The organism is Bacillus sp. AFS041924 (assembly GCF_002577195.1).
In the GTDB taxonomy this organism is placed as follows: domain Bacteria; phylum Bacillota; class Bacilli; order Bacillales; family Bacillaceae_G; genus Gottfriedia.
Genome location: NZ_NULG01000005.1, coordinates 1 through 46,949, shown reverse-complemented (window position 1 = coordinate 46,949; position 46,949 = coordinate 1). Strand labels below are relative to the sequence as shown.

At 33.5% G+C, this 46,949-nt stretch carries 49 protein-coding genes; 4 read left to right on the top strand and 45 right to left on the bottom strand.

Annotated features, from left to right (window positions below; genetic code table 11):
• Positions 1–177 precede the first annotated feature (177 nt).
• From COC46_RS01790 to COC46_RS01760, 7 genes are all read right to left on the bottom strand, one after another.
• Positions 178–1,728, bottom strand: a complete 1,551-nt coding sequence (locus tag COC46_RS01790) for a solute symporter family protein (protein ID WP_098808063.1) — start codon at positions 1,726–1,728, stop codon at positions 178–180.
• Positions 1,725–2,057, bottom strand: a complete 333-nt coding sequence (locus tag COC46_RS01785; protein WP_098808062.1) for a DUF485 domain-containing protein — start codon at positions 2,055–2,057, stop codon at positions 1,725–1,727. Before COC46_RS01785 ends, COC46_RS01790 begins: the two co-directional genes overlap by 4 nt.
• A 348-nt stretch (positions 2,058–2,405) precedes the next feature.
• Positions 2,406–3,128 carry an amino acid ABC transporter ATP-binding protein gene (locus tag COC46_RS01780; protein WP_098808061.1) on the bottom strand — a complete coding sequence of 241 codons (723 nt, stop codon included), beginning with the start codon at positions 3,126–3,128 and terminating at the stop codon, positions 2,406–2,408.
• Positions 3,121–3,780 carry an amino acid ABC transporter permease gene (locus COC46_RS01775; protein WP_098808060.1) on the bottom strand — a complete coding sequence of 220 codons (660 nt, stop codon included), beginning with the start codon at positions 3,778–3,780 and terminating at the stop codon, positions 3,121–3,123. Before COC46_RS01775 ends, COC46_RS01780 begins: the two co-directional genes overlap by 8 nt.
• A gap of 70 nt (positions 3,781–3,850) precedes the next feature.
• Positions 3,851–5,191: an aspartate aminotransferase family protein gene (locus COC46_RS01770; RefSeq protein WP_098808059.1), complete on the bottom strand. Its 1,341-nt coding sequence runs from the start codon at positions 5,189–5,191 to the stop codon at positions 3,851–3,853.
• A gap of 57 nt (positions 5,192–5,248) precedes the next feature.
• The gene (locus COC46_RS01765) at positions 5,249–6,004 is read right to left on the bottom strand and encodes a transporter substrate-binding domain-containing protein (protein ID WP_098808058.1); all 756 of its coding nucleotides are present in this window, start codon (positions 6,002–6,004) and stop codon (positions 5,249–5,251) included.
• A gap of 453 nt (positions 6,005–6,457) precedes the next feature.
• Entirely contained in the window at positions 6,458–6,940 is a 483-nt protein-coding gene (locus COC46_RS01760) for an NUDIX hydrolase (RefSeq protein ID WP_255294785.1), read from the bottom strand.
• Positions 6,941–7,094: 154 nt separating this feature from the next.
• On the opposite strand from COC46_RS01760, the gene COC46_RS01755 reads away from it, so the two are divergent.
• On the top strand, positions 7,095–7,289 hold the full coding sequence (locus tag COC46_RS01755; RefSeq protein ID WP_098808057.1) for a hypothetical protein: 195 nt from the start codon (positions 7,095–7,097) through the stop codon (positions 7,287–7,289).
• An 88-nt stretch (positions 7,290–7,377) separates the two neighbouring features.
• On the opposite strand, the gene COC46_RS01750 is transcribed toward COC46_RS01755, so the two are convergent.
• From COC46_RS01750 to COC46_RS01690, 12 genes are all read right to left on the bottom strand, one after another.
• Positions 7,378–7,815, bottom strand: coding sequence for a BrxA/BrxB family bacilliredoxin (locus COC46_RS01750; protein WP_098808056.1), 438 nt, complete (start codon positions 7,813–7,815; stop codon positions 7,378–7,380).
• Positions 7,816–7,910: 95 nt separating this feature from the next.
• On the bottom strand, positions 7,911–8,222 hold the full coding sequence (locus tag COC46_RS01745) for a hypothetical protein (protein WP_098808055.1): 312 nt from the start codon (positions 8,220–8,222) through the stop codon (positions 7,911–7,913).
• A 489-nt stretch (positions 8,223–8,711) separates the two neighbouring features.
• Positions 8,712–9,959 (bottom strand): MDR family MFS transporter, encoded by a 1,248-nt coding sequence (locus COC46_RS01735; RefSeq protein ID WP_098808053.1) that lies wholly within the window; start codon positions 9,957–9,959, stop codon positions 8,712–8,714.
• A gap of 238 nt (positions 9,960–10,197) precedes the next feature.
• On the bottom strand, positions 10,198–10,668 hold the full coding sequence (locus tag COC46_RS01730) for a GNAT family N-acetyltransferase (RefSeq protein ID WP_098808052.1): 471 nt from the start codon (positions 10,666–10,668) through the stop codon (positions 10,198–10,200).
• 410 nt (positions 10,669–11,078) lie between these two features.
• Complete coding sequence (locus COC46_RS01725; protein ID WP_098808051.1) at positions 11,079–12,413, bottom strand: dihydrolipoamide acetyltransferase family protein; 1,335 nt, start codon at positions 12,411–12,413, stop codon at positions 11,079–11,081.
• A gap of 27 nt (positions 12,414–12,440) precedes the next feature.
• On the bottom strand, positions 12,441–13,424 hold the full coding sequence (locus COC46_RS01720; protein WP_098808050.1) for an alpha-ketoacid dehydrogenase subunit beta: 984 nt from the start codon (positions 13,422–13,424) through the stop codon (positions 12,441–12,443).
• Positions 13,425–13,440: 16 nt separating this feature from the next.
• The gene (locus COC46_RS01715; protein ID WP_098808049.1) at positions 13,441–14,448 is read right to left on the bottom strand and encodes a thiamine pyrophosphate-dependent dehydrogenase E1 component subunit alpha; all 1,008 of its coding nucleotides are present in this window, start codon (positions 14,446–14,448) and stop codon (positions 13,441–13,443) included.
• 205 nt (positions 14,449–14,653) lie between these two features.
• Positions 14,654–16,075: a dihydrolipoyl dehydrogenase gene (lpdA, locus tag COC46_RS01710; RefSeq protein ID WP_098808048.1), complete on the bottom strand. Its 1,422-nt coding sequence runs from the start codon at positions 16,073–16,075 to the stop codon at positions 14,654–14,656.
• Positions 16,076–16,094: 19 nt separating this feature from the next.
• A complete protein-coding gene (gene buk, locus COC46_RS01705) occupies positions 16,095–17,189 on the bottom strand; it encodes a butyrate kinase (RefSeq protein ID WP_098808047.1) in 1,095 nt (364 codons plus the stop codon).
• A gap of 117 nt (positions 17,190–17,306) precedes the next feature.
• The gene (bcd, locus tag COC46_RS01700; RefSeq protein ID WP_098808046.1) at positions 17,307–18,401 is read right to left on the bottom strand and encodes a branched-chain amino acid dehydrogenase; all 1,095 of its coding nucleotides are present in this window, start codon (positions 18,399–18,401) and stop codon (positions 17,307–17,309) included.
• A gap of 30 nt (positions 18,402–18,431) precedes the next feature.
• Positions 18,432–19,337: a phosphate butyryltransferase gene (yqiS, locus tag COC46_RS01695; protein ID WP_098808045.1), complete on the bottom strand. Its 906-nt coding sequence runs from the start codon at positions 19,335–19,337 to the stop codon at positions 18,432–18,434.
• A gap of 209 nt (positions 19,338–19,546) precedes the next feature.
• A complete protein-coding gene (locus COC46_RS01690) occupies positions 19,547–21,619 on the bottom strand; it encodes a sigma-54 interaction domain-containing protein (RefSeq protein ID WP_098808044.1) in 2,073 nt (690 codons plus the stop codon).
• Between the two features lie 188 nt (positions 21,620–21,807).
• On the opposite strand from COC46_RS01690, the gene COC46_RS01685 reads away from it, so the two are divergent.
• Entirely contained in the window at positions 21,808–22,056 is a 249-nt protein-coding gene (locus COC46_RS01685; protein ID WP_098808043.1) for a DUF2627 domain-containing protein, read from the top strand.
• Between the two features lie 85 nt (positions 22,057–22,141).
• On the opposite strand, the gene COC46_RS01680 is transcribed toward COC46_RS01685, so the two are convergent.
• Positions 22,142–22,876 carry a glycerophosphodiester phosphodiesterase gene (locus tag COC46_RS01680; RefSeq protein WP_255294784.1) on the bottom strand — a complete coding sequence of 245 codons (735 nt, stop codon included), beginning with the start codon at positions 22,874–22,876 and terminating at the stop codon, positions 22,142–22,144.
• Between the two features lie 82 nt (positions 22,877–22,958).
• Here COC46_RS01680 and COC46_RS01675 point away from each other — a divergent pair, with 82 nt between their 5' ends.
• Positions 22,959–23,126 (top strand): YycC family protein, encoded by a 168-nt coding sequence (locus COC46_RS01675; protein WP_098808042.1) that lies wholly within the window; start codon positions 22,959–22,961, stop codon positions 23,124–23,126.
• A 234-nt stretch (positions 23,127–23,360) separates the two neighbouring features.
• Complete coding sequence (bacA, locus tag COC46_RS01670) at positions 23,361–24,161, top strand: undecaprenyl-diphosphate phosphatase (RefSeq protein ID WP_098808041.1); 801 nt, start codon at positions 23,361–23,363, stop codon at positions 24,159–24,161.
• 912 nt (positions 24,162–25,073) lie between these two features.
• Here bacA and spo0A read toward each other — a convergent pair.
• The 25 genes from spo0A to COC46_RS01550 form a co-directional block, all read right to left on the bottom strand.
• Positions 25,074–25,862 (bottom strand): sporulation transcription factor Spo0A, encoded by a 789-nt coding sequence (spo0A, locus tag COC46_RS01665; protein ID WP_098808040.1) that lies wholly within the window; start codon positions 25,860–25,862, stop codon positions 25,074–25,076.
• A 410-nt stretch (positions 25,863–26,272) separates the two neighbouring features.
• A complete protein-coding gene (gene spoIVB / locus COC46_RS01660; protein ID WP_098808039.1) occupies positions 26,273–27,451 on the bottom strand; it encodes a SpoIVB peptidase in 1,179 nt (392 codons plus the stop codon).
• A gap of 235 nt (positions 27,452–27,686) precedes the next feature.
• On the bottom strand, positions 27,687–29,417 hold the full coding sequence (gene recN / locus COC46_RS01655) for a DNA repair protein RecN (protein WP_098808038.1): 1,731 nt from the start codon (positions 29,415–29,417) through the stop codon (positions 27,687–27,689).
• 32 nt (positions 29,418–29,449) lie between these two features.
• Positions 29,450–29,902, bottom strand: coding sequence for a transcriptional regulator AhrC/ArgR (gene ahrC, locus COC46_RS01650; RefSeq protein WP_098808037.1), 453 nt, complete (start codon positions 29,900–29,902; stop codon positions 29,450–29,452).
• 306 nt (positions 29,903–30,208) lie between these two features.
• Positions 30,209–31,036 (bottom strand): TlyA family RNA methyltransferase, encoded by an 828-nt coding sequence (locus tag COC46_RS01645; protein WP_098808036.1) that lies wholly within the window; start codon positions 31,034–31,036, stop codon positions 30,209–30,211.
• A 15-nt stretch (positions 31,037–31,051) separates the two neighbouring features.
• Complete coding sequence (gene dxs / locus COC46_RS01640; RefSeq protein WP_098808035.1) at positions 31,052–32,932, bottom strand: 1-deoxy-D-xylulose-5-phosphate synthase; 1,881 nt, start codon at positions 32,930–32,932, stop codon at positions 31,052–31,054.
• Positions 32,933–33,294: 362 nt separating this feature from the next.
• Positions 33,295–34,182 (bottom strand): polyprenyl synthetase family protein, encoded by an 888-nt coding sequence (locus tag COC46_RS01635; RefSeq protein WP_098808034.1) that lies wholly within the window; start codon positions 34,180–34,182, stop codon positions 33,295–33,297.
• A gap of 1 nt (position 34,183) precedes the next feature.
• Positions 34,184–34,411 (bottom strand): exodeoxyribonuclease VII small subunit, encoded by a 228-nt coding sequence (locus tag COC46_RS01630; RefSeq protein ID WP_098808033.1) that lies wholly within the window; start codon positions 34,409–34,411, stop codon positions 34,184–34,186.
• A gap of 5 nt (positions 34,412–34,416) precedes the next feature.
• Positions 34,417–35,763, bottom strand: coding sequence for an exodeoxyribonuclease VII large subunit (xseA, locus tag COC46_RS01625; RefSeq protein WP_098808032.1), 1,347 nt, complete (start codon positions 35,761–35,763; stop codon positions 34,417–34,419).
• 36 nt (positions 35,764–35,799) lie between these two features.
• On the bottom strand, positions 35,800–36,675 hold the full coding sequence (folD, locus tag COC46_RS01620; protein WP_098808031.1) for a bifunctional methylenetetrahydrofolate dehydrogenase/methenyltetrahydrofolate cyclohydrolase FolD: 876 nt from the start codon (positions 36,673–36,675) through the stop codon (positions 35,800–35,802).
• Between the two features lie 37 nt (positions 36,676–36,712).
• On the bottom strand, positions 36,713–37,093 hold the full coding sequence (nusB, locus tag COC46_RS01615; protein ID WP_098808065.1) for a transcription antitermination factor NusB: 381 nt from the start codon (positions 37,091–37,093) through the stop codon (positions 36,713–36,715).
• A gap of 391 nt (positions 37,094–37,484) precedes the next feature.
• The gene (locus COC46_RS01610; RefSeq protein ID WP_098808030.1) at positions 37,485–38,033 is read right to left on the bottom strand and encodes a GNAT family N-acetyltransferase; all 549 of its coding nucleotides are present in this window, start codon (positions 38,031–38,033) and stop codon (positions 37,485–37,487) included.
• A gap of 129 nt (positions 38,034–38,162) precedes the next feature.
• The gene (locus tag COC46_RS01605) at positions 38,163–38,561 is read right to left on the bottom strand and encodes an Asp23/Gls24 family envelope stress response protein (RefSeq protein WP_098808029.1); all 399 of its coding nucleotides are present in this window, start codon (positions 38,559–38,561) and stop codon (positions 38,163–38,165) included.
• A 15-nt stretch (positions 38,562–38,576) separates the two neighbouring features.
• A complete protein-coding gene (gene accC / locus COC46_RS01600) occupies positions 38,577–39,926 on the bottom strand; it encodes an acetyl-CoA carboxylase biotin carboxylase subunit (RefSeq protein ID WP_098808028.1) in 1,350 nt (449 codons plus the stop codon).
• Positions 39,927–39,969: 43 nt separating this feature from the next.
• Positions 39,970–40,455 (bottom strand): acetyl-CoA carboxylase biotin carboxyl carrier protein, encoded by a 486-nt coding sequence (gene accB / locus COC46_RS01595; RefSeq protein ID WP_098808027.1) that lies wholly within the window; start codon positions 40,453–40,455, stop codon positions 39,970–39,972.
• Between the two features lie 547 nt (positions 40,456–41,002).
• Positions 41,003–41,146 (bottom strand): hypothetical protein, encoded by a 144-nt coding sequence (locus COC46_RS22050; protein ID WP_176545024.1) that lies wholly within the window; start codon positions 41,144–41,146, stop codon positions 41,003–41,005.
• Between the two features lie 198 nt (positions 41,147–41,344).
• Positions 41,345–41,908 carry a SpoIIIAH-like family protein gene (locus COC46_RS01590; RefSeq protein WP_098808026.1) on the bottom strand — a complete coding sequence of 188 codons (564 nt, stop codon included), beginning with the start codon at positions 41,906–41,908 and terminating at the stop codon, positions 41,345–41,347.
• A 21-nt stretch (positions 41,909–41,929) separates the two neighbouring features.
• On the bottom strand, positions 41,930–42,622 hold the full coding sequence (gene spoIIIAG, locus COC46_RS01585) for a stage III sporulation protein AG (protein ID WP_098808025.1): 693 nt from the start codon (positions 42,620–42,622) through the stop codon (positions 41,930–41,932).
• A 6-nt stretch (positions 42,623–42,628) separates the two neighbouring features.
• A complete protein-coding gene (spoIIIAF, locus tag COC46_RS01580; protein WP_098808024.1) occupies positions 42,629–43,246 on the bottom strand; it encodes a stage III sporulation protein AF in 618 nt (205 codons plus the stop codon).
• An 8-nt stretch (positions 43,247–43,254) separates the two neighbouring features.
• A complete protein-coding gene (gene spoIIIAE, locus COC46_RS01575) occupies positions 43,255–44,424 on the bottom strand; it encodes a stage III sporulation protein AE (protein WP_098808023.1) in 1,170 nt (389 codons plus the stop codon).
• A 21-nt stretch (positions 44,425–44,445) separates the two neighbouring features.
• Positions 44,446–44,844, bottom strand: a complete 399-nt coding sequence (spoIIIAD, locus tag COC46_RS01570) for a stage III sporulation protein AD (RefSeq protein WP_176545023.1) — start codon at positions 44,842–44,844, stop codon at positions 44,446–44,448.
• Between the two features lie 18 nt (positions 44,845–44,862).
• Entirely contained in the window at positions 44,863–45,066 is a 204-nt protein-coding gene (spoIIIAC, locus tag COC46_RS01565; protein ID WP_088072847.1) for a stage III sporulation protein AC, read from the bottom strand.
• Between the two features lie 11 nt (positions 45,067–45,077).
• Positions 45,078–45,590 carry a stage III sporulation protein SpoIIIAB gene (gene spoIIIAB / locus COC46_RS01560; RefSeq protein ID WP_098808022.1) on the bottom strand — a complete coding sequence of 171 codons (513 nt, stop codon included), beginning with the start codon at positions 45,588–45,590 and terminating at the stop codon, positions 45,078–45,080.
• Positions 45,591–46,511, bottom strand: coding sequence for a stage III sporulation protein AA (gene spoIIIAA / locus COC46_RS01555; RefSeq protein WP_098808021.1), 921 nt, complete (start codon positions 46,509–46,511; stop codon positions 45,591–45,593).
• A gap of 16 nt (positions 46,512–46,527) precedes the next feature.
• Complete coding sequence (locus COC46_RS01550) at positions 46,528–46,809, bottom strand: YqhV family protein (protein WP_098808020.1); 282 nt, start codon at positions 46,807–46,809, stop codon at positions 46,528–46,530.
• Between the last annotated feature and the right edge of the window lie 140 nt (positions 46,810–46,949).

The window sequence follows — 46,949 nt, the reverse complement described above, 5'->3', positions numbered from 1 at the left end:
AAGAAAACTCGCCGATTGGCGAGCTGTAAGGCGAAGACAGAGGCATAGTTGCACTTATACTTAATTCCTAAAATTTGCAACTACGTCGAGCCCCTTCGTCGCTGCAAATTTATACTTTCTTAATGTGTAAAAAAGAAACTGAGAAATATTCTTCAGTTTCTTTTTTGTTGCTTATTTTTAATGCGAAGAAATACCAGACAAACCATGGCCAGTATTAGATTTCACAAGAATTTCATCAAATTTAGCTTCATTTTCTTTTTTACTTGAAAGTATAGTTCCTAAATACGCTGCAATAAATCCTAGAGGAATTGATATAATGCCCGGATTCGTTAAATTAATTAATGGATCACCAACAAAAATGGCTTTTCCCTCAATTGGGCTCCAAATATTTGGGCTAATCGTTACTAGAATGATTGCAGAAATTAATCCAGTTAACATACCTGCTATTGCTCCAGTTGTATTAAAACGCTTCCAATAAATTGTAAAAAGTATGACAGGCAAGTTCGCACTCGCAGCTACAGCAAATGCTAATGATACTAAAAAGGCTACATTTAATGTTTGTGCAAAGATTGCTAGTAAGATCGATATTAAAGCAACTCCAATAGAGGCATATCTTGCCATTGAAACTTGTTCTTTCTCAGTAGCTTTTCCTTGTTTTAAAATTTCATTGTAAAAATCATGTGCAAAAGCAGATGCAGCAGTTAATACTAATCCTGCTACTACTGCAAGTATAGTTGCAAATGCTACTGCTGAAACAAATGCAAATAAAAAATTACCTCCTAATACTTCAGCTAATAATGGTGCTGCCATATTACCTGCTGCATTTGCCTTTATGATTTCAGAATTCCCCACAAATGCAGCTGCCCCAAATCCAAGGAAAATTGTCATGATATAAAATGCCCCGATTAACCAAGTTGCATAAACGACTGATTTTCGGGCCGTTTTCGCATCACGAACTGTAAAGAAACGAACTAGTATATGCGGTAATCCAGCTGTTCCAAGAACAAGTGCTAAATTAAGTGAAATTGTATCTAAACCATTTGTATATTTTACACCTGGATTTAAAAAAGAGTCCTTTAAAGGAGTTGCCGTTCTCATTTGGCTGAACATTTCATTAATGTTGAAATTAAACTTTGCAAAGACAATAATTGATATAACTAAAGTTCCAAGCATCAGAAGTATCGCCTTTACGATTTGAACCCAACTAGTAGCCCTCATCCCACCAAATATTACATAAACAGTCATTAATACACCTACTATTAAAACAGCAGTAGTATACTCAATACCAAGTAATAATTTAATAAGTGCACCAGCTCCAACTAGTTGCGCAATCATATAAAAGACCGAAATCGTCATTGTGTTTAAAGCGGCTACCCCTCTTACTTTCTTTTGGTCAAATCGCGCTGCAATCATATCAGCTAACGTGTATTTTCCAAGATTTCGTAAAGGTTCTGCAACTAAATATAAAACTACTAAATAAGCAACTAAAAATCCGATACTATAAAAAAATCCATCGAATCCAGTAAGAGCGATGGCACCCGCAATTCCTAAAAAGGATGCTGCTGACATGTAGTCACCTGCAATTGCAAACCCATTTTGCCATCCAGTCAATCCCCCACCCGCAGTGTAAAAATCTTTCGCATCCTTTGTTTTTTTTGAAGCGTAATATGTAATAACTAGAGTTCCAAGTACGATTAATAAAAATAATGTAAATGCTGTCGTATTCAATTTTCCTCCCCTCCCTTATTTAGCTTCTCTAAAACTCCATCTGCCATTTTGTCAAAGGATTCTGCTTTTTTACTGTATATCATACATAAAACCCATGTCATAACAAATTGTGCAAATGCAAACAACCAAGCCCAAGTAAGCTCTCCTATTGCTTTTTTATTAAGTGCATTAGAATATGAAGTCATCAAAGGTAATGCAATGTAAAAACAAAAAAAGAATAAAGACATCGGTAAAATAAACTTTCTTTTTGCCTTCAGTAACTGCTTAAACTCTGGTGATTTTGCAACTTCCGAGTATGCGTACTGACTTAAATTAGAATCTCGATTCATCTTAATCTTCTCCTTTCAAGTTTTAGTTTTTTGAAGAATTTGATAAGAACAGTGCAAATCTTACCGAATGAATATTCAGAAACTAAGATAATTGTATTTCATTTGAATACACTTTAATAAACGTTTTCGATAGACAAGAATAAACATGTTCTTTTATTTTTTAATTTTTTTGTTGAACTTCATTTCGTGACAATATTGAAATACAAAAAGCATCCGATGACTTACAATCCTAAAACATACTTAGACAAAATAAATCTAACCGTACGAAATTTTTGTCCATAAAAAAATCCCTACTTTTGCATTGAAAAGTAAGGATTTTTAAACTATTTCACATTAAAAGTGAATGAATTATAAAACTTTCTCAAGAAATAACTTTGCACGAACAGTTTTTGGTTTTGAGAATAATTCAATTGGAGTTGCATCCTCCACTAAATTCCCTTCGTCTAAGAATAAAATTCGATCTGCAACTTCCTTTGCAAAACCCATCTCATGTGTAACGATGACCATTGTCATACCTGTATGAGCCAATGATTTCATTACTTCAAGAACTTCTTTTACCATCTCTGGATCTAATGCTGATGTTGGCTCATCAAATAGCATTACTTTTGGTTCCATTGCAAGTGCTCTTGCAATAGCCACACGTTGTTTTTGACCACCAGATAGCTTAGGAGGGTATACGTTTGCTTTTTCTAAAAGTCCAACTTTTTCAAGAAGTGCTTTTGCTTTTTCTTCAGCTTGCGTTTTACTTAAGCCTTTTACATTAATCGGAGCATACGTAATATTTTCTAGAACTGTCATATGTGGGAATAAATGAAAATGCTGGAATACCATCCCTACATCTTCACGTATTTTCATAATATTACTTTTAGGGTTTGTAATTTCAATATCTTCCATCCAAATTTTACCTGAAGATGGCGTTTCTAATAAATTCATACAACGTAAAAACGTTGATTTACCAGAACCAGATGGGCCAATCACTGCAACTACAGACCCTTGTTGAATGGTAGTTGAAATCCCTTTTAATACATGAACGTTTCCGAAGCTTTTATTTAAATCAGTAATTTTAATCATTTGTACGCATTCTCCTTTCAATAGATTTACCGAGTAGTGATAGTAACATAATGATAATATAATAAACCGCACCTACGAAAAGAAGTGGTTCCATAAATGAGTAAGTTTCTCCACCTACTAAAAATGCTCTACGCATTAAATCAGATGCACCAATTACTGTTACTATTGCAGATTCCTTCGTTAATGTAATAAATTCGTTCATTAATGCTGGTAAAATATTTTTAAATGCTTGTGGTAAAATGATTTTTGCCATCATTTTACGATAAGGAATCCCTAGTGCAGAAGCAGCTTCTTGTTGCCCTTTATCAACTGCTAGTATACCTGCACGTATAATTTCTGATACATAAGCTCCTGAATTTAAACCAAAAGCTAAAACCGCTGCTGGAAACTTTTCAATATCAACACCTATTAATTGTGGTAGACCAAAATAAATAATCATTAATTGCAAAACCATCGGTGTTCCACGAAAAATTGATGTATAAAAATCAGCGATTACAACTAGCCATTTTGCACGACTAATTTTCATTAACGCAAGTAGTATTGCTAAAACTAGACCTAATATAATTGAACATAAAACAACAAGTAATGTTAATTTTAATCCGGACAATATATATGGTATTGAAGGGACAATTTGAGAAAAATCTAAATCCATATTGTAGTACTCCTTTGCTATTGTCATTTAATTTTATTCGACAAATCCTATTTAGTTAAAGAGCACTGGTTTAGAAACCAATGCCCTTTGTTTCAACTAATTCATATCCAATGGATTGTTCGTATTCAGTTAATGCTTCGTCTAGAATAGCTAACCCATCAGCGATTTGCTCTTTCGTTACTGTTAACGGAGGAATCATTCGAATGACTTCACTGTTGTTACCACAGAAATAGAATAATACTCCTTTTTCTAGTGCGATATCAAGAATTTTAAATAATCCATCACCATCCGGTGCTTTCGTTGCTGGATTAATAATTTCAATACCGATCATTAAACCGATTGAACGAATGCTTCCAATTACTGGATGTTTTTCTTTTAATTCATTCAGTTTTTCAACAGCGTATGCTCCAACTTCTTTTGTATTTTCTAAAAGCTTTTCTTCTTTTATAATTTCTAATACTGCTAATGCAGCTGTACAAGCAATTGGGTTTCCTCCAAAAGTTGTCCCGTGGCTACCAAGTGGCCACTTCTTCATTAACTCATTTGATGCTACGGTCGCACTTAATGGAATACCGTTAGCAATTCCTTTTGCGATAGCCATAATATCTGGAGTTACATCAAAAGCATGCGCGGCAAACCATTCTCCTGTACGGCCAAATCCTGTTTGAACTTCATCAAATATTAGTAAAATATTATTTTTATCACAGATTTCTCGTATTTTCTTTAACCAAGCTTTAGGCGGTACAATATATCCACCTTCGCCTAGAACAGGCTCTACAATGACTGCAGCTACTTCTTCTGGTGTTACTTGATGATTAAATAAACGTTTAAAATCTTTTTCTAATTGTTCTACTACATATTGTTCCTCGTCATAACCATCTGGGCATTCTGAAACATTCGCATAAGGTATTTGATAAGAGCCAGTTGGTTGTAAGAATTTTCGATACTTACTTTTTGATGTCGTTACACTTAATGCCCCCATAGAACGGCCATGGAAACAACCAATAAATGAAACGATATAAGGACGTTTAGTTGCATGTTTTGCTAGTTTAAGAGCACCTTCAATCGCTTCAGTTCCACTATTACCAAAAAAGAAAGTATCTAAATTACCAGGGAGAATTTCAGCCAACTCATCTGCCAACTTTAAAATCGATTCGTAAATAATAACCCCTGAAGGACCATGAGCTAAAGAATCAGCACCATCTTTAATTGCCTGTACTACTTTCGGGTGACGATGTCCAACATTTGTAGTAGCAATTCCAGATGTAAAATCTAAATACTCTTTACCATCTACTCCGTAGTAGTAACAGCCTTCTTCTTTTACTACCGGTAAGTTAGGATGATCCTTAGCCATGCTTGGTGCAAGTCGTAAAGGCATTTTTTCTAATAAGTGACTCCAATCCTTCTCCATCAATAATTCCTCCCCTTATTACAACAAAAAGTTCTCAATTCCGATCTCATTTTGCTCTTATTTCAATTCTCCAAACCATTTTTTAACTAATTTATCAACCGTTCCATCTTCTTTTAATTCAGCAAGTGCTTTATCAAACTTAGGTGTTAATTTACTTCCCTTTGGAAGAGCTACAGCTGAACCAGATTGCTCAAAGAAATCTTCTATTAATAAACCTTGCATTTTAGGTAATTTATTCAAATAACCACTTGCAACAGATTGTTCAATAATAACTGCATCAAATCTTCCAGCTTTTAATTCTTCTACTAGCTCAGGGATACGATTACGATTTTCAACTTTAAATCCAACCTTTTTAGAAACTTCAATTGCTTTAGTTTCCTGAATTGAACCAGCTTGTACACCAATTGTTTTACCTTTTAAATCTGCAGCACTCTTAATATTTGAATCTTTATTTACGACTACCTCATTTTGATCAGTAAAGTATGATTCAGTGAAATCTGCATTTTTTGCACGAGCAGGAGTTTCTTTCATCCCAGCCATAATAAAATCAACTTTATCTGCATTCATTGCTGTAATTAAAGAGTTAAAATCGATGTCCTTCACTTCAATTTTGTAACCAGTTTTCTTACCTAACTCTTTTGCTAAATCAACATCAAAACCGACTATTTTATCATTTTTTGTGTCTATAAATTCATAAGGCTTATAATCCGCACTTGTTCCTAAGATTAAGGTTTTATCATCTGACTTGTTACAAGCAGATAACATTCCAATTGATAATGCTGATGCAGCTAAAACTCCGATTATTTTTTTCATGATGTTTTCCCCCTAATTTTTGAAAAATTCAAATATCTTATTACTATTATCTTTTTTAGAATTCTATTAAACAACTATTTTTTTCGAATGAATAATTATTTTATAAAATGAATTTTAACACATACTAATAAATATGCAACTATATTTTTCGGTATTTCGACAAAAAAATTCTATAAACCTTAATTTTACAAGGATACTATATAAAAATATTTTTTATTAAAATTCATTATAATTATATATTTATTCAACCGATTGAATAATACGATTACTCATACACTTTTTTGACTTTTCGAAAAGTTTTCGACAAATCTCGCAAATCTCTATATTTTTTACTACAAAATGTTTAAATTCCCCCAAATTTAAGCGTTTTCACACTTATTCATAAAAAAAATACCATATTTTGAATGGTATTTTCGCATAAATGATTACATTATTCATTTATAAATTATTTTATTATATTAAAACTTCTTCCTCGATTACTACATTAACAACCGTTTTCTCCTTATAATAAAAGGAATAGTGATGGATTCGTTCGTCACCCAATAGTATAGGAAGAAAATAAGGGATACACTCTCCAACACCTTGATTTTTATCACTTACTACCCAATCAATTTTTTTCCAATCTAAAATTCCTTCATTTGTTTTAAAAGGTGTATCATATTGTAAATCGCTCGGAACCTCAGCAAGAAATACATACATACCTCCGAAATCCACATCTGCTTCGTGCCAAGTCACTTTACCTTTATAAGTTAATTGACTCAATTCTATATGGATTCCTGTTTCCTCTGAGATCTCTCTTTGTACTGATCTTTCGATTGTTTCATCTTTTTCTATTTTACCACCAACACCATTCCAAATTCCCATTGTAGGCGCATTTATACGATTTAACATTAATAGTTCATCATTTCGTTTAATAAAGCATAAAGTATATTTCACAAAATCCCACGTACCTTTCAAGCAATTTAGTCATTTAATTCATATTAATTATGGCATAATTTACTATTTATTTGTGTTGAAAACAACTTTACTAATAATTTAGAATATTTTAAAATTTAATTAATATATTAGTACTACAAAGGAGAGGTGTGTTGTGGATCAATCAAATATTATCGATTTAAACCAGTATAGAAAATTTAAAAAACATAGATTAGAATCCTTCGCTTTTCGAGTAAACTATGATGAATCAGCACATAAAGATGCATTAATGCTATTACTTTTTACGTGTTCATTGGCTGCATTTTCTTTCTTTTTAATCTTTTATTTTATTTATAAAGTTACCAACTAAACCGAATCAGACCATATTTAGTTTACATAATATTAATATGTACAAAAAAAGTACAAAAATTTATNNATAAATTTTTGTACTTTTTTAATTAAATTTCTTCGCAATATTGGTCAAAGTAATTTTGAAGCTTTTGAATTACTTGCATTGGATCATGCCCTTCAATCTCATGACGTTCAACCATTGCAACTAGTTCACCATCTTTTAATAAAGCAAAAGAAGGTGAAGATGGAGCTTTACCAGTAAAATATTCACGAGCTCTTGCAGTCGCTTCTTTATCTTGCCCTGCAAACACAGTAACTAATTGATCAGGTCTTGCATCATAATGTACTGAATGTGCTGCTGCAGGACGAGCAATACCACCTGCACAGCCACATACTGAATTCACCATTACTAATGTTGTGCCCTTCTTTGCTAATGATTGCTCGACTTCCTCAGGTGTTTTTAATTCTGTATAACCAGCCGCTACGATTTCCTGACGTGCAGTATGGACAACATCATTCATAAAAAAGTTAAAATTCATATTCATTTCATCTACTCCTAACATGCTTTTTTTCATCTTACCAATATAGCGGCTATTAATTCAAGCTTTTGAACCTGCTATTATAATTATTTACCGTATCCTTATTCATTCACTAATTCATCAATCACACTTGGTAAATGAGCTAAAGCAGAAATGGCGTATTGGTAATCTTCATTTAAATTTTCTACAACCCGAATAACTGTTACAAATGGATTTTTACTTTCAAATTGATTAACCTTTTCAACGTCACCTGCAATAAATAATACTTTAGCATCGATTTTATTTTTTAATCCGATTGAATGTAAAGTAGACAATACATTTTTCATTAGCTCTTCTTCTTGCTCACTAGCTCCTTCTAAAATTATACAGTCCCAACTTAATAATTTAAGATGATCAAAAAGAAGTTCGTCCATATCTCTCCCTCCATATCGCTTGTTTATACAAATATATGAGGAAATGAACGAAAGCATACTTTTTTAGTATGAAATGCAAAAACTCTAACCGAAATGATTCATTTACACTTCTCCAAAATTAAATGCCAATACTAAAAAGAAAAAGAAAATAAATGTGAGGATATTTAAAACAGTACCAAAAATGATTATTGTTATTTTTTTCGAGAGAAATGCAAACATTATCCCTGTTAGTGATAAAATGCAAAAAAGTATAAGAAATATGCCCAGGTGTTTAGTATGTTCATTAATAAAAAAAGAGATAACTAAGCTAATCCCAACCATCATGATTGAAAGCCGACCATTTTTATTCATGAAAACTCCCCCATCCCGTTTCTTCTTATTAATAATGTATCACTCTAGTCCACTGGAAATGAATGGAAAAAATAATATATATGAACTTACTGCACCATAATTAATACAAAATAAAAAAAGAACACTTTAAGCGTTCTTCTAAGAATTAACTGTTAACTTCGTTTCCGATTGAAGTTCGACTTCTTTTCTTTTTTGAAAAAGACGATTTACAAAAAACATCATAGGAAAACTTAAAAATGCGATTGCACTAATAATAACAAATGCATGGCCACCCTTTTCATATCCGAAGTATGCTAATAAACTTCCACCTAGCGCAGGACCAAAAACAAATCCAAGTTTTGAGAATCCCATTGCGCCAAAATAAGTTCCCTTTAGCTCTTCTGGAGCAAGCTGATCCACAAATACATCTGTAAATGTAAATGCAAAGATTTCTCCAACAGTTAAAATGACCATTACGATTGCTAATAAGTAAAAATTAGTAAATAAACCGAATCCAGCAACCGCTAAACTTACGATTATGTTTCCAATCATCATTGAAACTGTAGGTGAAAAATTCTTCATTCTACTTACAATTGGAAACTGAAGTACTACGACAGTAACAGCATTAATTGTTGTTAAATATGCGTACAATTTAACCCCATCATGAAACTGTGGTGCATTAGCAAAATATTGCGACATTGTGGTAAAGCTTTGTGAATAACCAAGGCCATAAAAACAAATTGTTAGAATCGTTAAAGCAAAGATGATATCCTTGCGTAAAATCGAAAACGACGCTTTCATCGAAACTTTATTAGATGGAGCAGATTTCCCTTCTCCAATTTTATGTTTTGACAACATAAATAATAGTGTTAATCCATAAAGAAAGTACACAATTCCAGATAACACGAATGGTAATGTACTCTTAGAGCTTCCAAGATAAAGACCGACTAAAGGCCCTACTGCTACCCCAACATTTATTGCAGCATAACGCAAATTAAAGACTAACAGTTTTGATTTCTCATCGGTTAAGTCAGAAAGTAATGCTCTTGAAGAAGGTTCGAAAAATGATGAGCAAATATTTAAGATCGAATTCAGTACAAAAAACCATGCAAATGAATTTCCTAGTCCAAAACCAACTAATGTAATAGACCACAAGAAAATACTCAATAATAAAATAGTTTTCCTTCCAATACGATCAGAAAGGGTTCCCCCAATAAAGCTGAAAAACACCCCTAAAAATGATGAAACTGTTAACATAACCCCAACCATAGCAGGTGAGATCTGTTTAACTGAAGTTAAATAAATAGCTAAAAACGGCATACTTACTGTGCTAGCAAATCTAACGAATAAAGTCCCAATAACGATATTCCAAGCAACAGGATGTACGGCAGATAAATTTTTAAACATCTTATCCCCCCTATTTCTCTAAGATGTCACATATTTGTAAATTATCTTACAAATATTACAGTTTGTAAAGGGAAAAGAGCAGGGACTAAGGGTTCGTAGAAGCATTAAAGTCACAGTTAATAGAAATGCAAGTATATACACTAGAATGATCGTAATCACCGTTTAAAGATCATTCAAGATACAAAGGTAAGGATTATGCCTTAGCCTAGCCTTTCCTTCCATTCATCTCATCAGTTTTTTAGCTTTTCTTCATTTCTTTATACAGATTGTCTTTTAAAATTGCCATGAATCTATTTTTACTGTTATCGATGACTTCAAAGCCGTATTTGCGATATAAGTTGTGGGCATCTCTTGTGCCAAGCATAAATGTTCTGACTGTTGATAGTTTTTCATCATTCATGATTTGTTCCATTAGCCATTTAGATAAGCCTTGTTTACGATATTCAGGAAGAATAAATACGTCTGCTAAGTAGGCAAATGTAACTCCATCCGATACTACTCTTGCGAAGCCTACTTGATTAGGTTCATTTTCTTCCGGATTTCCTTTATACACACCAAAGCAAAAAGAACCTTCAATAAATCGATTAATATAATCAAACGGAATGTTGTTTGCCCAGTATGAATCTTGGTCTAAAAAATTATAAATAACCTCTCTGTTTAATAATTCTTTATTAGAAGAAATATAATAGCCGTTTTTCTCAACTAGCATAAATTTCACCCTTTTTAGTTTATTGAATTCAGAATAATATAATTATTTAATTTTATCACATGACTCTAATATGGGGCTATTTTTAAAAGTCGTCAAAATCCGGTAGCATAGATAGGGGGAGTCTCTTGACGATGTTTTTTAATTGAAGTCGATTTTAATGAAGTCTTCTATATCGATTATTAGCGGAATTCCTCAATATTTTTGTGTAAATCGAAGGAATATATAGTAAGATAGTAACTTTTTGAATGGGTCTACTTTTGGAAAATTATTAAGTCAAAACACTATTACCGGTTTGCACTTCAATTTTTATTTGCACACCTCAAATTTATCTCTACTTCTCATTTTTAAATGCTACTTTACGAAACAACATAAAAAGAGTGCCCTTTAGGACACCCTCTATAATTTAAGAATTAATATATGCTAGTGTTTTCTTTTGTTGTATTTTCTAGGATTTCTTTTACTCTTCCTAAGAATTTACCACAAATGAAACCGTCAAGTACACGGTGATCAAGTGATAAGCATAGGTTAACCATATCACGAACGCCAATCATGCCGTTTACAACAGCTGGACGTTTTACGATGCTTTCAATTTGTAAAATTGCAGCTTGTGGGTAGTTAATAATTCCTGCGCTTTGTACACTTCCGAATGATCCAGTGTTGTTTACAGTGAATGTACCACCTTGCATTTCGTCTGATTTTAATTTACCAGTACGAACTTTCGTCGCAAGTTCAGTAATTTCACGTGCAATACCTTTGATTGTTTTTTCATCAGCGTTTTTAATGACTGGTACGAATAATGCATCATCAGTTGCAACAGCGATTGATAAATTAATATCTTTCTTTTGAATGATTTTGTCGCCAGCCCACATTGAATTAATCATTGGGTATTCTTTAAGTGCTTGAGCTACTGCTTTAACAAAGAATGCGAAGAATGTTAAAGAGAAACCTTCTTTTTGTTTGAATGAATCTTTAAGGCTGTTTCTGTAATTAACTAAGTTTGTAACATCCACTTCAATCATCATCCAAGCATGTGGAGCTTCATGTTTACTACGTAACATATTTGCAGCAATTGCTTTACGTACGCCTGTAACAGGAATTTCAATATCACCAACCGCTGTAGGAATAACTGGTGCTGGTGCAGCAGCAGGTGCTTTTGCTACTTCGACAGCAGGTGCAGTTTGTGCTACAACTGGTTGAGCAGCTGCTTCAACTGCAACTGGTGCAGCTTGAGGTACACCGTTAGCAATCACATTTAATACGTCTTTTCTTGTTACTCGACCATTATTTCCAGTACCAGGAATTAATGAAAGGTCAAGATTATTCTCTTGTGCTAAACGAAGTACAGCTGGAGAATAACGTACTTTACCTGACTCATCAGTTTTAGAAATAGTTTGTACTGGTGCAGCAGCAACCGGAGCTTGTGTCGGTGCTGGTGCTGCAGGTGCAGCTTTTTCTGCAGGTTTAGTTTCTTCGATTGTTGTTGCGGCTACTTCACCAGAAGCACCTTCAACTTCAATTGTACAAATAACTTCACCAACAGCTAAAGTGTCACCTTCATTTGCGATTAACTCTTTAATTACGCCAGAAAATGAAGATGGTACTTCAGCGTTAACTTTATCTGTCATAACTTCAGCAAGTGGATCGTATTTATTTACATGATCTCCTACTTTTACTAACCAAGTACTAATTGTACCTTCTGTTACACTTTCACCTAATTGAGGCATTTTAATATTTTCGATCATCATTATGTCCCCCTTTTTCAAACAGTGCCGTTAAAATGCTGCAAGTTCTCTAGCCGCTTTTTCTACTTTATCTGGATTAACCATGAAGAATTTTTCCATTGTAGGAGAATAAGGCATTGCCGGAACATCAGGCCCAGCAAGGCGAGCGATTGGCGCATCTAGGTCAAATAAGCAATTTTCAGCAATGATTGCTGCAACTTCACTCATTATGCTTCCTTCTTTATTATCTTCAGTTACTAATAAAACTTTACCTGTTTTAGCAGCAGCTTCGATAATTGATTCTTTATCTAATGGATAAATTGTACGTAAATCTAAAACATGTACAGAAATTCCATCTTGAGCTAATTTTTCAGCTGCTTGAAGAGCAAAATGTACACATAATCCGTAAGTGATGATTGTAATATCTTCACCTTCTCGTTTTACATCAGCTTTACCAATTGGAAGTACATAATCAGTCTCAGGTACTTCTCCTTTAATTAAACGATATGCACGTTTGTGCTCAAAGAAAATTACTGGGTCATTATCACGAATTGCTGCTTTTAATAAACCTTTTACATCATAAGGAGTAGAAGGCATTACAATTTTTAATCCTGGTTGACCTGCAAATACCTTCTCTACAGATTGAGAGTGGTAAAGTGCACCGTGTACACCGCCTCCATAAGGAGCACGAATTGTAATAGGACAAGTCCAGTCATTGTTTGAACGATAACGAACTCTTGAAGCCTCAGAAATAATTTGGTTTACAGCAGGCATAATGAAATCAGCAAATTGCATTTCAGCTACTGGTCTAAGTCCGTACATTGCAGCACCAATACCAACACCTGCAATTGCAGATTCAGCAAGTGGCGTATCTAAAACACGATCCTCACCAAATTGATCATAAAGACCATGAGTCGCTTTGAATACTCCACCTTTTAATCCAACGTCTTCCCCTAATACAAATACCTTTGGATCGCGTTCCATTTCCTCTTTTAACGCTAATGTTACTGCATCTATATAAGAAATTACTGCCATATTGTCCTACCCCCTCTTATTTCTCTTCGTAAACAAACTTCAATGCGTGCTCAGGTGCAGCATATGGAGCGTTCTCTGCATAGTCTGTTGCTTCATCAACTGTTGCTTTCATTTTAGCATCAAGTGCTTTTTCGATTTCTTCAGTAAGTATCCCAACTTCACGTAAATACGTAGCAAAAGTGTATAAGCAATCTTTACTTTTAGCTTCTTCTACTTCTTCGCGTGAACGATAAATGCGATCATCATCATCACTAGAGTGAGCAGTTAGACGATATGATACTGCTTCAATTAAAGTAGGACCTTCTCCACGACGAGCGCGGTCTACCGCTTCTTTCGTAACACGGTATACTTCTAATGGATCATTTCCATCTACAGTAAATCCTGGCATTCCATATCCAATTGCACGATCAGATACTTTTTCACAAGCTAATTGTTTTTCGATAGGTACTGAAATAGCATACTTATTATTTTCACAGAAGAAAATTACTGGTAACTTATGTACGCCAGCAAAGTTAGCTCCTTCATGGAAATCACCTTGATTAGAAGAGCCTTCACCAAACGAAACCCATGATACGATATCTTTACCTTCCATTTTAGCAGCTAAAGAAACACCTACTGCGTGTGGAACCTGTGTTGTAACTGGAGACGAACCTGTAACGATACGATTTTTCTTTTGTCCAAAGTGACCTGGCATTTGACGACCACCAGAGTTTGGATCTTCAGCTTTCGCAAAACCTGATAACATTAATTCAGTCGGTGTCATACCAAATTGTAAAACAACACCCATATCTCGGTAATATGGTAATACATAATCTTTTGTGTTATCTAACGCATAAGCTGATCCTACTTGTGCTGCCTCTTGACCTTGACAAGAAATAACGAAAGGAATTTTACCAGCACGATTTAATAACCACATACGCTCATCAAGACGACGTGCTAATAGCATTGTTTCATACATACTTAGAACGTCATCGTTTGATAAACCAAGCTGTTCATGACGGTTTGAAGTTGTAACCTTTTCCATAAATATCCCCCTAAAATGAAATGTGGAAGGCGTTTGTTCAGCCCCGACAAGCATAAGACAAATACCGATTAAGGTTGCTTTTTAACCTTGATTGGTATTTGGCTTATGACCTCGAGGGGCTAACGCCTGGAACTAGACACCCTGTTATGCATATTTTTTAGATGAAATGTAGAGAGCTTAATCTCTACATTTCATTAATTTAAAATTAAGAATGAATTGCCAATCCTTCTACAGCAAGTGCTGCTTCTCCAATTGCTTCTGATAATGAAGGATGTGGATGAATTGTATGAGAAATTTCCCAAGCAGTTGCATCTAATACTCGTGCTAATCCTGCTTCTGAAATCATATCCGTAACATGAGGTCCAATCATGTGGACACCTAAAAGATCATTTGTCTCTTCATCAACAATTATTTTTACGAAACCATCATGCTCTCCGTAAACTAGAGCTTTACCAATTGCACGGAAAGAGAATTTACCTTTTTTAACATTGTATCCTTTTTCTTTTGCTTCGCGCTCAGTTAAACCAACTGATGCAACTTCTGGATTACTGTATACACATTTACTAACCATAGTTGGATCTAATGGAAGTGGCGTATTACCAGCGATATGCTCAACAGCAATTGTTCCTTCTCTTGAAGCAACATGAGCTAATTGTAAGCCACCAATCACATCACCAATTGCATAAATATGTGATTCTTTTGTTTGGTAATAAGAATTTGTTTGGATAAAACCATTTTCAACTACGATGTCAGTATTTTCTAAGCCGATTCCTTCAACATTTGCTTGGCGACCAACAGATACTAACATTTTTTCAGCAGTGAATGATTTTTCAGCATCTTTATGAAGTGCATTTATTCTTACGCCATTATCAATTACTAAAGTTTCAGCTAAAACTTTTGCATCAGTAACTAATTTGATTCCTTTTTTCTTTAATAATCTAGTCATTTCTTTAGAAATTTCTTCGTCTTCTAAAGGTAAAATAGTTTTACTATACTCGATTACTGTTACCTCAACACCAAAATCTGCTAACATTGAAGCCCATTCAATACCAATTACACCGCCACCAACGATAATAATTGACTCCGGAAGAGACTCCATTTTTAACGCCTCATCAGATGACATTACGTGCTCACCATCAATTGTTAAACCAGGTAAAGACTTTGGTCTTGAACCAGTTGCGACTAATACATTTTTAGGGATTAACATTTCATTCTCGCTACCATCGTTCATTTCTACAGAAATTGTTCCAGGCATTGGAGAGAAGATTGAAGGTCCTAAAATACGTCCTAAACCATTGTATACATCGATTTTACCTTGTTTCATTAAGTGTTCTACACCTTTATGAAGACCGGCAACGATATTTTCTTTTCTTTGTTGTACTTTACTAAAATTTAAAGTTACGCCTGATGTTTCAACACCAAACTCTTCACTTTTCTTAGCAGTTGAAAAAACTTCAGCACTACGTAATAATGCTTTACTTGGAATACAGCCTGCATGTAAGCAAGTTCCACCTAGTTTATTTTTTTCTACTACTGCTACTTTTAATCCTAATTGAGAAGCACGAATAGCAGCTACGTAGCCACCTGTACCGCCACCGAGTACGACTAAATCATATTCTGTTGCCATGATGAAATTCTCCTCACATTTATACTAAAGATTTAATTGCAAATTCGCCAGGATAGATTTTTGCTTCTTCTTCTTCTCGAAGTACTCGAAGTGCACCTTCACAAAGAGCTTGAAGTTCATTTTCACCTGGTAAAACAATCACACGTGCCATCCATTTAACTCTTTTTGTAATTTCATTAACAATAAAATCACTATAAGCAATTCCACCTGTTAATATAATTGCATCAATATCGCCTTCTAGAACTGCTGCTGCACTTCCAATTTCTTTTGCTACTTGGTAAGCCATTGCCTCATATACTAGCGCAGCTTTTTCGTCACCGTCTTCAATCATGTTTTCTACTTTGATTGCATCTGCAGTACCAAGATAGCTCACTAATCCACCTTGACCAACCATCATTTTTTGAACTTCGTTAATATAGTAGTCACCAGAGAAACAAAGTTTTATTAAATCACCGATTGGTACAGTTCCAGCACGTTCTGGACTGAATGGACCTTCACCATCTAAACCGTTATTAACGTCAATAACACGACCTTTTTTATGAGCACCAACGCTCACCCCGCCACCCATATGGGCAATAATAAGGTTTAAATCGTTATATGACTGTTCTAACTGTTTTGACACTTTTCGTGCAACAGCCTTTTGGTTTAATGCATGGAAAACACTTCTTCTTTCCATAAGTGATTGTCCGCTGATTCTTGCTACAGGTTCTAATTCATCAACAACTACCGGATCAACGATAAATGCTGGAATGTTTAACCCTTGTGCAATCTCATTTGCAATGATTCCACCAAGATTTGATGCATGTTGACCACTATAGCCAATTTTCAAATCTTCTAACATGATTTCATTTACTGCATAAGTTCCACCTTCGATTGGTCTAAGTAGTCCACCTCGGCCACATACAGCACTTAATTTAGAAATGTTAATTCCTTCTTTGTGTAAAACCTCTAAAATAACATTTTTTCTAAATTCATATTGATCAATTATTGTTTTATATTTATTTACTTCTTCATCGTCATGGCGTATTGTTTGTTCAAAAATTGGTTTTTCATCATCAAATACACCAACCTTTGTGGATGTGCTGCCAGGATTAATTACTAAAATACGATGCATTTGTCAACACTCTCCCTTCTAAGTTTACCTTACCTTTATAACTAGAAAGAAAGAGCTACTCTAGATCCACTCTTTCTTTCCATCTAAAAAATAAAGGAATTTTTTTAAATCAGTTAATTATCTTCTGCTTAAGATGTTGTGACCATTAGATAAGAATTGGCTACGAGATTTTGCCATTGTAGCAATACGTTCTTCAGCTAAACGATCAGCAGCTAAATATGTTGGAATACCATCACGTTTTGAAATTTCGATAACTTTTGCAATGTTATCATATAAGCCTTCAACTTTTTTCATTGCACGATCATAATTATATCCGTATAACTCATCAGCAACGTTGATTACTCCACCTGAATTGATTACGTAATCAGGAGCATAAACGATTCCTAATTCATGGATTAAATCACCATGACGAGTTTCTTTTAATTGGTTATTTGCAGAACCTGCAATAACTTTCGCTTTTAATAAAGGAATTGTTTTATCGTTGATAGTCGCACCTAATGCACATGGAGCGTAAATATCACATTCAACACCATAAATATCATCAGGGTCTACAGCTGTAGCTCCAAATGCTTCTACAGCTCGTTGTACCGCTTCTTTATTGATATCAGTTACGATTAATTGTGCGCCTTCTTCATGTAAGTACTCGCAAAGGCTGTATGCAACATTCCCAACACCTTGGATAGCAATTTTTTTACCTTCTAAGCTGTCAGTACCAAATGCTTCTTTTGCTGCAGCTTTCATACCACGGTATACACCAAAAGCAGTAACTGGTGATGGATTACCTGAAGAACCGAATGATGGTGAAATACCTGTTACATAATCAGTTTCTTCGTGGATTAAATCCATATCTGCTACAGTAGTACCTACGTCTTCAGCAGTAATGTAACGACCATTTAAGCCTTGGATGTAACGACCGAACGCACGGAACATTGCTTCGTTTTTATCTTTACGTGGATCACCGATGATTACAGTTTTACCTCCACCTAGGTTTAAGCCAGCAGCAGCATTTTTATAAGTCATACCTTTAGCTAAACGTAGAGCATCTTCAATTGCAGCTTCTTCTGTATCGTAAGTCCACATTCTAGTTCCACCTAAAGCCGGACCTAAAGTTGTATCATGAATCGCGATAATCGCTTTTAATCCTGATTCTTTATCTTGGCAGAAAACTACTTGCTCATAATCATAAGTTTCTAAGTATTTGAAGATTTCCATGTAATAACAGCTCCCTTAAAATGTGTAAGTTTAGTTTTTAGAATTACATATAGCTAATGCTAATGAATATAATTTTGTCATTGCAGAGTCAGAACGCGATGTTAAAACAATCGGTGCCTTTGCTCCAGCAATTAATGCAGCCACTTCTGAGTTAGCCATAAAGACTAAAGATTTATATAAAATATTTCCAGTTTCTATCGTCGGTACTAATAAAATATCAGCTCGCCCAGCAACCTCACCAGTTAAACCTTTATGTTCAGCTGCTTCAACAGAAATGGCATTATCAAGCGCTAATGGTCCATCAACAATACAATTTTTAATTTGTCCTCTTGTATTCATGACAGTTAATGTAGCTGCATCTAGTGTTGCTTGCATTGCAGGATTTACTACTTCAACAGCTGCTAAAACAGCAACTTTAGGGGTTTCGATTCCTACTTTCCTTGCAATATCAACACTATTTTCAATAATCTTCACCTTTTGATCTAGCGTAGGTGCAATATTCATCGCAGCATCCGTTACGATTACTGCATTTTCTCTACCTGGTACGTCGAATATAGCAACATGTGATAAAACACTTTTATCCCTTAAGCCATATTCTTTATTCAATACTTCTTTTAGAAGAACTGAAGATGGAAGATTACCTTTCATCACAATTGAAGCTTCGCCAGAGCGAACAGCTACAACTGCATTTTTAGCAGCCTCTTTGACTGAATTAGAATGAACAATTTTTAGTCTTTCTGCAAATTGATCATTTTTTAATAAATCTTCATACAGTTCATAAATAGCTTGCTCATTTCCGAAAAGTAAAAAATTTGCCAAATCATTATCTAGCGCAATTGAAACTGCCTCTTTTACTTCGAAATCTTCAGCAACAGCTACAGCAACAGTTTGCGTAGAATGATTTTTCGCGCGTAACATTATATCTGTTAAATTCATTGAAAGCCCTTCCTTTCATCCCCCTGCACTATATAAAGCAATTAGCGTGCCAACTTTTCAAAAAGGATACAACTATTTTAAAAATAGTTGAAAAGCCTTACATTCCCAGCATTCTAGTACCAGGTACTAGTAACACCAATAAATCTATTCTACAACAATATTTTGAAAAATGACAGTAATTGTATGCAAAAATATTCATAGCACGCAAATTATTGCGTGCTATTTTTTGCATTGTGGAATTTTTCCAACTTATAATATAAATTCCTAACAGATATCCCTAGTTCTTTTGCTGACTTTGTTTTATTTCCATTATTCTTCAGTAAAACCTTCTCAATGATTTCACCTTCATAATTTATCACCATTTCGTCAAGAGAGCTAATTTCTTCAGTATGAACTTCATTATGATTAACAGATTGTTCTTGTTTAACTTGTACAATTGCCGATAAATGTTCGGGGTTGATTTTTTTTTCGTTAAATTTCATGAATATAACTGCTCTTCCTAGTACATTTTCCAATTCCCTAACATTCCCTGGCCAATTATAACTTTTTAATTTATTTAATGCTGATATTGATATACCTTCAACATTACGACCATAGTCTTGGTTTATTTTTGCTAATAACCTTTCGCCAATCGGTAAAATATCTTCAATTCGATCCTTAAGTGCAGGAATTATAATAGGAAGTTTATTTAATCGGTAATAAAGATCCTCACGAAACTTTCCTTCAATGATCGCTTCCTCCAGATGGACATTCGTCGCTGCAATTACACGCACATTAATTGGAATAGACTTTGTCCCACCTACACGTCTAATTTCTTTTTCTTGTAGGACCCTTAATAGTTTGGCTTGCATTGCAGGTGATAATTCTCCAATTTCGTCTAAGAAAATACTACCATTATTCGCTTCTTCAAAAAGCCCTCTTTTACCACCACGTTTTGCACCTGAAAAGGCACCTTCCTCGTACCCAAATAATTCACTTTCCAATAAGGTTTCAGAAATTGCAGCACAATTAACACGAACAAATTTATTATATTTGCGATCGCTTTCATTATGAATCGCGTGAGCAAACAATTCTTTACCAGTTCCAGATTCTCCACGGAGCAATACAGTAGCTGGGGTGCTTGCAGCTAATTTAGCCTGCATGATTGCTAATCGTATCCCTTCAGAGTCACCAGCTATATCTTCAAATGAATACTTCGCCTCTAATGTTCTAATAATTTGTCGTGCTCTATGAAGCTCAGTCGTTAATTGAGAAATTTCAGAAACATCATGGATGACCCCAACACTTCCTTTTAATTTCCCATCAACAATTACAGGGGCTACATTAACCAATACATCACGATTTTGCTTACCGACCTTCATTCGTACACCACGTACAGCTTGCTTGGTTTTTAAAACTTTTAAATGGACACTTTCACCTTCAGTAATATCAATCGTAGCATGTTTACCAATAACTTGTTCACTTGATAAACCAGTTAATCTCGTGTATGCAGGATTAATTATTATTCCATTACCTTTTTCATCTACAACCGAGATTGCTTCATCCGAACTTTGAATAACCGCTTCAAGCATGCTATACACTTCTTTTAAGTTCGTAACCTCTTCTGCTAAATCTAATACTTCCGTATCATCTTTAAAAACAGAAATGGCCCCTTCAAGTTCTCCATCCTCACGAAAGATTGGAATACGGGTTGTAAAAATCTTACTTCCATTTATTAAAATGTGCTCTTGATTTATTTCTTTCTTTTTCGTTTGAAGAACACGAGGTAATTTACTAGTCGGGACAACATCTAATATATACCTACCAATCGCATTATCTTTATCAGTTTGAAGCATTCTTTCTGCTGATCGATTAAATAAAAGAACTTTCCCCCATTTATCAACTACGATCATTCCATCATGCGTATTATCCAAAATTAATTCCTGTTGTCTTTTTTTATTATTAATTAAATTAAACAGCGACTCTTTTTCTTGTACAAGATCAGAAATCATTTTGGCAACTGTACCTGGTATCACTAAAGTATGTTTAGCTTTATGCTGGTTTATTTCCTGGTATATTGTTTCATCTCCAGTTGTATTAATAACAACATCAATTTCATCTGATAAATTTGATTTCCAATCCTTAAGTATTGGAATATGTAAGCTTTTAGCTAATTCTAAGCCTTTAGCTTCTTTTATCATATCTACTACAGCAACAACATGAAATAAATCAGAATGGGATAAAAGCTTTAATACAGCTGTGCCTCCTGTTCCCATTCCGACAATCATTACGTTTTGTTTCATCTTAGTTCACCTACTAATTTCAACAAATTATTAAACACATTTAACTATTATATATATAAAGTCGTTCTTTCGTCTATTTCAAATGTTTTATAAGTCTTGACAACACTATACTTGTATAAGATTATGAAGAAAGAGAATTACGAAATTTAATTCATTATTGTTACTTTTTATCGGAGGAATTAATAAACATGAGAGAATCATTTACACGCATGTTAGCATTCGTTGTGATTGTTGTACCAATAGCTTTAGCAGTTATCGGAATTAAATTACTTCGTGACACCGTATTTCTAATCCATTCTTTTGGAATTCCTAATCTTCCATTGCAATTATTAATTGGGCTAGTTTCATTAGGAGCTGGTTTCTATTTAGTTGGAAGCTTTGTATTATTTAGAGATCGTAAACGCAATAAAGTTCAAGGTAGATTTTTAAAAAGATAATCTGCCTAATTAAATGTAAGTTTATTCCCAAAGCAGGATACAAGCAGAAATACAAAAAAGTGCTCACTATAAAGTAAGCACTTTTTTATTTACTTAAAAGCTGACTTCGAATTTGGAAAGCAATTTCTGGAAAGTCAGTAATAATCGCTGTGCAATCGTCTTCGAATAACCGTTTCATAATCTCCGGCTCATTAATCGTATACGGTCTTACTGCTATTTGATTTTCCATCGTTTTTTTGATTTGATCATCAGAAATAATTCGATAATTTGGATGAACTGCTCTAGCTTTATAATCTTCAGCAAGTTTCCATGGCTCTTTGCTTCTTCTATTATATAGAACTGCTGTTTCAATATCCGGCGCCATTAAGTGAAATTTAAGCATACTTTTATGATTAAAAGAAGATAACGCAACTCTATTTTCATATTCATACGAACGGATTAAATTTATAACGCGTTCTTCAAGTCCATGGTAATCAATCTTATCATTTTTTAATTCAACATTGATACTGAAGTTGTTCCCTTGTGCCCATTCAAACACTTCTTTTAAAGTCGGAATCGTGCATCCTCTAAATTGGCGTTTAAAACGAAAGCTAGCATCAAATTTCTTTAACTCAGCTAAAGTATAGTCTTTTATGAAACCTTTTCCATTCGTTGTACGATTGATTGTTTCATCATGAATAACTACAATTTCACCATCTTTTGTTAAATGTACATCTAATTCGATTCCATCCGCCCCTAAATCCTCACACGCCATAAAAGAGACCATCGTATTTTCTGGATAATTTCCCGCTGCGCCTCTATGTCCAATTATATCGACCACTAAGATTCCCTCCTTGGAGAAAATATGTACTTTCTTCTTTTTCTTATTGTATACTAATTTTACGAAACTAAGGAGGATTATTATGCGACCACTACAAATTTCGCCCGAAACGGCTATATTACTTTCAAAAAAATTAAATGTTCCTTTAGAACAAATTATGCATATGCCACAGCATATATTAATGAAAAAATTGATGGAATTGGATTTGTCTAAAGGTGAAGAAACTTCCGAGGATCAAGAAACTAAATAAGAAATTACTCTCAAAAAGAAGGTAGCGATATTCTCCTTCTTTTTTTATGACTACTTAGTTGAATTATTTACATAAAAAATACATATATAAGTAATTTGAGTAAGATTATACAAATAATTAACAATTATAAGGTATTTTTAATTTAAACTTCCTTTCATATTAATAAGTTTTCAAGTAAAATGTAAAGTATTGTGTATATTTTATAAAGATAAGTATTTTTGGAGGTATTTTTAAATGTTACCTGAATGGTTAATTGGTTTTATTATGGGTATGGTTGAAGGTTTAACGGAATTTTTACCTGTATCTTCTACTGGACACATGATTCTAGTAGCTGATTTATTAAATTTTACTGGAGAAAAAGCTACATTTTTTGAAGTAATTGTTCAACTTGGTTCAATTTTAGCAGTTGTTGTGGTTTTCTGGAAACGACTTTGGTCAGTACTCGGAGTTAAATCGGACGGTTATAGACAAACTAACCTAAACTTGATTCATATCATTATCGGTGCGATTCCAGCTGGGATTGTCGGGCTAATATTCCATGATTTTATTAAAGATGTATTATTTTCACCGAAGACTGTTGTAATCGGATTGGTTGCTGGTGGTATTTTATTAATCGTCGCAGAAAAAGTTTCTAAACAGCCAAAATCATCTGATTTAGATCACATTTCTTATAAACAAGCATTTATTATTGGCTGCTTTCAAATGTTAGCTCTATGGCCAGGATTTTCTCGCTCAGGCTCTACAATTGCTGGGGGATTATTATTTGGTCTAGACCGTAAAACTTCTGCTGAATTCACGTTTATTTTAGCAGTACCAATGATGATCGCTGCAAGTGGATTAGATTTTATTAAAAATATTGATATTTTAAGTGCATCAGATTTACCGTTATTTGCAACAGGCTTCATTACAGCATTTGTAGTTGCCTTACTTGCGATCGTTTCGTTCTTAAAATTATTAGAAAAAGTAAAGCTAACTGGATTTGCCGTTTATCGCTTTATCGTTGCAATTGTATTTACAATCGTATTTATATTCTAATTCAAACGACCACTATTAATATAAAAGATAGGACAAGCATTCATGGCAGATCCTATCTTTTTTAAATGGAAAAAGGCCATTCGTACAAAGTATACGAATAGCCTTTATTTATATATGTTAGTTATTTAATATTAAAAATTGTTGTCTATTGGCGAAAGCCCTACCTCTCTTTCGCAATCTCGGCTCCAGGGCCGTTCCATTAGGCAGCTTGTTTCACAACAATCTTCACTAACAGACACTACTACTAATTTTAAAATAAGGTTGAAATAGCTGACGCGTCATGGAATACGCCCAATTTTCTTCCAAATTTTTGTAGTAATAATATCGTATTTCAATGTTTCAGTGGCGCAGTCTATATTATAGCACACTATATTTTGTTGTGCAAACTAATTTTTATAATGACTTGTTAAAACCAAATAAAGGAGAGTTTCTCAAAGTTTAATCGTACATGTGGAAAGTTGAGATTGAGTAATATGAGAGTGAGGGAATCACAAAAGGAAATTTAGCAAAATGTCTTAATCAAATCAGACAAAAAATTATTATAAACTGCAAATTTTCTACAGACATGTCAATTAAAAACACCAAATGGAAAACAATGCCTTGATCCCCCTTTCATCTGCAGCAGACAAACTTTTTCGAGTTTTATCAAAAAAAGATTAAAAAAATATAATGCTTAACTTCTTAGCCATACTATTTATGATTATAAGGATTCTAAAATTCTGATTTTTACAATTTAAAAAAGGGCAACCATTTGTCAGTTAACCTGAGTCATGAGTTGCCCCTTTTAAATATAATTGCAATTGCGAAAAAATACCGAAGATCTCATAAGAAGTTATTCGCTTAGAGTAATGTCTGTGGAATCACTGTTAGAAGCTTATCGGAATTGAATTTTTCTTAGTTAATAAAAATGAATTAAGATGCTTTATGCTCTAAACGTAATTTATCAGCAACCATTGCAATAAATTCTGAATTTGTTGGTTTTGCTTTTGACATTGAAATTGTGTAACCGAATAATGTAGAAATACTATCGATATTTCCACGGCTCCATGCTACTTCAATTGCATGTCGAATTGCACGTTCAACTCGGCTAGCTGTTGTATTAAACTTTTTAGCAATATCTGGATACAATACTTTTGTAATTGAACCTAAAAGTTCAATATCGTTGTAAACCATCGAAATTGCTTCACGTAAGTACATATAACCTTTAATATGTGCAGGTACCCCAATCTCATGAATGATACTTGTGATACTAGCATCTAAGTTACGTGGCTTGCTTTCGTAATTTGATACAAGTGAAGGTGAATTACGTTTAGTAATCGCACTACCTTTACCAACAACTTGACGGATATTACTGATTAAATGTTCCATATCAAATGGCTTTAATATAAAATATGATGCTCCTAAATCAACAGCTTTTTTAGTTACATCCTCTTGACCAAATGCAGTTAGCATAATAACGTTTGGAATTTTTTCAACTAAGCCAGCACGCAAACGATCTAATACCGCTAATCCATCTAAATGGGGCATAATAATATCTAATACTAGTACATCTGGCTTTTTATCCTTCACTAGAGGTAAGCAATCTTGTCCATTAAACGCAACACCAACCACTTCCATATCTGTTTGTGCGTTAATGTAGTTTTCTAACATGATAACAAGTTCTTTATTATCATCAACTAATAATACTTTAATCTTCTCCACGCCCGTTCCTCCCTACATCCTCTATAGTGAATTACATTACTTATTACCGATAATTTCGACAATAAAAATTTATTTCCTGTTTTTATTATAAATTCTGAATATTTTTATTAATATAGATAGTTTTCTTCAATTTCTTCTAGCATTCGACGTTTGGTATAAAAACTACTATGTATTGAGTCGAATTATACATATAATTCATTATATAAAAAATGAAATAGTATGTAAATTTATAATTTTTAATAAAAATTTACATTTCTGTAACAAAAACTGTCATATCAATCATCCTCTACCTTATTTTTTTTTTAAGACATTCGATGTTGCTAATTCTATATTACCATTTTTTTCCTTAATTAACTTGTTTTCAATAAAAAATACACCTACAAATTAAATTTAATAGGTGTATTTTTTCTTTAAGATGCCTTTTTATTTTGATAGTCGTAAATTGGTACTTTAGCCTCATCGAGCATCCACTCAATATGGACCCCATATCCACTAGTCGAATCATTTACAAAAACATGTGTAACTGCTCCGATTAATTTTCCATTTTGAATAATTGGCGAACCGCTCATTCCTTGTACAATTCCACCAGTTTCTTTGAGTAACCGTTTGTCAGTAACCTTTAAGATAATCCCCTTAGTAGATGGAAATTTTTGTTGGATACTGCTTACGATCTCTATGTCAAATGCTTCTACTTTATTATCATGTATAACTGTAAGTATTTTAGCAGGACCTTTTTTTACTTCGTTCGATAATGCAATTGGTAAAGGTTGAGACATAACCCCATTGTCTATTTTATTGTTAACCTTACCAAAAATACCAAATGGACTATTTGTAGTAATATTTCCAATCGTACCGCGATCTAGAGCAAAATGTGCTATTTTTTCACCTGGTGACCCATCCGCACCTTTTTCAATTGCTGTTACTGTTGAATAAACTATATGTCCATCTTCAACCTCTATAGCCTTTCTTGTATCGCTATCCGAAATGACATGTCCTAATGCACCATATTTTAATGAATTAGGTTCAATGAATGTCATTGTACCTATACCTGACGCTGAATCTCTAATATATAATCCAATTCGATAGCTATTGTGACCTTTGTCCCGAATAGGCTGTAACATTTTTGTATAATATTTTCCTTCACGTTTTACGGTGATTTTAATAGGCTTTCCATACTTCCCTGCTTTTTGAATAAATGGTAAAACATCCGACATTTTTTCGATTTGTTTACCATTCATTTTTATAATCATGTCCCCAACCTTTATACCGGCAATTTCACCTGGAGACTTTTGTCCTGAACTTGTATTTACTAAATGATGCCCAACGACTAAGACACCTACTGAGTTAAGCTTTACTCCTATTGATTGTCCCCCTGGTATTATTCTTAAATTGTTTAATACTTTTACATCTACCTTTTTACTTGGTAATTCACTCATACCAAGTGCAACATTAACGATTTCATTTTGTTGATCTTTATTTTTTATGGTAGATGAAAACACATTAGTTTGATTTATATTAAACACGCCAATACCAACTATAAATACAAGGAGAAGAATTTTTATTATTCGTTGAACATTTACATTTTTCACAAGCGAATCACTCTCCTTAGTGCCAGATTTCTTTTTTCGTGGCTATGTATTTAATGTTAGCTTTGTAAAAGCAAAATATAATTGTAAAAATATGATAGATACTTTAACGTATAATGTTGTATTAGTATGTTTCATTTAGCAATATCCAATTACTAATTTATCAATAATTCCCATAAAAAAAAGAGAATATTTAATGAATAGAAAATACTTCTATCATTAAACATTCTCTTTATGTTCATTGAGATTGATATTTTGTGGAAGCTGCCTGGTCAATCAATTCTTTAGCGTGTTGAATGGTAACATCTGTAATTTCAACTCCAGCGATCATTCTTGCAATTTCATTAATTTTTTGATCATTTTTTAATGGAGTAACTGAAGTTTTAGTACGGTTCCCAGCAATTGTTTTCGCAATAAATAAGTGCGTATCTGCCATTGAAGCAACTTGAGGTAAATGTGTAATACAAAGTACTTGGGAATTGATTGATACTTTATGTATTTTTTCCGCGATTGCTTGAGCTACTCTTCCACTTACCCCTGTATCAACTTCATCAAAAATAATGGACGTAATCCCTTGATGCTTTGTGAATATGCTCTTTAATGCTAGGAACATCCTAGAAAGTTCTCCACCAGAAGCAACCTTCGATAAAGGTTTTAAAGGCTCACCTGGGTTTGTCGAAATATAAAATTCTACAAAGTCAAATCCATCCTTTTTAAACTTCACATGTTTTTCATCCAAAATAGGATCAGATTGTTGACCTTCTTCAACCTCAAACATAATCTCAAAGGTTGTTTTGTCCATATAGAGTTCTTTTAATTCTTTATGTATATCAGCTGTCAATTTAATAGCTAGTTCTTTTCTTTTCTCTGAAAGAGACTTACCAGCTTCAACTAATTTAATTGATACATTATCTAATTCTTTTTGTAACTTCTCTATATGCTTATCTTTATGTTGAATCGTATCCAACTCTTGTTCAATATCTTCTGCGTATTTTAAAATATCCGTAACACTATGTCCATATTTCTTTTTTAACATTGAAATTTCACTTAAGCGAGTTTCAATTTCGTTTAACCGATTTGGATCATATTCCATTTGTTCAATTGAATCACGTAATCGATACGATATATCTTCTAATAAGTAAAAACTACTACTGATTCCCTCGTGCATTTCTTTAATATCATTATCAATATTTGTTACTGACTCTAAAGAATACATACTTGCTCGAATCGAGTCTAAGCCTGATCCATCTTGTGATAAACTTTGATAAGCCTCAACTAATGATTTATAAATACGTTCAAAATTAGAAATTTTGTTTCTTTCTTCCATTAGCTGATCGTCTTCATTTTCTTGTAAGTTTGCATTTTGAATTTCTGTTAATTGAAATTGAATTAAATCCAATCTATGTGCCATTTGTTGCTCATTTTCAGTTAATTGCTTTAACTGTTTTTTTAAGCCTGTATAGTTATTAAAAATATTTTGATATTCAGTATTTAAAGGAATAAGTGCTTTTTCATCATATTGTTGTAGCATCGGTAGATGATGCTCTTGGTCCATTAAATCTTGACTCTCATGTTGTCCATGAATATCAACCAAGAGGCCACCAATTTCCTTAAGAATAGAAGTTGTCACTAATTTACCATTGATACGGCATACGCTTTTTCCAGATGAAGTAATATCTCTTTTTAAAATAATCATTTCATCCTCAATGTCAAAACCTAATTCTCTGCATCTAGAGTAAATTAAGTGATTCTCATTTTCGATATGAAATAAGCCTTCAATTTCTGCTTTTTCAGTATCATATCTTACGAATTCTGCAGATCCACGACCACCAAGTAATAGACCGATGGCGTCAATAATAATTGACTTCCCCGCTCCTGTTTCACCACTTAGTACAGTTAAACCTTTTTCAAATGAAATGGCTACTTCCTCAATGATTGCAAAATTTTTAATGATAATTTCAGATAACAATGAGTTTCTCTCCTCTTTTTAAAACCATTCTCCTATTGAAGCATGTCAATAAATTTTTCTTTTAGATCTTCAGCATCTTCTGGCGTTCGACAAATTATTAAAATCGTGTCATCACCACAGATTGTCCCCATAATTTCTGACCATTCTAAATGATCAATTAGAGCACCAACCGCATTTGCATTACCTGGTAATGTTTTCATTACAATTAAATGACTTGAACTATCAATTTTAATAAACGAGTCAATTAAAAGTCTTTTTAATTTTTGTAATGGATTAAAACGTTGATCTGCAGGTAAGCTATATTTATATCGCCCATCTGGTAACGGTACTTTAACTAAATGTAATTCTTTTATATCACGAGAAATAGTTGCTTGAGTTACTTTAAAACCTAAATCTCGTAATGATTGAACTAATTCGTCTTGTGTTTCGACTTCATTTTTTGCGATAATTTCTCTTATTTTTATATGACGCTGACCTTTATTCATAATACACCTCTTTGCAAATTCCGACAAATATCTTACTTATGTAAGATTATCTTATCTAATCTACTGGTTATTGTATATATTTTTTTAAACGTTTTCATAAAATGCATTTTTGTATGTCAATTTATCTTAAGATTTTCTGACTGAATTTAATACCAATTTTATTATTTTCTTAATTTAATGGCTCTGCTAAAAATGAATGTTGATTTTCCATTCCNNAGTCTCGAATTTAACTAGAATCAACAATTAATATTTAACAGAGCCAATTTAATAAAAGGAGAAAAAGGAAACCGATTTGGTTTCCTTTTATTATTTTACCTTCTTTAATTCACTATGTGCTTCATTTACAATTTCCATTGGTGATCGATTCAATTCGCTATTTCCAATTTCCTTTGAACCTTCCCAATGAAGATGAATTAGAAATTCAATATTACCATCTCCACCAGTTATAGGAGAAAAAGTTAGAGCTTTTACATCATATCCTTGGCGAAGTGAAAAATCGATCATCATGTCGATTACTTGTTCATGCACCTTTGGATCTCGTACAATACCCTTTTTTCCTACTTGTTCTCTACCAGCTTCAAATTGCGGTTTAATTAATGCAACGACATCACTTGAAGGTACTAATAATGTTTTTAGAACCGGTAAAATTAAACGTAACGAAATAAATGATACGTCGATTGAAGCGAATTGAGGTAAGCCCTCAATTAAATCTTCTGGTTTAACATATCGGAAGTTTGTTCGTTCCATTACGATTACTCGTTCATCTTGTCTTAATTTCCATGCAAGTTGATTGTAACCCACATCAAGTGCATATGATTTCTTTGCACCATTTTGAAGCGCACAATCTGTAAATCCACCTGTAGAAGAGCCAATATCGATCATAATTTTATCTTCTACTGTTAAATCAAATGTGTTTAACGCCTTTTCTAATTTGAAGCCACCACGACTTACGTATGGCATAACTTCACCTTTAATTTGTAATGGTAGTTCAATATCAATTTTTTCTCCAGGCTTATCTAATCTTTGTTCGTTTGTATAGACTAGCCCTGCCATTACCGCTCGTTTAGCTTTTTCGCGCGTCTCAATTAAACCACGATCTACTAAAAGTACGTCTACTCGTTCCTTTTTAGCCATTTATATGTCATCCTCTTATTTATTACAAACCATTTCACGGATTTTCTTAACCGATTCATCTTTTGTTAAATGAATTTCATCCAGTAGTTTATCTACATCACCGTGTTCAACAAATAAATCCGGAATACCAATCCGTTCTACACGGACATTTTGAAATTTATTTGAACTTGCAAATTCTAAAACAGCACTTCCAAATCCACCTTGTAGGACTGCTTCTTCAATGGTTAAAATTGGTTTTCCATCTTTAAAAATATCACTCAACATTGCAGTATCCATAGGCTTTATAAATCTAGCGTTTACTACTTTAACAGAAATATTTTCCTTTTCTAACTCTTTTGCTGCATCAAGTGCCATCTTAATTGTTGTACCGAAAGTTAAGATGACTGCATCAGAGCCTTCTTTTAGTACTTCCCATGAACCAATTGGAATTTCTTGTAATTGTTCATCCATAGGTACACCAATTCCATTCCCCCTAGGGAAACGAAGCGCGATAGGACCATCATCGTATTTAATTGCCGTATTTACCATATGTTGGCCTTCATTCTCGTCTTTAGGCATCATTAAAACTAAGTTTGGTATATGACGCAAGAATGCAATATCAAAAACACCTTGATGTGTCTCGCCGTCAGCACCAACTAATCCTGCACGGTCAATTCCGATAAATACATTTAGATTTTGTCTACAAATATCATGTAGCACTTGATCGTATGCTCTTTGAAGGAATGTTGAATAAATAGCTAAAAATGGCTTCATCCCTTGCGTTGCTAAACCAGCAGCTACTGTCGCTGCATGCTGTTCTGCAATACCGACATCAAAAATACGATCCGGTAACTTGGCTTGGAAATTTTCCAGTTTTGAACCTACTGGCATTGCAGGAGTAAGCGCTACAATACGCTCATCATTTAAAGCTAATTTTAAAACTGTATCACTAACAAGTTTACTCCACGCTGGTGGTGCTTTATCTGGCTTAATTAACTTTCCGGATTCAACTTTATAAGGACCCGTGCCGTGCCAAGTTCCTACATCATCACTTTCAGCTGGCTTATACCCTTTTCCTTTTTTCGTTAAAACATGTACTAATACTGGACCTTTAGTTTTCTTTGCATATTCAAGAGATTCAAATAAATCTTCAAAATTATGTCCATCAACTGGTCCAAAATAAGTGAAGCCCATTTCCTCGAAAAACATTCCTTGTGTAACTAAATATTTAAGACTATCTTTTAATTTTTTTGATGTACTTGATAGTTTATCGCCGATTCCAGGAATTTTTTTGATTACACCTTCTAGTTCACCTTTTGCCCAACGATATTTCCCAGTAGTTCTCAGTCTTCCTAAAATGCTATGCAGAGCACCTACGTTCGGGGCAATAGACATTTCATTATCATTCAAAATTACGATGACATCTTTTTGCTCATGTCCGATATGATTCATTGCTTCTAGAGCCATACCACCAGTTAGTGCTCCATCTCCGATAATAGGAACAATGTACTCTCCAGTTTTCTTAATATCTCTAGCAATAGCCATTCCCATCGCTGCAGATAATGAAGTTGAGCTATGGCCTGTTTCCCATACATCATGTTCACTTTCATTACGTTTTGGAAAACCACATAACCCTTTAAATTGTCTTAGAGTAGTAAATTCTTTTGCGCGACCAGTTAAAATTTTATGTACATACGATTGATGCCCTACATCCCATAAAAATTTGTCTTTAGGCGAATTAAAGACTTTATGTAATGCGATTGTTAATTCAACGACCCCTAAATTTGGCGCAATATGCCCACCAGTCTCAGAAAGTTGTTGGATAAGAAATTTACGAATCTCTTCACTTAATATTTCTAATTCACCGTTCGTTTTATTTTTTAAAAAACTCGGATTTTCAATTGTCGTAAGATCCATATCGGATCACTCACCTTCCTAGATGTTAAATCTATTTAAATAATTCATTATTATGTAATTTTATCTATAAAATGATTTTACCATACTTGTAGTTAAACGCTAGTTTCTAGAAATGACTAACTCTTAACACCATGTATCATAATACCATTTTTATTAAAATCTGTTTAATGTTTTTTATCTTTATAGATTAAAATTATCGATATTTTCCACAAAATGAAAAGAAAGCCGCTAGCACATATGTGTTAACGGCCTACATTTCTGTATATTTTATTAACAACATTAACACGGCCATAAAGTAGTTACATTATACATAAATGTATTAATCTATTCAATGGACAACGATTTAATTATATAATCAAAGTTTAAAAACTGCGAGTTTCAACAAAATCACAAATTGAGATTAGATAATCATCTTTAAGGCCACATGCTCGAACATGTTGCTTTGCTTCTGTAATAAATGAATGAAGTTTTTCTTTTGCACCTTCTACTGTATATAACTTAACATAAGTAGTTTTATCATTTTCAATATCACTACCTACTGGCTTACCAAGTACTTCTTCATCACCTATTACATCCAAGATATCATCTTGTATCTGGAAAGCAATTCCAAGTTTATAAGCGAATTGTGTTAAATGAGATAATTGCTCAGCAGTTGCTTTTGATATAATTGCTCCTGCGATTACTGGGTACATTAACATTTTACCAGTTTTTCTTTCATGGATATACTGTAATTCTTCTCCAGTAAGCTGTTTACTTTCACCTTCCATATCAGCAACCTGACCTGCAACCATACCTTCAGGACCAGCAGCAATAGCTAATTCACTAATTAATTGAAGCTTTACTTGATCAGACACATTAAACTCATTCATTTCAGTAATTAATTTAAATGCGTATGTCAATAGACCGTCACCTGCTAATACAGCAAGAGCTTCACCAAATACTTTATGGTTTGTCGGTTTTCCTCTTCGGAAATCATCATCATCCATACATGGTAAATCGTCATGAATTAATGAATACGTATGAATCATTTCCAAAGCACAGGCAGGTTTAACCCCGAGTAATGGATCATTACCAAATGCATCTAAAGTCGCAAAGAGTAATAGAGGTCTAATTCTCTTTCCTCCACCCTGCAATGAATAAGACATAGATTCTTTTAATCGTTCTGGGGCCTTTAAATGTTCGATTGATTTAATCATTTCTTCATTTATTAGTCTACTGGAATACTCCATAAAATCTTTAAAAGTGTTCATATTATTCCTCCTCAACAGTAAAAGGAGTTTGTTCACCCTGTTCATTTAGTATAGAAGTCATTTGTTTTTCAACTTTTGTAAGCTTCTCTTGACAAACTTGAGATAGTTTTATACCTTCTTGAAAATATTCGATTGCTTTTTCAAGCGGTACATCTCCCTGCTCTAATTTTTGAACAATCGTTTCAATTTCTTTTATTGCTTCTTCAAAAGATAGTTCATTTTGTGGCAACTAATTCACTCTCCTTTTACTTCAAGTACTTCACAATCTAATTTCCCATCAGTCATTTGTAATTGGAATCGCTCTCCACTTTTCGCTTGTTTAACCGATTTCATTAATTCATTATCATTTTTATAAGCTAGTGAATAACCCCTCGCCATAACTTTTAACGGACTAAGTGCATCTAGTGTATGAATTACTTTTTCCATTTCAAATTTCTTCTGAGTAATTAAGCGATTAAACTCATTTTGTAAAGACATATGTAATTGCAAATGCTTTTGTTTTTCAAGCTGAATTCTATTACTCGGATGGTGTATAAGTAAAGACGAATTAAGCTCTTTGTGTTTATTTATTTTAGACTTTACGATTTCATTTATTGTAGTATGTAAACGCTCATTTATGCGATCAAACTGCTCTTGCTTTGGATGAAATAATGAATTTGGGTACCTAAAAACATAAGCATCTTGAACTGCCTTTAATTGTGCTTGTTTTCGTTCAATAATTGTATCCATTGCTTTATAAAGCCTTGACTTACGAACAGTAAATTGCTCGAGTATTTCTCTTTGGCTTAATGAAACTAATTCTGCTGCAGCTGTAGGCGTAGGAGCACGCAAATCAGCTACATAATCTGCAATCGTTGTATCAGTCTCATGACCAACTGCTGAAATAATTGGGATTTTAGATTCAAAGATTGCTCTTGCAACTTTTTCATCATTAAAGGCCCATAGCTCTTCAATTGATCCTCCACCACGACCAACTATTAAAACATCAATTTCATTCATTTTATTAGCAGTCTCAATTGATTTTACAACAGATGCAGGTGCTCCATCTCCTTGAACAAGAGTAGGAAATACTACTATTTTTCCAATTGGATATCTTCTTTGAATTGTCGTGATAATATCTCGAACCGCTGCACCAGTCGGTGAAGTAACAACCCCGATTACACTAGGAAAAGAAGGAATCTTTTTCTTAAATTTCTGATCAAAGAGTCCTTCTTCTAATAGTTTTTTCTTTAATTGTTCATAAGCTACAAAGAGACCGCCAACCCCATCGGGTTGCATGTCTCTTATGTAGATTTGATAGCTACCAGACCCAGGATATACATTTATTTCACCTTGAACAATAACCTGCATACCATCAGTTGGTTGAAATGCTATATTAGCATTATAGGATTGAAACATGACCGCCGCAATTCTAGCACCATCATCTTTTAAAGTAAAATAATAATGGCCGCTAGATGAATGACGTTTAAAGTTTGAGATTTCTCCACGGAGAAGTATATTTTGCAAATTACGATCCGCTTGAAACTTTGCTTTTAAATATTTTGTTAATGCGGTAACAGTAACTGGTAGCTTTTCCGTCATGCCTACCCCTTCTTTCATTCTTGCAAAGCAATATGATTAAAGTTTAACACTCAAATTTAATTTACGATCAATTTGAGAAGCCGCTTTTAACGTATTATGAAGTAGCATTGTAATTGTCATAGGTCCTACTCCACCTGGAACAGGAGTAATATATCCAGCAATATCCTTTACATCTTCAAAATTTACGTCTCCACATAATTTGCCATTTTCGTCTCTATTCATGCCGACGTCAATAACAATTGCTCCCTCTTTAACATAGTCAGCTGTAATTAATTTTGCAACACCTATTGCAACAATTAAAATATCAGCCTGCTTTGTAATATTTTTTAGATCAGTTGTACGTGAATGTGTATAAGTAACCGTTGCATTTTCGTTTAAGAATAATTGTCCAACTGGCTTACCTACGATATTACTACGTCCAATAACAACTACATGTTTACCACTAATCGGAATATTTGTATTTTCTATTAATTTTAATATACCAAAAGGAGTACAAGGTAGTAATGAATCTTGATTAGTCATCATTCTTCCAATATTAATTGGATGAAATCCATCAACATCTTTTAATGGAGAAATTGTTTCAATTACTTTCTTTTCAGAGATATGAGCTGGTAATGGCAGTTGAACTAAAATACCATGAATTGACTGATCATCGTTTAATTTGTCTACAACCGATAATAATTCATCTTCAGTAACTGTCTCAGGTAACTCAATTACTTCAGAATACATACCTAATTCATTACATGCTTTATGCTTCGAATTGACATAAGTTCTTGAAGCAGAATTATTTCCAACTAAAACTACCGCTAAACCAGGTGTAACACCTTGATTTTTCAATTCAGAAACACCATTTTTTAATTCCTCACGAATAGATACTGAAATTTCTTTACCATTAATTAATGTTGCTACCATTTTAGTTTCCCCCTATGCATATAAACAATTTATCTATTTAGAATTTTGATAATACCGCATTGATAAATTTACTAGAATCATCGTCACCGTAAACTTTTGCAATTTCAATCGCTTCATTGATTGCTACACTTTTAGGTACATCATCTAGGTAATTTATTTCTACTACAGCGATTCTAAGGATATTGCGATCAACGTTACCTAAACGATCAATCGTCCAGCTTTCGATATTTGAAGCTAATAGTTCGTCAATCACCAATTTATGATCAACAAAATTTGTTATAATTGCATCTAAAAATGCATCTTGTTTTTCTTCAGCTTCTTCTAATACATGCTCTAATGCATCTGAAGCATTTGCCTCACTTAAATCCATTTGGAATAATGTTTGCAATGCAAGTTCCCTTGCTTTTCTACGTTTCATCAAAATAATAAACTCCTTTAAGCTAAATTCATCATTCGTTGCATAGGTACTAACGAATTCTAATTTTGTATAGTAACACGTTATTTTACCATTTTTTTTAACAAGTTCCAACGACTGTCTGTATTAACTCCAATTTTTATTATTATAAACGTTTCTAAGCAAACTCAATACTTTAAACTGTTTTCTACATTTTAACTTAAAACCGAATAAAATAACAGTCTAATGTTTGTGTTTTTTAAATTTTTTTTCCTGTTTTTCACTCCAAAATAATATTTATACACCAAAACACGAACATTAAAAGAGTTCAGTTAATAAATTACTCGATAAAGGGAATCGGAAAAGATTTTAAATAACAAATATTCTTTTATATTTCTTCCTACTTATAATACTTTTACTGCCCCCGAAGCCATTCGTCTTCAAGAATGCTAAATAGATAAGTATCTCTCCAACCATCTCTTAACAATAAATCTTCTCGCATTCTTCCTTCTAACGTTAGTCCACACTTTTCAAGTACTCTTTGTGATGCAATATTCCTAACATCACACGTCGCATATAACCGATGAAGCTTAAAATTTTTAAATCCAAATGAAATGATTTCTTTTCCAACTTCACTAGCGAATCCCATACCCCAATATTTTGGGTGGACAATATAACCTACTTCACCTATTTTGTTTTTTTCATCTCGAATATTAAACTCAATCGATCCTATTAATTCATTTGATTCCTTTTCGATTATTGCGAATACAAATCTCGTTCTATTTATTTGTTTACTGTCTACTAATATACCTTGAACAAATTCCTTCGTATCACTTTCTGTATTTGGTCCCCATGGCTGAAATTGACATACAACTAGTTGTGATGCGTATTGATGTATTTGCTCCCAATCGTTTTCGACCAACTCGCGTAAAATTGTTCTATTCGTGCTCAAATTTGAGATCATAAATGTCACCTATCTCTATTTTATTTAACGATTAAATTTTATCATATTTCAGAATATTTAATAAAACCACGTAACTATTTTATCCAACAAAAAAAAGAGCCCCTATCTAATAGAGACTCTCTTTACATATTAAAGTTCAATTGGAGCTTCTTGCTCAGGCTTTGAATCGAATTGAACTCCTACTACATGAACATTTACTTCAGATAACTCAAGACCTGTCATCGTTAATAAAGCTTGACGAATATTGTCTTGTACATTACCTGCTACAGTTGGGATTGACTTACCAAATTTAACTAGAATGTATACATCGATTGTAATTCGATCTTCTGATAAATCAACTCGGACACCCTTACCATGGTATTTCTTACCAATAATTTCAGAAATACCAGAAGCTAGGTTTCCACGCATGCTTGAAACACCTTCAACTTCAGCAGCTGCAATACCAGCAATAACTTCGATTACCTCAGGTGCGATTTCTACTCGACCTAATGTCGCAGTACCCATTTCTAAAATTTGATTTTCATTCATACAGATCCCTCCACTTTATCCTTTAACAAGCGCATGCTCCTCAAGGAATTTAGTATTATACTTCCCTTTTATGAAGATTTCATTTTGCAATAAATTTAAATGGAATGGAATTGTAGTGTAAATTCCTTCTACTACAAATTCTTCAAGTGCTCTTATCATTATAGCAATTGCTTCTTCTCTTGTCTTGCCATGCACGATAACTTTCGCAATCATTGAATCATAATATGGCGGAATTGTGTACCCGCTATATACAGCAGAATCAACACGAACATTTGGACCACCTGGTGGTAAATATGAAACGATTTTACCAGGAGACGGCATAAAGTTCTTATCTGGATTTTCAGCATTAATACGACATTCAATTGACCATCCTTTTAAAGATACGTCAGCTTGCGTAATTTTTAATGGATGACCTTTTGCAATTAATAATTGTTGTTTAATTAGATCAATACCAGAAATATATTCTGTTACTGGATGCTCAACTTGAATACGAGTGTTCATCTCCATAAAGAAGAAGTTTTTAGTATGTGGCTCATAAATGAACTCAACAGTACCTGCACCCCAATAATTTACTGCTTCAGCTGCACGAACAGCTGCTTGACCCATTTTTGAACGCGTCTCTTCGTCTAATACTGGAGACGGTGCTTCTTCAACTAATTTTTGAAGACGTCGTTGAATTGTACAATCACGTTCTCCAAGATGAATTGTATTACCATGTTCATCAGCTAAAACTTGAATCTCAACATGTCTAAAATCAGTTATATATCTTTCTAGATATACACCAGGATTTCCAAACGCAGTTTGAGCTTCTTGTTGGGTAATTTGGATACCTTTTACTAATTCATTTTCATCTTTTGCTACACGAATTCCTTTACCGCCGCCACCAGCTGTAGCTTTGATAATAACTGGATATCCAATTTCTGCAGCAATTCTTTTACCATCTTCAACACTTTCAATAATACCTTGTGAACCAGGTACAACAGGTACCCCTGCTTCTTTCATTGTTTCACGAGCAACGTCCTTAGTACCCATTTTTGAAATGGATTCAGCTGTTGGTCCAATGAATTTCACATTACATTCAGTACATAATTCTGCAAAACTAGCATTTTCAGATAAGAAACCATAACCAGGATGGATTCCATCACAACCTGTTAGTTTTGCAATACTAATGATATTCGTCATATTTAAATAACTATCTTTTGATAATTTAGGACCTACACAATAAGCTTCATCAGCCATTTGAACATGTAATGCTTCTTTATCTCCTTCAGAGTAAATAGCAACTGTTTCAATATTTAATTCTTTACATGCTCGAATAATACGAATGGCGATTTCTCCTCGATTCGCAATTAAAACCTTTTTCATTTCTTCACCTTCTCTAGAAAAGTACTTTTAATTTTGTAGATACTTAAGCCTTTACCAAGAATAATGGTTGACCGTATTCTACTAATTGACCATTTTTAGCAAGTACTTCAACGATTTCGCCTTCAATTTCAGCTTCAATTTCATTAAATAACTTCATCGCTTCAACGATACAAACGATTGAATCGTTTTTAATACGATCGCCAATTGATACGTATTCTTTTGCATCAGGAGATGGAGATGCGTAGAAAGTACCTACCATCGGTGATGTAATCTTATGTAAATTACTTGTATCTTCTTTTTCTACTACAGGTGCAGCAGTTTCTGCAGCAACTGGTCTTTCTAATGTCGCAACTGGAGCAGCCGCAACTACAGGAGCTACCTCTTGGTGAACAACTGGAGCAGATGTTACAACAGTTGTTTGGCCACCTTTTTTAATTTTAACGATAGCACCGTTATCCTCAAATTCGAATTCATTTATTGTTGATTGATCGATTAACTTAATTAATTCTCTAATTTCATGAATTTTCATTCTGTTCACCCCTTAAGACATATAGACTAATCTTATAACCTAATACTAAACTTTTCAACAAATTATTTCACCCATTTATTTTTAGCCATTTTACATGGAATATTTATAATAATATTCCTTACCAAAAATAATTCGATATAAACTATTATAGCAAGAGAGAATAGAAAAGGAAAAGTAGGAAAGGATTAGAGGCGATTAAACGGGAGAAAATTACTAAATCATTGGGACAGAAAGGGTAAAATATAAAAAGCGCAGTTATGACAAAAACGAAAACGGTTAACTACTTTAATATGATAAGGTGGTATCTAACTGGCGTTCCACACTTGAAGCTGACTTTATCAGCCCTTTTTCAAGATTTTTAGCAGAATTCTATCTTTTTTTGTACGATTTAAAATAGAACAGAGCAATATTGCAAGATTTCTATTTGAAGGTATCTACTATTGTCCAATTTATCGGTCATAATACCCTAACTGGTATAGGTATTTTTTGATCTTATTTGCGATTGGTCAAATTTTATTTGCAGGTTTGATAATTTTATTTGCGTTTCTCAAAATTTAATTGCATTTGCCCATTTTATTTGCGATTTTCGTTTTTTATTTGCAGCACACTGTTTATTTGCACCTTCTCCTCTTTTATTTACAGTGATTCCCACCTTACTTGCGATCCACTCAAACTTATTTACGGTTTTCACTGAACCATTTCATCTTTTATTTGCACAGTTCCACTCCATATTGCGATTCTCTCAAACTTATTTTCAGCTTTCACTTTTTTGAACCATTTTCTCTTTTAATTTCACAGTTCCCCTCCTTTTTCGCGATTTCTAATCCCTTCCAACTTAATAATCAAATAAAAAAAGGAGCCCCAATCGGGACACCTCTCATCAAATTAATTATTTAACTTGGAATTTTACGACTACAAGTTTTTCCCCTAAAATACTTCTTGTCATTTGGATGATATCATTTGCAGCTTTTCTACTTGGTTTTGATGATGTTACATCTACTTTTACTTCGTCTTTATCAGAACGTACTAATGCATCTTTATAGCCAGCTTCTTTAATCATTGTTTCTACATCAGATTCTAATGCAGTTAATTTTTGAAGTTCATTCATACTCGTTAATGCTTCACTTTTCTCTTGTGCTGATGCAGTTGCTGAATCAACAGTAGCTTTATATTCGTCAATCATTTGACTTCTTTGATCTTCTTGTTCCATACGTTGTTTTAAGAATACTTCACTAAATGAGCTTTCTTGAGAAGTAGTTTCTTTATCATTTTGTTTAGTAGAATCTGTTTTGTTTGTATCCTTAGGAGTTGAATCTAATGAATTTGTATCAGTGCTATTATTCATGTTCATAAAACTTGTCGTTTTCAAATTATCTGGTGTAGTTACATAATAAACTGATAATACAACAACTAAACTTAACATTGTTAATAACCAAATTGTTTGTTTTTTCATTTAATCTTTACCTTCTTCCTCTTATTTTTTTGGTTGTACAGAGACACGATAGCTTGGCACATCAAGTAATCGTGTAACAGCTTCTCTAATCATTTGTTTTACTTCTAAATTGTCTGCACCTTTAGCAACAATCAGTACTCCTCTAATTCTTGGCATTTCTGTCTCTACAACTATAGGTTCTTGTTTATCTCCGTTATCAATAACGACTATGTTATCTTCACTGGATTGGTCATCAATATTTCGTTTTCCACCTTGTTTATCTGTTTCCTCAGTTTCCTGAGTTCGATTCGTTTTATTTGTTTGATAAATTTTCTTTCCACTGCCTTCAAGATTCACTTCTACTTTTACTTTACTTACACCGGCCATATTATTTAATGTGTCTGTTAGCTGTTGTTCATATTTTCTCTCATATTCTTCTATTATGTTTGACGATGATTTTCCACCACCACTTCCAGGAGTTTCAGTAGTTTGGTCATCATTTTTTGGTTTTCCACTCGCTTCTTTCGAAATAGGTGAAAGCATTGAATTCGTATTTTGATTTGAATGAGCAAACAAACTACTTGCAATCATCCAACAAATCCCAAGTCCCAGTAGAGCTAGTACATATTTTCTCGTTAGTTTAAATGGACTTTGCCCTTTGTCAGAAGAGGTTTTTTCATCGCCATTTCCTTTTAGAAAGTCAGCTAATTTTATTGGTGGAATTTTTTTCTTCATTTGTCATCACTCCCCTCCTTCCATTTTGACTTCGATTTGCTTGTCCTCAAGCTCCCATTTATTTGCTAAAAAAGTTTGCAACTCTTGTTGTTTAATTTTTTCATCTTCTGTCTGTACCGGTTGATCAGTATTAATTGAAACTTCCTGAACAGGTTCAACATTGCTCGTCTCATCTTTTTTTGGACCTACGTAAACGATTACTTTAGACAGATCTTGAGAAGTTTTTACGGTATTAACACCATCTTTTACTTCTAAGTCCACATTTGTAATTTCCTGTTCAAATTCTTTTGTAAAGCTTTTTTCAACGTCCTTTTTCATTTGGACAGCCATTTGTTTTAATATATATGCACGTTCTGCTTCTTGTATTTCATTTTTCTTATTATTTATTTCATTTTTTATTTCGCCACTTGCTTCATATGTTGTAGACTGGTACCCAGCTAGCACTTCTTTTATATTTACTCTGAATAATTGAAAAATTGGTTGGAGCATCATGACAATTAATAATAGACTCGCAACAAATCGTACATACTTTGCTAAGCCGGTATTTGGAATTAACATCATAATAATTGTTGCGACTAATATATAGACGATAATATTTGAAACCCATTGTATAAAGAATTCCATTTTTCCACCTACCTAAACATGACGACAATATTTCCTGCCGCTATTATTAATGTCATACTTAAGAAAAACATTAATGAAACGATCGATAAGCAAACAAATAAATAAGTTACACTTTTTCCGATTGTATCAATCGTACTAATGATATTTTTACTTCCAACTGGTTGTAAAATTGCCGCTGAGAATTTATATATTAAAGCTAAAACTAGTATTTTAATTGCTGGAAATACAATAATGGCTAATAACGTAACAAGCCCCACAATTCCAACCGTATTTTTTAATAATAATGACGCGCTTATTACAGTATCTGTAACGTCTGCAAATACTTTACCAACAACAGGTATAAAATTACTTGTTACAAACTTGGCTGTTTTTATGGCTACTCCGTCCGTTACTGCTGTTGTCATACCTTGTACACTTAATACCCCTAAAAAAATAGTTAAAAAGATGCCTAATACACCAACAGCAACATTTCTTATTAAAGATGCTAATTTCGTTACGTTTAACTCATCATTAATGATGCTAACTATACTTAAGATCGTCGATACTAGAATAAGAGGTAAGACAAAATACGTTACTAGTAATCCACTTGTATGCATCAAAAAAATTAAAATAGGATGAAAGAAGCCTACGGATATTACACCACCAGAAGTTGCAATTAAAGCTAATAAAATTGGTAATAATGCTCGTAAAAAGTCAATCATTACTGTAATTGCATCTTGCGTAGCCATTGTCGCAACATAGAAACTATTTAATGCAAAAACTACTAACACAAGAAAAACTACATTATCTGCAATTTTACTGATCGTACTTTTCTCAAATGCATTTTGTAATGATTGGAGTAGCGAACTAAAAATAACTAACATAATTAAGATTCCTAATATTTTTCCATTACTTAATAGCTCAAAAAATATATATTTACCAAATGCAATAAACCATTCTTGTAGCGAAAATTTCTTTTCTCCCTTAATAAATTGGATAAAGTCGCCCTTTTGACTTTCTGGTAAAAAGCCACCATATTTATGAACAACTTCATCCCAATATTGTTGCACATCATCGATTCCGAGTTTTTGTATTTGTTCATTTACGATTTCAGCAGGTGGAGGAGCAGCTTGTACAATTTTTGGAACTAAAAAAAAGAGAGTAAAGAAAAGAAGAAAAACTTTCATCTTTTTTGTCATAATGTCCTCCTTTCCTTACATTTAAGAAACTTTTGGTAGAAAGCTTAATATTGTTTCAATTAATGCTGTTAAAATAGGAATAGCAAGAACTAAAATGAGTACTTTGCCCCCTAATTCAATTTTAGAAGCAATAGCCCCCTGGCCCGCATCCTTTGTAATCTGAACACCAAATTCAGCTATGTATGCGATCCCAATTATTTTTAATAAAGTTTCAACATACACATTTTTAATATTCGCTTGATTTGCTAACTTTTGAATTTCATCTAGCAAAAACTGCACCTTATCTAGTAAGAATAAAAATAATACACAGCTGATAAAGACCGTTATTGCTAAGGTAAAATTATTCATTTTAAATTGATTTAATAAAAGGATGATAAATGTGGCGGCTAACCCAATACCGACTATTTGGATGATTTCCATTAAACTCTCACTCCTAATCTAATGAAATAGAAATACATCCCTAACTTTATTAAATAGATCACCAGCTTTTGTGATCACTTGAAGAAATACGATGATAAATGCAGTAATAATTGTCCAAGTAGCAAACTCTTCCTGTCCTGCTTTTTTTAAGACAGCATGGATAATCGCAGCAATTACTCCAATCCCAGCTATTTGAAACATTAATGCATAATTTGTAATCATTTAAACCCCTCCTACAAGAGTAATATAACGATTAATATCCCGGTTAAAACTCCTAGCATTTTCGACATTCGTTCATAACTGGACTGAGAATCTAGTGCTTCTTGCTCTTCTCTCTCTAAATGCTTTAAAGCCAAAATGATTTGTTTCTGTTGCGAATATTTATCATGCATACCAATCGTCTCACCAAACTGTAATAACACTTGAATATCAGGCTCTTTTATCGAAACCGTTTTCGCGTAATTCTTTATTGAATTTTCCCAAGCTTCTTTCGCTGAAAATGCACTTGTTTCAAGTTGATTTGCAAAATCCTGTAAACATCGATTGATTGGCCCTTTCAATTGACTAGAAATTCTTCTAAATGCTTCCTGCAGAGGTAATTGACTATACATAACCTCTGCTTCAAGAGATTGGAGAGCTAACTTCCAACCCCTTAGTTCCTTTGTCCGTTCTGATAATCTACTTGCAAAATAAAACCCAAGCCAACTTGTTGAAAAAATGATAATAAGTGCTCCAATCCATTTCATTTAAAGCACCGCCTTCGTATGAAATAAACTAGTGCAATTCTTATTTTTTATATCTGTAACAGTTCCAGGTGAGGGGTAGTTTGAAATTTCAATAAACCGGTCAAATGTCCCATTATGAAACAACGGCTGTAAAGATGGGCGTTTTCTTACTTCCTCTAACGAATAGCCATGTACCGTTACGATTAATTGAACACCGGCAAAGATTGCTTCTAAAATGGCATCTACATCTTCCTTTTTACCAATTTCATCTACAAGAATGACATGAGGACTCATAGACCTAACAAGCATCATCATCCCTTCAGCCTTTGGACATGCATCTAACACATCGATTCTTTCACCAAATGTATATTGAGGAACCCCTTTAACTGAACCCGCTATTTCAGATCGTTCATCTACAATCCCAACCTTCGCAGGTCTTATTCCTCTTACAGCATCACCTTGACTTACAACTCTTGCAAAATCCCTAAGTAATGTTGTTTTCCCTGCTTGAGGTGGGCCAATCAACATTGTATTTTTCCATCTTCCTTCATAAACATACTTAACAAACGGACTAGCTATTCCTACTTTTTCTTTAGCGATCCGAAAATTATAAGAACTAATATCCCGAATCATTTTAACCATTCCGTTTTCAGTTACAACACGACCAGCTAATCCGACTCGATGTCCACCTTTAATTGTGATATAACCTTTTTTCAATTCTTCTTCAATCGTATAAATTGAAAACTGACTTAGCTTACCAAGTATTTGCCCGCCTTCTTCTTCTGTTAAAATATAAGGTAAAAAATTGGACTGATTATTAGAAATTACCTCAACTGGGCGGCCGACCCTTAATCTTAACTCCTCTACTTGATGCAGGTCTCCATATGAACGCTGTAACTTTTCTTTTATTAAAGTAGGTAATACGTTGAAAACCTCTTCCATAGAAGGTCACATCCTATCATTTAAAAACTGCCAACAATATTAAAAACACTCCACAAACTACTAAAACTAATCGAATAGGGTCCAACTTAGATGCGACACCTATAATTCCAATTGCCATTGTAGAAATGAGAATAATTGGCCCTACAGTCGCCAGCACACTATTTACAGCCAAAGCTTTCTTAATGTCGTTTAAATACAAAATTGTAAAAGCAGCAATCAATTCTACACTTCCACCAAAAACTCTGAGCATCCCCATACTGAGAACAGCCCGATCCATTGAGTCAAGCCAATCCTTCATAGCTACACACCTTTTTTAAGTCTTTTTTATTACTAATATGCTGAACATGTCCATTTCAGAAGACAAACATTAGTCACATAGCATAAAAAAAGAGAGAAGTTTAATAACTTCTCTCTTCAATGTGTAGACAAAGTCCCAAA

Bases quoted from the DNA above. Each gene is read 5' to 3' on its own strand.
- spoIIIAF (WP_098808024.1), bottom strand. From the start codon at position 43,246: ATGGAATTCTTTATACAATGGGTTTCAAATATTATCGTCTATATATTA.
- COC46_RS01550 (WP_098808020.1), bottom strand. From the start codon at position 46,809: ATGAAGGATTGGCTTGACTCAATGGATCGGGCTGTTCTCAGTATGGGG.
- COC46_RS01765 (WP_098808058.1), bottom strand. From the start codon at position 6,004: ATGAAAAAAATAATCGGAGTTTTAGCTGCATCAGCATTATCAATTGGA.
- COC46_RS01780 (WP_098808061.1), bottom strand. From the start codon at position 3,128: ATGATTAAAATTACTGATTTAAATAAAAGCTTCGGAAACGTTCATGTA.
- accC (WP_098808028.1), bottom strand. From the start codon at position 39,926: ATGAAAAAGGTTTTAATTGCGAATCGAGGAGAAATCGCCATTCGTATT.
- yqiS (WP_098808045.1), bottom strand. From the start codon at position 19,337: ATGAATTTAACAGATATAATGTTACGCGCGAAAAATCATTCTACGCAA.
- COC46_RS01635 (WP_098808034.1), bottom strand. From the start codon at position 34,182: ATGAACACTTTTAAAGATTTTATGGAGTATTCCAGTAGACTAATAAAT.
- COC46_RS01750 (WP_098808056.1), bottom strand. From the start codon at position 7,815: ATGAATATGAATTTTAACTTTTTTATGAATGATGTTGTCCATACTGCA.
- ahrC (WP_098808037.1), bottom strand. From the start codon at position 29,902: ATGAATAAAGGTCAGCGTCATATAAAAATAAGAGAAATTATCGCAAAA.
- COC46_RS01690 (WP_098808044.1), bottom strand. From the start codon at position 21,619: ATGAAACAAAACGTAATGATTGTCGGAATGGGAACAGGAGGCACAGCT.
- spoIIIAA (WP_098808021.1), bottom strand. From the start codon at position 46,511: ATGGAAGAGGTTTTCAACGTATTACCTACTTTAATAAAAGAAAAGTTA.
- COC46_RS01785 (WP_098808062.1), bottom strand. From the start codon at position 2,057: ATGAATCGAGATTCTAATTTAAGTCAGTACGCATACTCGGAAGTTGCA.
- COC46_RS01770 (WP_098808059.1), bottom strand. From the start codon at position 5,191: ATGGAGAAGGATTGGAGTCACTTATTAGAAAAAATGCCTTTACGACTT.
- spoIIIAB (WP_098808022.1), bottom strand. From the start codon at position 45,590: ATGAAATGGATTGGAGCACTTATTATCATTTTTTCAACAAGTTGGCTT.
- spoIIIAE (WP_098808023.1), bottom strand. From the start codon at position 44,424: ATGACAAAAAAGATGAAAGTTTTTCTTCTTTTCTTTACTCTCTTTTTT.
- COC46_RS01645 (WP_098808036.1), bottom strand. From the start codon at position 31,036: ATGGCTAAAAAGGAACGAGTAGACGTACTTTTAGTAGATCGTGGTTTA.
- folD (WP_098808031.1), bottom strand. From the start codon at position 36,675: ATGGTAGCAACATTAATTAATGGTAAAGAAATTTCAGTATCTATTCGT.
- spoIIIAD (WP_176545023.1), bottom strand. From the start codon at position 44,844: ATGGAAATCATCCAAATAGTCGGTATTGGGTTAGCCGCCACATTTATC.
- accB (WP_098808027.1), bottom strand. From the start codon at position 40,455: ATGAAAATTCATGAAATTAGAGAATTAATTAAGTTAATCGATCAATCA.
- nusB (WP_098808065.1), bottom strand. From the start codon at position 37,093: ATGAAACGTAGAAAAGCAAGGGAACTTGCATTGCAAACATTATTCCAA.
- dxs (WP_098808035.1), bottom strand. From the start codon at position 32,932: ATGGATCTTACGACAATTGAAAATCCGAGTTTTTTAAAAAATAAAACG.
- buk (WP_098808047.1), bottom strand. From the start codon at position 17,189: ATGCATCGTATTTTAGTAATTAATCCTGGCAGCACATCCACAAAGGTT.
- COC46_RS01610 (WP_098808030.1), bottom strand. From the start codon at position 38,033: ATGATCTCAAATTTGAGCACGAATAGAACAATTTTACGCGAGTTGGTC.
- COC46_RS01745 (WP_098808055.1), bottom strand. From the start codon at position 8,222: ATGGACGAACTTCTTTTTGATCATCTTAAATTATTAAGTTGGGACTGT.
- COC46_RS01675 (WP_098808042.1), top strand. From the start codon at position 22,959: ATGCGACCACTACAAATTTCGCCCGAAACGGCTATATTACTTTCAAAA.
- xseA (WP_098808032.1), bottom strand. From the start codon at position 35,763: ATGACGGAAAAGCTACCAGTTACTGTTACCGCATTAACAAAATATTTA.
- COC46_RS01735 (WP_098808053.1), bottom strand. From the start codon at position 9,959: ATGTTTAAAAATTTATCTGCCGTACATCCTGTTGCTTGGAATATCGTT.
- COC46_RS01590 (WP_098808026.1), bottom strand. From the start codon at position 41,908: ATGAAAAAACAAACAATTTGGTTATTAACAATGTTAAGTTTAGTTGTT.
- COC46_RS01725 (WP_098808051.1), bottom strand. From the start codon at position 12,413: ATGATGATCGAAAATATTAAAATGCCTCAATTAGGTGAAAGTGTAACA.
- COC46_RS01685 (WP_098808043.1), top strand. From the start codon at position 21,808: ATGAGAGAATCATTTACACGCATGTTAGCATTCGTTGTGATTGTTGTA.
- COC46_RS01730 (WP_098808052.1), bottom strand. From the start codon at position 10,668: ATGCTAGTTGAGAAAAACGGCTATTATATTTCTTCTAATAAAGAATTA.
- bacA (WP_098808041.1), top strand. From the start codon at position 23,361: ATGTTACCTGAATGGTTAATTGGTTTTATTATGGGTATGGTTGAAGGT.
- COC46_RS01605 (WP_098808029.1), bottom strand. From the start codon at position 38,561: ATGAATGAAAATCAAATTTTAGAAATGGGTACTGCGACATTAGGTCGA.
- lpdA (WP_098808048.1), bottom strand. From the start codon at position 16,075: ATGGCAACAGAATATGATTTAGTCGTACTCGGTGGCGGTACAGGTGGC.
- COC46_RS01775 (WP_098808060.1), bottom strand. From the start codon at position 3,780: ATGGATTTAGATTTTTCTCAAATTGTCCCTTCAATACCATATATATTG.
- spoIIIAG (WP_098808025.1), bottom strand. From the start codon at position 42,622: ATGAAGAAAAAAATTCCACCAATAAAATTAGCTGACTTTCTAAAAGGA.
- spoIIIAC (WP_088072847.1), bottom strand. From the start codon at position 45,066: ATGATTACAAATTATGCATTAATGTTTCAAATAGCTGGGATTGGAGTA.
- COC46_RS01715 (WP_098808049.1), bottom strand. From the start codon at position 14,448: ATGGAAAAGGTTACAACTTCAAACCGTCATGAACAGCTTGGTTTATCA.
- COC46_RS01720 (WP_098808050.1), bottom strand. From the start codon at position 13,424: ATGGCAGTAATTTCTTATATAGATGCAGTAACATTAGCGTTAAAAGAG.
- bcd (WP_098808046.1), bottom strand. From the start codon at position 18,401: ATGGAAATCTTCAAATACTTAGAAACTTATGATTATGAGCAAGTAGTT.